Raw genomic sequence first — 56,717 nt, forward strand, 5'->3', positions numbered from 1 at the left:
GGCGATATCGGGTCGCATGGGTCGGACCTCCGTGGGGTTTTGGGCAGCCGCTGGCGTTCAGCGGTGGACGGCGACCACGGTGGCGGAGAATGGGCTTCGCAAGGGATGGGGAAGTTGAGGGAGGCTGAAATCCCACCCCCTCGTCCGGGGCCAGAACCGCTACGGTCGACGGCGATGACGCAGGATCTGCAAATAGCCGCCACCGATCAGGGCGGTGGCGCCTTCGACCAGGCCGATCACCGCATCGCGCAACGCCGAGGTCTTCCAAGGATCGGCGGCGATGCGCTTATGACCGTAGAATGCAACCGCAATGTCGCGGTAGCTCGCGCCGTTCGCACGGCCGTCAGCGGCCTGCATCATCAGACGAAACCGGCGGCGCTGCTGTGGGGTCATACGCGTGTCCGAAGCCGTTGGGCGCCCCTGCAAGGAACGCCAGAAACGGGTGAGTGCTTCGATCCGTCCCAACGTTTCTTCATCCAAGGAGATCAGCGCCGCCAGGTGGCCATGCGGATCGCTACCGGGAAGAAGGAGAAGTTGGGTCGCGACACCTGCACTGTGGACCATGTGACGCCCTTCCGGGCTGTCGTGGACCACCCCCACGCCGGTCAAAGGCGCCGATCGCAAGGACGACAGGAATTCCGGCGCCGGCACGAGAGAAACCACAGATGGATCGACGTCAGGCGACCACAGAACATCCTGCGCCAAGGCGGACAAATCCGGCCTGGCCGGGAAATCGTAATCCCCACAGCCGTTGTGTCTCAGGGAGGAAGGGGGCATTTTCGGCGCGTGCGGTCAGGAGCGCCTGGTAGTGCCGCTGATAGGGTTCGTGACGACGCAGACACTCCCAGGCGAGCCCTTCGATGGGTAATATATCGAAATAATCATAGCTGGCATTGTCTCGCCAATGCGATGTATCCGGCCTCATCCAAAGCTCCTGACGCAAGAAACGCGTAGACCCCGCCTCAAAACGATTCCGGGTTGTAGCGATTGGCGGAAGACCCCCGCCGGGCATCGGGTGATGCCGTTTCGGCATCACCCGGGAACCAGAGGAGCGGTGGTGCTAGCTGCCGGGTTGACGCAAGAGGTGGCGGTAGCCAGCACGCGCCATCCAGCGCGCCCGCGCCAGATGGCTGTCATGGATACGCCGGGCGCGTCGTGGCTCCTTCGTCAGATCAATGCCGAAGAGAATTTCAACCACCTCGCGCCAGTCCGCGCCGTCGTCGGCGGCGTCAAGCAGGCGCATATAGAGCTTGACGTGTTCGCGATCGTATTCGGTGAGTTCGTCACTGGTCGGCGCGGTTTCGTCAAACGGCTCGATCATCGCTTGCCTCGTCTTCACGGAGTGAAAGCCTGCATTTTATAGAAACAATAGCGCCGACGGAGGATGGTTGATCAGCATCAGGCGATGCGGTTTCAGCATCGCTCTCGGCTTGAGTGAACCGAACCGGACGTCCGCGCAAGAAGGCCCCGGCCTCCCGGCCGGGGCCTGCGCGCGGCCTCAGTCACCCCGCCGCGCGTTCGGGCGAGACCAGATGAGCGAGAAACCCTCACCTTCCTCGTCGTCGAAGAGGTTGGCGTAGATCGGGGCGTTGAAGCTCGGATCGTCGAGCTTGAGGCCCAGGTAGTCGCGGCCTTCGTTGGAGGTCTTCGACCAGGCGGCGCCGATCTCGGCGCGACCGACCACCACCCGGTGGCTGGGAGCGTTCTCGCCAGTGGCGCGGGTGTCTGGGACGATGCGCACGTTCTTGGCCTGGACGCTGAGAGTGACGATTTCGCCGGTGAACTCATTCGCGGTGGTCTTCTTGAAGGTGCCGATGGTAGCCATTGTAAAGTCTCCTTTTTCTGTTCCCGAGCCCGCACCATGCGGCCTCGATGGCGATCACTTGGCCGGAGGCGACCGACGACGCATCGCTTGCGACCGGAGCAACGCGAAGGACGGCGCAGGAACGACTTTCTTGTCTCGCGAGGAATGGCGGCGCTCGGGGCCCCCATGCGCTTGCCGCGTGGGGTGGGAGCCGGCAGGGGAAGAAAGTCGAGACGCGTCGTTGCGGCTTAGGCGGTCGAGGCTTCAGCCGTCCTTCGGCCAGATCAGCCCATTGAAGAGGCCGTTTGGAGCGCTCTTGGGACGGATTGGCGACGGAGATTTGGGCGCCCAACTCAGGCCCAGCAGATCGCTACGAGCTTCACTGGCATCGTCTACACATCCAGGCACCAAATCCCGCGCACCTCCAACGCCCGGAGCCATCGGCCGCGCTGCCATCCTGCCACCGACTGGTCGGACCTGCCTTGCAGCATCGACCGGCCAACGTTCAAGACCATTAGACGAAGCCGCGCCGGGATTGCCACTGCTCGATCATTCGCATGCGGCCCGATTACCCCAACCACCGATGATGAGGAGGCTGGGCCTTCGTCGGCCTGGTCCACCCGCCTCGCTCGCGCGGGTTTAAGCTTGAACCCTGTCCCTACCGGATTGGTCGGCGGCCGCCATGCCCGCGACCCGCAGATATGCCGTGACGCCGACGGCCACCGCGTCAATGACGGAAAAGACGATCTGCCAGGTCTCCGAAGGCATCATGTGCTTCGCGATGCCATGGGTGGCATGGTAGCCGCCAACGATCGCGGGAGCGACGAAGACGATCGCGATCGCCAGCTTCGCCCACATGGGCCTGATAACGCCGAGGAGGATTTGGCCGACGCCGAGCGTCAACCCGGCTGCGAGGATGCCGACAAGGATCGCGCCAGGCCAGCGGGCACCGGTGTTGAATGCCCATGTACTTGCGTTGACCCGGCGAACAACGGGAGGGCGACGATAGCAAGCGTGAAAAGCAACCAGCACAAGATGCCGATGGCCGCGACGCAAAGGAGAATGCCGAGGATGATCATGGTGGTGTCTCCGAGAGAATAGCTCTGGCGATTGCGCCTTCCACCACCACCTGGCGCAGTGCACAGCATAGCAAAGGAAAAGCGCGGGTGAAACCCGCCGGCGTTCTTGCATCGCCAGGGCGATGTCCGCCCCGTCATGGGGCGAACGGGTCAATTTCGCCGATGATGGCGGTGTCGTCGCCATCATACTCGTTCACCGGCACGACCGAGAGAGTGCCGTCACCGGCACGAAAGATGACGACGGCGACCATGAGGGTGGCGGCGAGGCTGAAGGCGAAGGCATGTGCGTCGGCGTAGGACATCGATCCGGCTCCTGTTTGAGGCGGAGGACCCTCCCCCGCTGACAGGCGCCCGATGTGTTCGGCCGATGGCCGCAATCACCGCGAAGGCGAAGCCGGAGCGGCGGCACGCTTCGCGTAGTCCGACCCCTTGCGGGTTGATGGCGTCAGGCCATCGGCTGGACCAAGGATCAGCGTCGCATCGCAGGGGTGGTACTTCGTTCCAGGAACTGACGGACGGAAAATGCCGAGCGAGATACCCTGTGCCGGTCCTGCGCCCGAACGCCGCACTCGGCTTGAAGTTGCTACCGACCGAGTTCCTAGGTCGACGGGAAGTCGTCCGCTTTGCGCCAGAGCGGTCATCCGTCGCCGGTTCTCGAATGACCGCAGTTGGGCCGGGAGCGTACTGCCCGGTGCCAGGGCGAAACTGCCTGGAGCAGCCATCGCAAACAACCTCAAAGTTGGCTGGGTGATGATCGTTGCTGTCGCAAGATCTGAACGGTGAAGACCTCCGCGATCTGCGGTGGAAGGTCGCCACCCGCATCATCCCTCACAACCCAGTGCAAGGAGTGGCTGGCTGGGTCAGATGCGATGGCGGAGCGCCTCGACGATCACCGCCATCGCAGGCGAGAGCTGCCGCCTGCTCGGGTAATAAAGGTGATAGCCCGCAAATGGCGGACTCCAATCGTCAAGCACCAGCCTGAGGCGTCCGCTGGTGATGTGATGACTTACGAGATTTTCCGGAACATAGGCGATCCCGCAACCGCGTATCGCAGCCTCGATCATGGGTATGGACGAATTGAAGGTGAGTTGGCCTTCCACCCGCCTGGGGCGCGGACGGAACCGGATGGCGGGTAAAGTACTCCGGCGAACCCACAGCCACCAGCCTCCAGTCCGGACCGATCCGCACTGCGATCATATCCCTGTCGATGCTTTCGCCGAGCCGCACGCCTGCGTCGAAGCGCTCCTCCACAATGTTCCTCATGCCATTGTCGCTGTAGAGCTCCACGCGCACGTCGGGATAGTCGCTGAGCACGGGCTGCAGCTTCGGCCAGACGGTCGTCTGAAGCGCATGGTCGGACAGCGTGATGCGGACCACTCCGGAGGGTTTGTCGCGAAAGGCCACCAGGCTTGAAAGGTCGGCTTCAATTTCCTCGAAGCGAGGAACAAGGGATTGGAAAAGTCGCTCACCGGCCTCCGTCGGGGCGACGCTCCGTGTCGTGCGAGTCAGCAGGCGGACGCCAAGACGAGCTTCCAGATCCTTGATTGTCGAGCTTAGGGTCGACTGCGAGGTGCCGAGCTTGGCCGCCGCCTTGGTAAAGCTGCGTTCCTGAGCGACCGCCACGAACCACAGAAGATCCTTCATGCCATCGCGATGCATAGGTCACCTCCAACGGCATTTATATCACAAACAGATAAGTCCATGCGAATTCCTCAGTCTAATAGAATGGGTTCCGCGTCGATATATTCCGGGCATGGCGACGGGGATCGCGGCTGATCCGCCCCGGTCGCCCTTGCAAGGATGCCAATTATGGAAACGACCTACGACACGAGATTCGTCGAAGCCCGCTCCGCATGGGGCGCGGTGCTTTCGATGGCGCTGTGCGTCTTCGTGCTTATCGCGTCGGAATTCATGCCGGTCAGCCTGCTCTCCCCGATCGCGGCCGATCTCGGCATCGCCGCAGGCCGGGCCGGACAGGCAATTTCGATTTCGGGTGCTTTTGCCGTCGTGACCAGCCTCCTAGTCGCCGGCCTGACCCGGCGAATTGACCGCCGGCTGGTCGTCACCGGCTTTACGGCTCTCCTCATTGTTTCCGGGCTCGCTGTCACCTTTGCGCCGAATTACGCGCTCCTCATGGTTGGCCGCGCGCTGCTCGGTGTCGCGATCGGCGGCTTCTGGTCGATGTCGACCGCGATCGTCATGCGCCTCGTGCGGCAAGACATGGTTCCAAAGGGCCTCGCCATGCTGAACGCCGGCAATGCGATCGCGGCCACGATCGCCGCGCCGCTAGGCAGCTTTCTTGGCGCCTATGTCGGCTGGCGCGGCGCTTTCTTTCTCGTCGTGCCGCTCGGTCTGCTGGCGCTGATCTGGCAGTGGATCAGCCTTCCAGAGCTGCCCCCGCGCCGGAGGAAACGCCCAGGCAATCCGCTGGCGCTGCTCGGCCGTCTTCCAGTCGCCATCGGCATGGCATCGATCATGATGCTGTTCATGGGCCAGTTCGCGCTTTTCACCTATCTGCGCCCTTTCCTGGAGAGCGTCACCCGGCTCGATATCGCCGCGCTTTCGGCGATCCTGCTGGCAATGGGCCTGGCGGGAGTGGCCGGCACCTGGTGCATCGGCCGGCTTTTGCGCACACGCTTGTTCAGCGTTCTCGTCGTCATCCCCCTGGTCATGGCCGCGCTGGCCGTTGCGCTGATCGCGTTCGGCGCGTTGCCGGCTTCTACAGCGCTGCTGCTCGTTGCCTGGGGTTTCTTCGGCACGGCCGCGCCCGTTGGCTGGGGCACGTGGCTCAGCCGCACGTTGCCGGACGACGCGGAGGCCGGCGGCGGGCTGCAGGTCGCAGTCATCCAGCTCGCCATCACCGGGGGCGCCGCCATCGGCGGCATGCTCTTCGATACGGTCGGCTGGCGGGGAGCTTTCACTTTCGGCGCGGTGCTGCTCTGCGGGTCGGCGCTCACCGCTTTTGCCGCATCGCATCTGGCCCGGAGATCCTTGCCATGATCATCGAAGGTGCAACGCTTAGCCTGCTGGCCCCCATGGCAGCGGTGTTGTCCGGGTTTGTTGTCATCGGCGCAGCATTGCCTGTGCTTCCGCTGCACGTCAGCCACAATCTGGGGTTCGGTAGCGTCATTGTCGGCATGGTGGCAGGAACGCAGTTCGCGGCGTCCCTGGTGTCACGCGTGTGGTCGGGTTCCTTTGCCGACGAGAACGGAGGAAAACGAGCCGTTCTGGTGGGGCTGGTTGCCGCAACGGCTGCCGGGTTGTTCTATCTTGTGTCCTCTGCCGTCGCGAATGCGCCCGTTCTCTCCGTCACGATCCTGGTCGTTGGGCGCGCGGTGCTCGGCGGTGCCGAGAGCTTCATCATCACAGGTGGCGTGGCTTGGGGCCTGGCACTCGTGGATGCCGGGCATTCCGGGAAAGTCATTGCATGGGTTGGCACTGCGATGTTCGCGGCATTGGCCTTCAGCGGACCTTTGGGAACCATGTTGTTCACCGCCTATGGTTTTGCGGCGATAGGACTGCTGACCACATTGTTGCCGTTGCTTGTATTGGGATCGCTGATGCGAGCGCCAAACCCTCGGATACAACTGCGGCAGAGAAAATCCGATTTGAGAGCAGTTTTTGGCGCAGTTTGGCTGCCAGGAGTCGGTGCGGCACTCGCCAGTATCGGCTACTGCTCAATCCTTGCCTACAGCTCGCTCCTCTATGCCGACAATCACTGGCGACCCGTCTGGCTTGGATTTACAGCGTTTGGAGCTTCGCTAATCGCAGCGCGTGTCGTCTGCGGTCATTTGCCTGACAGGTATGGCGGTGCAAAGATCGCCCTCCTGTTCGTGCTGGTGCAGTCAGCCGGGCTTCTGCTCATCGGGTTGGCACAAAGCAGTGTGCTTGCTTCCTTCGGAGCCGCGCTGGCGGGCCTGGGCTACTCGCTGGTCTACCCCGGGCTTGGCGCGGAGGCGGTTGGTGGCACATCACCGCAAAACCGCGGCTTGGCGATGGGCATCTACACTGCCTTTCTGGACGTCGCGATGGCTCTAGGAAGCCCAGCATTGGGTTGGGCTGCCGATCGAGCAGGTTTGAGCGTCGTGTTCTTCATCAGCGCCGGTGTCACCTTTTGTACAACCGCCGTTGCCTTGCATTTAGCTTACAACGCGCATCATGCCAACAGTCGCACGGCTAACCACGTCCGCTAAACCGGCCAAAGTGGTAGCCATTCAATCGCAAGGTTGACAATGACCGCGAGCGACGCGACGGCGACCTCCCGAGTGGTCGTCTGCAAGGCAAAGTTGGCCTCTAGGTCCGGCTTGGAGCGGATTGCCGTCCGACAGCTTTGGCGCCGGAGCGATTAGCTGCTTACGAGAGGAGCTTCCCTGAAGAAAAATTCATGGAACATCGTGAGCCTCACTCAGTTGGGCGATCTTGAAGCCCACAAACCACCCGCGCGGAGCGCGATCGAGGTAACCATGCTCAAGCTCACAACGATGACCCTGTTCACAACGCTCGTGACCACCACTTCAATGGCGCAGCAGAGCGCAGCACCATCTCAGGGTACGGCACAACTGCAGCAGGTCGCCCGCTTCGATCACCAAGTGACCGGAGTGAGCGTTTCGCAGGATGGGCGCATCTTCGTCAACTTTCCGCGGTGGACAGAGGATGCACCGATCTCGGTTGCCGAGGTGACCGGCGATGGTCAGATCAAACCTTACCCGGATGACGAGTGGAATTCCTGGCGCAATGCCAAGAAGAATCAGATGTCCGCAGGCGATCACTTCGTGTGCGTCCAGAGCGTCGTGACCGACGCTCGTGGCAATCTCTGGGTCGTCGATCCGGCCGCGCCAGCCACAGGACCAGTTGTGCAGGGTGGACCCAAACTCGTCAGGATCGACCTGAAGACCAACAAGGTTGCGCAGGTGATCCAGTTCGGCGAGACGGTCGCGCCGCAAGGCAGCTACCTGAACGATGTGCGGTTTTCGCCCGACGGGCGACATGCCTTCCTGACCGATGCCGGGGCGAAGGGTGCTCTCGTTGTTGTGGATCTGCAGACCGGGAAAGCTCGGCGCGTGCTTGATGGGCACCCTAGCACCCAAACGGAAAAGGAGGTGGTGGTAAAGACTGATGGCCATGAGTTACGCCGGCCTGACGGGCGCGGAGTGGAATTTGCCGCTGACAGCATCGCGCTCTCCCCCGATGGGCGCACGCTCTACTGGAAAGCCCTGACCGGCCGGACCCTCTATCGAATCGCAGCGGATGCCCTGGAGGACCCGCGTTTATCCGAGAAAGACCTCGAAGGGCGTGTGGAGCGTGTCACCGAAACCGAGCCGACGGATGGGCTTTGGATCGACCGGCGCGGGCAGTTTTATCTGAGCGCGATTGAACAGGATGCAGTGAAGGTTCTTGATGGGGATCGCATCACCACCCTGGTGAAGGACAAGCGGCTGCGCTGGCCCGACACGTTCTCGGAAAGCCCCGACGGGACCGTCTATGTCACAAGCTCCCGCATTCAGGACATGAGCTGGTTCAAGCCCGAGAACGGCCCGCGCCTGAAGACGCGGCTGTGGCGGATCAAGCCTCCAAAAAGCGACGAGGCCACAGGCTCGGTCGAGAATCCCCAATGAACCCGACCGGGCAGTTGGGGTGACGGGAGGCTACCGTGATGGAGCCACTGGAGCAGGGCCTTGGAATACTGCTGATCCTGATCGTCTTGCTCGATATCTTTCTCACCGTGCTCTACGCTCGCATTGGCACCAGCATTGTCGGATCCAGGGTGGCGCGGCTGGTCTGGGACACTTTCGTCCAGGCCGCTGAGATTTTCGGCTCTCGGCAAGGAGCCGTTCTGTCCCTCTGCGGTCCGGTCATCCTCGTGCTGCTCGTCGGGGTCTGGGCTCTCGGACTGACGCTTGGTGCGGCGCTGATCGTTCACCCGGAACTCGGCACGTCCATCCGCGCCACCAACGGCGCGACACCCACCGACTTTGTCACCGCCATGTATGCCGGTGGCACCAGCATGGCTATTGTCGGCGCGAGCGACTTCACCCCCCACACAAGCCTGACGCGGCTCCTTTTCCTATTCAATTCGCTGATCGGCACGTCGGTGATATCGCTGACGCTGACCTATCTAATGCAGGTCTATACAGCGTTGCTGCGGCGCAACTTGCTAGCCCTAAATAGTCATCTCCTGTCGGGGTGCACAGGCGACGCCGCCGAATTGCTCGCCCGCCTCGGCCCTCGAGGGCAGTTCAGTGCCGGCTACACAAACCTTTCGGAACTCGGTGTCGAGATGACTCAAACCAAGGAGGCACATCACTTCTACCCGGTGCTGTTCTATTTTCGCTTCAACGATCCATATCACTCGGTGTCACGTACCACGCTGCTGGCATTCGACACGGTGAGCCTGTTGAAGAGCGCGCTGAATGATCAGCAGTACGGCTGGCTGAAGGAGACGGGAGCCGTAGCGCAGCTTTGGGAAGCGTCAATGATGCTGGTCACCACCCTGGAAGAGACCTTCCTTCCTCACGGCGCACCGGATCGGGAGGCCCAACCAGACCAGCAGACCCGAGACCGCTGGCAGGCACGCTATCACGTTGCCCTGGCTCGGCTTCGCGAGGCGGGCATCGAGACCACGGCTGACGAAGGAGCAGGTGCCGAGGCCTACATCGCCTGCAGAATGCAATGGGATCATCACATCACGAACCTGGCGCCGTCGATGTCTTACAGCATGGACGAGATTGACACGGCAATGAGCGCTTTGGATCAAAGGTAAAGTCGAACGATCCCATTCCCATAGGTAACGGAGCAGCATTAGCGGGGCGACTACATCCGCCGTCGTCGCACCGCCGACGCGGCTGACACTGAGGTGCTGCATGCTCCAGAGAGTCTATGCCGCCAAGGATGCCGCCTGCGCGTCACCATTGGCGAGCGGCGACGGTGGACGAGCGCATTAGCGGGTTGGAATTTCGCTCGATCGGGGGGCGCGCAAAGCTGACGTCGAATCGCGCCGCCGGCACCGTCATGTCCGCATTCCGGCAAAGGCGAACTCTAGCTGAATAGCGGAAAAGGGGCGCAAAGCGGCCATTCGCGTCATTAGGGGCATACGTCGGCTTCGGTGAGAAGAAGACATTCGCAATAGCGCTTGCGACCTGGACTGCGACTTTGAGTTGGGAAAGGCGGCGCTCACGAGCCGCCGAGCCGATAGATCGGAATGCCGAGCTTGCGGGCCTTGTCGGCAAGGTTTTCCTGAATGCCGTTGCCCGAAAAGATGATGACGCCGATCGGCATGACTGCCAACATTTGGTCGTTGCGTTTGAAGGGAGCGGCCTTGGCATGTTTGCTCCAGTCAGGCTTGAAGGCGACCTGCTGCACTTTGCGATGATCGGCCCAGCGGGCGGCGATCTTTTCGGCGCCTTTCGGTGATCCGCCGTGCATCAGCACCATGTCGGGGTGCTTGCAGCGGATTTGGTCGAGCTTTGCCCAGATCAACTGGTGATCAGCGGTATCGCCGCCGGAGAAGGCGATCTTGGGGCCGGCGGGTAGCATGACCTCGGTTTCCGCGCGCCGCCTGGCCGCCAGGAAGTCGCGACTATCGATCATTGCGGCGGTGAGATGATGGTGGTTGACCATCGACCCGGTGCGCGGTCGCCAGGCCGAGCCGGTGTATTGATCGTAGTGGTCGGCGGCCTGGTCACGCATTAGCTCGAAGGCGTCGCGCCGCTCGATCGTGGTCCGGCCCTGGGCGGTGAGGTTCTCTAGTTCGACCGCCTTGATCTCGCTGCCGTCCTGTTCGCGCTGCAGGCGGCGCTGGGCCTGCTCGTTGTCGTCCAGTTGCCGCTCGATCCGTTGTACAGCTCGGTGGAAGACATTGGTGACGGACCAGAGCAGGTCATCGAGGTCGGGTTCGAGGCGCGTTTCGGCCAGGGTGGCGATGAGGGCGTCAAAGATGTCGGCCACGGCTCCGGCCACGTGGTCGCCGCCGGGGAGCGGTCGCGGATCGGGCTCGTCGGCAAATGGGCGCCAGCCATAGAGCTGTTGTTCGGTGAGGATGTGATCGGTCGGAGAAGCGGCGTGGTGCGGTTCGGTGTCGTCGTGCTCGCTCATGGGGATGCTCCCGTCGGTTTGACCGCGACCCTCGCGACCTTCATGGCGACGAGAGCCCACGGGCGGGACGGTCCGACACCCGCAGCGTAGCGGAGGGCCGGAGCGAAGCGGAGGATGGCGGCGGCCGGCTATTTTGCCTCGCGATGGAACGGCGTCTCGACCAATCGCTACCATTTGCGAGCAGTCGCGCGCCGCTGGAAAATAGTCGGCCGCCGCCATTGCCTGGCCGGCCCGATTGTGGGCCGATCGCCCTCTCGAAGGCCGGGTCGCGGTTCCCTACCGGCGGGCTCCTATACATGCTATGCGGCCACACCGTGGGCCGCGCGCTTCCCCTCCCGGCTCACGCCGCCCGTGTCAGATAACGGATGCGATCCCTGCGCATAAGCTGGTCCGCAATCGAGGCGCGGAAGGTGGCAAGTCCGAAATGGCGGAGGTCTTCATTGAAGTCCTCCGTCTCCGGCGACAGCACGATTGCCTCGATTCCGGCGTCCGTCGCGCGCTCGAGCAGACTGTCTCGGGCACCGTCACCGGCCGGATCGTTGTCGCGGATGACATAGAGCCGCCGCAGGTTCGGAGGGAACAGGATGGCGGCGAGATGAGCCGCCGAGAGAGTCGCCGCCATCGCCATGTCGGGCAAAGCGCATCTGAGCGACAGCGTCGTCTCGATGCCTTCGCCCGCTGCCATGACGCTGCCAGGTACGCCGAAGCGGACGGCATGACCGAGGAGGTTACCCATTGCCCGACGCGGTGTGTCGACGAGTGCCTTGCCGGAGCCATCCGGTGCCAGCCAGGTGCGGTGCGCGCCGGTCAGATGTCCATCGAGGTCGGTGACAGCGGCGATCATCGCCGGCAAAGTCGTGGTCGGTCCACGATCGTCTGGCCGGTAGTAGCAATGTGGATGGAACTGCAAGGATGCGGTTCCGTGCAAAGTCGCAATGCCACGTCTACGCAAATACGTTTCCACGAGGGTGCCGATAATGGGCTTCGACATGGCGACCAGTCGGCGAGCCGCTTCCGGAGATCCAATGGGGACCTGCTTGATCGGCTCGGCCGGTCGGGGTGGCATGGCATCTGGCATAGCGAGAAACACGCGCGCCTCGTCGGCGACGTCCCGGAAATTGACCAGTCCGAGGCATTCGCGGATGACATCGAGCAGGTCGCCATGCTCGCCGGTAGCGGCGTCGCTCCATTTGCCTGGCGGTCCCTTCGGGGATGGCTGCAGACGCACGAACATCGAGCGGCCCGGCGCATTGCGGACGTCGCCGACGGTCCAATAGTTGCCCTGGCGACGGCCATTGGAGAGGTAGTGGCGGCACACCGCCTCGGCATATTCGCCGAGGGGTGTGCGAGGTCGGAGGCAGCGTGACGCGCAATCATGCAGCCTCCCGGTCACTGACCCGCTCGATTGGGAAGCGGTCGAGCACGCGCTCCAGCACGGCGAGCCCGTTGGCGTCGATCGGCACGAACATCCTGAGCTTCCACGAAATGATCTCGTGGAAGAGACCGTAGGCGGTGAGGCGCTCGCGCATCGTGTCGGTGAAGCCGGACAATTCGATGCGCCATGTGCCCATGACGCGGCTGCGGCGAAGCTGGAGATCCTCGGCAAGATCAAGGATGGTCCGGCCGTCCAGCAGAGCCGCAAACGCCTGCTCCGGCGATAGCGCAACCACGTTCGTCGCAGAGGCGTTGGCGGCCCATGCCGGCGAGACGCGGCGGCCGATGAGGCGCTCGCCCTCGTCGGTCTGAAGTCGATAAACGCGGGTCGACTCGTTGGGCAGGCGCTTCCAGATCGGCAGCAGCAGGCCGGTGACCATGTGCAAGACCGAGTCCGAAAACTCCGGCACCCCGGCGATTTCGACCGTCCAGGCAGTTGTGAAAGCCTCGCGGTCGGCCTCGACCCAGCGTGTTTCGCCCATGGCCTTGAGCGGCATGTTCTGGCCTTCCATCGGCCGGATCAGGCGGACACGTCGCTCGACCTCGCCATCGTCGAGCATGACGCTGGGGGTCGGGATCTGCACGGCGGCTCGGCCCGATTGCTCGTTGATGAGCAGTACGGCACGCGGATCGCGGAGATGATCGAGCGCCGCACTGAGCGTGACGGGCCGATTGCGCTTGCGTTCGGTGATCGTGAGCAGGCGGCTTTCGGAGCCGGTGCGCGGATGGGTGTAGATCACCTGCCGATCGGTGACGACGAAGTTTTCGGCCTTCAGCGTCTCCAGCCCGGCATCGTAGGTGCCTGACGCGATCGCGCCCTCGATGCGCGCCGCCAGCAGTTGCTCGAAGGCACCGAACAGCACGCCCTGCAGCGCAATGGTCAGTGCGAGCAGACGATTGAGGAAGGTGGTGATCGGCGGCAACTCGTCCTTGATGCCATTGGCATCCATCAGCTTGAGACCCGTCGCCGCCTCGAAACGCTCGAGCGAACAGCCCTCGACCTTGCCGCGTATGATCAGCAGATAGAGTTGCCGTAGCGCATCGCGGGCATAGTGGCTTTCCAGATTGTCCTCTGGCCGGAACAGGCCCTGGCCGCCGGTCTGGCGCTGGCCGCGCGTGATTGCGCCGAGCGTGTCGAGCCTCCGCGCGATCGTCGAGAGGAAGCGCTTTTCCGCCTTCACATTGGTCGAAATCGGCCGGAAGAGCGGCGGCTGCGCCTGATTGGTGCGATGCGTGCGGCCTAGGCCCTGAATGGCTGTGTCGGCCTTCCAGCCGGCTTCGAGCAGATAATGCACACGCAGCCGCGTGTTCCGGGCCGACAGTTCGGCGTGGTAGCTCCTCCCCGTTCCGCCCGCGTCCGAGAACACCAGAACGCGCTTCTGGTCATCCATGAAGGCCTGCGTCTCGGCGAGGTTGGCCGAGCCCGCGCGATTCTCGACAACCAGGCGGTCGCCCTTGCGCACGATGCGGCGCGAGCGACCGGTGACCTCGCCCACGATGTCCGTGCCGAAATGCTGGACGATCTGGTCGAGTGCGCCGGGCACGGGCGGCAGGCTGGCGAGCATGGCGATCAGGTCATCGCGCCGGGCGACCGCCTCCCGGCTCTCGACCGGCTGGCCGTCGCGGTAGACCGGCCGGGACGACAGATTGCCGTCGCTGTCGGTGAACGGCTCGTAGAGCTGCACCGGGAAGGAATGGGCCAGGTAGTCAAGGACATATTCCCGCGGCGTGATGTCGACGCGAACGTCGTTCCATTCCTCGGTCGGCAGTTCGGCCAGCCGCCGTTCCATCAGCGCCTCGCCGGTCGAGACGATCTGGATGACAGCTGCATGGCCCTCCTCCAGATCGCGGGCGATCGAGCGGATCAGCGTCGGCGTCTTCATGCTGGTGAGGAGATGCCCGAAGAACCTCTGCTTGGCGCTTTCGAATGCGCTGCGAGCGGCCGACTTGGCCTGGGCATTGAGCGTGCCGGTACTGCCGGTGATGTTGGCCGCCTGCATGGCCGCGTCGAGATTGTTATGAATGATGCCGAAGGCGCCGGCATAGGCATCGTAGATGCGGATCTGTTCCGGCGTCAGCTCATGCTCGATCAGCTCGTATTCGACGCCGTTGAACGAGAGCGAGCGAGCCGTGTAGAGGCCGAGCGCCCTGAGGTCGCGGGCCAGCACCTCCATCGCCGCGACGCCGCCGGCCTCAATCGCCTCGACAAACTCGGCGCGGGTGGAGAACGGGAAATGCTCGCCACCCCAGAGGCCGAGCCGCTGGGCATAGGCTAGATTGTGGACGGTGGTGGCGCCAGTCGCCGACACATAGACAATGCGGGCATTCGGCAGGGCGTGCTGGAGTCGCAGGCCAGCACGGCCCTGCTGCGAGGGAGAGGTGTCGCCCCGCTCGCCCTTGGCGCTGACGGCATTCTGCATCGCATGCGCTTCGTCGAAGATGATGGCTCCATCAAAATCCGGACCCAACCATTCGACGATCTGCTTGACCCGCGAAACCTTCTCGCCACGGTCGTCGCTGCGCAGCGTGGCATAGGTGGTGAATAGGATGCCTTCCGGCAGCGTGATCGGCTTGCCCTGCGGAAAACGCGACAGCGGCGTGATCAGCAGGCGCTCCATGCCGAGCGCCGACCAATCGCGTTGCGCATCCTCGATCAGTTTGTCGGACTTCGAAATCCACACCGCCTTGCGACGGCCCTGCATCCAGTTGTCGAGGATCACGGCCGAGGATTCCCGCCCCTTGCCGACGCCGGTGCCGTCACCGATCATGAAGCCTTGGCGGAAGCGAACGGCGCCGGCGGCGTCATCGGCCGCGGCGCTGACGACGTCGAAGGTGTAGTCGAGGGTCCAGGCGCCGGCGAGATATTCGGCATGGGCCTCGCCGGCATAGATGACGGTCTCGATCTGCGCATCCGACAGCAGGTCGAGAACGTTCCGTGGCAGGCGCGGCCGATATCTCGGCTTGGGCGGAGCGACCGAGGCCATCGCCGCCGACTGCACAAGTTGGGTCGGGTGCGCCTGCGCGCCGGGAATACGGATCGCCTGAAGCCCGTAATCTTCATAGATCGCATCGCTGATGTGGCCGCCCTCGGCGGCCTGCCAGTCGATCACTTCATAGGCGAGTTCGACGGCCTCGGGATCGGCGATCGAGGGGCGCGGTGTCGCCCTCGTCGTGCGCGCAAGATAGCCGCGTACGGTGCGAGGTACGGCCGAAGACGGTGTGTCAGTGACGCCCCTGGGCATAATGACCGGCAACCGTGCCGGCACATGCTCGCTGACCCATTCGAGGAGCGTGGCGGCATCGCCATCACGATCGATGCTGATGAACACTCCGGCGCGAGCGATCTCGGCCGCATCGTAGTTCATCGGCCGGCTCTCGAAGGCATCGAGCGCAGACTCGATCTCGCCGAGGCGCTGATCGACCTCGTCGGGGAGTTCGTCGACTTCGCCATACTCGCCTTCCAGCCGATCGTATTCCTTGCGCAGCGCTTCACGTTGTGCCCGCTCCGCGTCGGTCAGATCGGTGGGGGTGCCGGCGAGCGCTCTCAGGCCGTGAGTGTGGCCATAGGGCAGATCGACATCGACCACGATCCACTTCCAGCCCTCTGCGGCGATATCGTCGGCGATCGACTTCAGCTTGTCGCAGACCAGGCGGTCGAGCAGCACAGGGTCCTGCAGCCAGCCGCCATTGTCGGCCTCGAACAGGTCACGCAGAACAATGCCGCCGGCTGCGAGATAGGCCTCGACGCCGACGAATAGCGTTCGGCGATCGCTTGCCCGAACCGTGGTTTCGGTCAGCATGCGCCGGATTTGATGCGGCTCCTTCGACCACGAATGTTCGAGCGCCTCCCAGACCTGTTCCTGACGGGCGTGATCGTCGGTCACGGTGAAGGCCATGAGTTGATCGAGGTTCATGCCGTCCTGCTCGTAGATATCGTGCAGCTTGGGCGAGACCTTCGCGAGCCGCAGGCGTTGCTGGACAAAGGTCGCGGACACGAAGAAGCGTGCCGCAATCTCCTCGTGGGTCGCGCCCTGATCGTGCAGGGTCTGGAAGGCACGGAACATGTCGAGAGGATGGAGGTCCTCGCGCTGGAAGTTCTCGGCCAGCGAATCTTCCTCGATCGGCACCTCGCTATGTGCGTCGGTGACGACGCAAGGCACAGGCTCGGTTTTGACCATGCGCTTCTGCTTGATCAGCAGCTCAAGGGCGCGATAGCGGCGGCCACCAGCCGGCACCTCAAACATGCCGGTCTCGTTGCCCTCACCATCCAACACTGGCCGGACGTTGAGACTCTGGAGCAGGCCGCGCCGTCCAATCGAGGCGGCCAGGTCCTCGATCGTTTCCCCGCGCTTGATGCGCCGGACGTTGGACTGGCTCAGCATCAGCTTGTTGAACGGGATGTCGCACGAAGCGTTGAGGGTGATCTTCTGCTTGACCGTAGCCATCTTGATTATCTCCGCGACGGGCGGCCGAGACTCTCTCGACCTCCAAACCCGTCACAAAGACCGGCGCAGCCCTCTCACTCTACGTACCGCGCCGCACACGGAAGATCCGAGGTACGTGAGGAGGATCACGCCGCCCTTCTGTCGATGTCGGTCTCATCGGCCTCGCCTGTGCCCGTCCTGGATGCGCCGTCAGGTTGCGGTAGGAAGGCAAGCAGCCAGTCGGCCGCCTTGCTGGCCCGCGACGCGGCACGCACGATCGCGCGGTTGTCTTCGCGCAGAACCTCAAGCCAGGAGGCCAGGTAGTCGGCGTGGCGCACGGTCGGCACGATGCCAAGCGAGGCGCAGCAGAAGGCTGCGTTCATCTCGGCGACCAGTTCCTCGAACGCATATTTCTTGGTGCCGAAGGCGCCGCCGAGGTCCCGGCCGACGCGGGAGGGATGGCCGGTCGCATGGCCAAGTTCGTGCAGGGCGGTGCGGTGCCAGTCGATGGTCTCGAAATAGGCCTGCGGGGGCGGCACCCGAACATAGTCATGCGCCGGAGCATAATAGGCGCGATCGCCACCGATGCGGAAATCGATCCCGGTCGCCTTGATCAGCGCGTCGGCGGCGGGCTCGATCAGTCCAGGCTCTGGTGCAGGCGGAGCCACGGCCAGATCGTCAGGCAGATTTTCGCATTGCGCCACGTTGAACACGATGAAGCGCTTCAGGAACGGTATGCGCTGCTATCCCAGACGGCATCTGCCCCCATGTTGCCACCTTGCAGCATGAACGGCTTTGGCTTGCGACCTTTGCCTGCCGCTATCGCTTCCATGGTTCGCCCGGACGCCACCGAGGTACCATTGTCATCAAGAATGGCAGCGCCATTTGCCTCGACGGCAAATTCGTCTCGATGCTTGATCATGAGCCAGTTGGTTCGCTTGCCCCGTTCCCGGTCATTGGCCATTCGCACCAGCACGAAGCTGCCATGCAGCCGCTTGCCTTCAAGCCTGAACTTGAAGTCTCCCTTTGCCAGCGCCTGTTCAGGAGTCTTCTTTCCTTCGGGCTCCCAATAACCGCGGTCCCAGAGCATGACCGATCCCCCGCCATACTGGCCCTTGGGGATCGTCCCTTCGAAGTCGCCATAGTCCAGCGGATGATCTTCCACTTCGACGGCGAGCCGCTTGTCATGCGGATCCATAGAGGGACCACGCGTCACGGCCCAGGATTTGAACACACCGCCGAGCTCAAGACGCAGATCATAGTGTAGCCGCGTGGCGTCATGTTTCTGGATCACGAAGCGGCGGCGATCCGACGGTTGGACTTTGGCCTGGCCACTTGGTTCCTGCGTCTCGCGAAAGTCGCGCTTAGCTTTGTATGTGGTGAGCTTGTCATTTGCCATTGCGATGCCCAAAAAAGGATTGTGGGATCAGGAATGTCTAAGACAAGCGCATGTTCCGAAAGCTCTCGGCGAAACCCTCAGAGTAGCAGAGTGTCCCCTCGCCTGACGTCATTGGTCCCGCTGACCGCGGATGCTCAAAATCTGCAGCGACGCACCATCCATTTGGCCGACGAACCAGTGGTCAAGGGCCTCACGGAACAGGTTTTGCGGGACCGAAGACGCCAGAGCAAACAGCGTCATCGAAGAATGAAACTTGAGATCATCGGGCGAACCGAAAATTTCGTGGACCGACAGGTTCTTTGTTGCAAGGACTGTGCGCGTCGCGTGACAAAGGCGCGGTCCAAGAACCGAATGCGCCAAATAGGCACTCGCCTCATGGAGGGATGCAATGCCGTATAACCGTGCCGACACTGATGATCCAAGGCGGGTCGGACGCAGTCACATTCCCGGAGAAGACCGAAGGCAAGGATCAATTCTTCACAGGCGGATATGAAAGGCGCGTCATTTCTGATGTCGGCCATTTTCCAACTCGCGAGGCCCCGGCCGAGGTTGCCCATCTTTTGATCGACTTTCTGCGCGGCTAAGTCGATCTGCAAGTAGCGCGACATCTCGATTAGGACAGCGGTCTATTCCTCGGGAAGACGATGACCTGAGCGAAGAACTAAGCCTTCGGCCGTCGTTCCACAGCAAGAGATGCACCGGTTTCCTGCTCCCGACTCATTGGCGGATCTCGTCAGCCAATTGGTCGAGAACTTCTGTGGTCCCGACGGGGAGCCAATCCGGGAACCGTTGCTATGGATACGCGAGGGTTGCTCCCAGATGGACCGGCCGCATGCAGAGCATCTCGTGCTCTTCGAAAATTTGATCAGGTGGTCCGCGCATAGGGCGAAAACTAGGATCATCCGCGGGGTCGCTGGCGCCGTCGACGATGACCGATGAGCGTTTTCCTTTTAGGTGTTGTCCACCGCGCCACAGTGGATCCGATCTGTCGAGTACCACGACGCCCAGGGCCGGCGGCATTCCGAAGCAGGTGGGAGTGGCGGTCAGAATCACGTTCGGCTCTTTTTCGGATGAGGACCAAATTCGCACCCGGCTAAGACTGTTCCTGCCCGGAATCGGAAATCCGTTCGCGCACCGAATCCCCGGCCCTGTCAACTGCAGACCTGACGATGTCGCCGAACTGGTCGGCCATCGTGCCTGCTTGCATGTCTTGTGAGCCAGCTTCCTGCTTGATTGTCTCATAAGCTTCGGCTGCAACTTCCTTCGCCTCATCAAGACCTTTTTTCAGCGTGGCCTCGGCCTTGTTACGAAGCTTATCTCCATAGCTGCCCAGTTGCTCATCCTCCATTGCGGTGTGGGGCAGCATGGCACCTATCGCGGCACCTATGGCGAGACCGACCGCCGCGACGGCCAACGGCTGGTCATTCAGCAGCTCCTGACCTGAGCGGCCGGCCTTTGCAGCCATGTCGCCAGTCGCCGATCGTGCACTGGCCATATTGCTCTCCAGTCTCTCGGCTGTGCTCGAAACCGTATCGCCGACGGTGCTTGCAGCGGATGAAAGCGATTCAACAGCACCCGAGAACGCACTGCCAAAGCCGCCCGCCCGCCCTTCATCATGTTGCCCACGCGCCGAGGGACCACGGGAATTCGAGATACCGCTGCCGAACATCAACCAAGCCAGGCCCGCGCCCACCATGGTGACCGGCAGGGGATTATCCCTGACCTGCTTTCTAAGATTGCTGAGCATGGCTGAGCTTTCTCCTCTGGAGAAGATTCCGGTGAATTCGTCCAGCAATTGTCCCGGGGTCATTTTGCCTCGAATGGATTCGGCGGTTTCCACCACCCTGGCACGCGCGGCCTCCGCGTCGCGTTCAAGTTCGGCTGCGGATTTCCCGTTCATCTTACTTGCTCCTTGATCACACTCGCGTCGCGCCTGAGTTGTTCCTGGGTTCGATCAGGAGTGAGTTCGGAAGGCGCCATGCTCGCCATCCCGTTTCGCAGCAGGATGGCGCCGAGAATTGCCACGACCCCGCCTACCAACAGGGAGGACCAGCCGGCGCCTAGCCCCGCCCGCGTCAAGGCGATGACGAGTGCCTGCAGCAGCACGAGTAGCGCCGCGAGTAGGCAGATCGCACCGCCCAGCACCTCGGCGGCGCCCGTTCCAGCCTTGGAAAGCTTCTCGGACAGCTCTGCGCGCAAGAGCCTGGTTTCGGTCTGCACCAGCGTGGTGGCGTGGTGGGCCAAATCAGTCACCAGGGTCGCGAGGCTGGGATTGTCTTGCGTGTTCATCGTTCTTGCTCCGCATGCTGCTCGGCGACATCGTCGCTGATACGGTCATCTCCCCAAGACCCGTCAGCCGACTGGTCAGCTGGTTGAGCAGTCTGCGAGTCGGTCTCTCCCGACGCATCCTGAGGTGCTACCCGGCTTTCTGGCGGAGAAGCCTTGATAAATCGGCCGAGGGCCAGTCCTGCCAACACCGACCCAGCAAGAAGGACACCCGGATTTTGGCGGCCGAAGGACTGCACATCCTCAAGGACCTGTCCGAACGGCTTGTGCTTCAACGAGGACGAAAGCCGCTCCAGACCACCGGCGGCGTCCAGAGAAAATTTCGAAGCGGTCCTTTCATCGTTGTTGGCCAGGTGATCGCTGGCCGCGCGCAGCGCACCACTCAATGCCGCAAGGCTCGATGCGATGTCGCGCTGCGCCGCCTCCGCCTTGTCGGAGATGACCTGCGTGGCTTCTGTTGCGTAGTCGCCGGCCTTGCTGGCCACTTCGTCGCGAGCATCGTGAAGCAATTCGCTTGCACGTTGTTTCTCTCGAAGAAGCGTGTCTGAAACTTCGCTCTTCACCTTATCAAATTCAGTGGGCTGCAAGCCTTGGCCATCATCATGCTGCATGGGTCACCTAGTGAAAACCGAGAAAGGAGAGGACCGCGAGCACGACAACGATGAGACCGATGAGATAAATGACACTGTTCATGAACTCGTTCCTCCGTACTCCCGAACTTCGATTGGCCAGAGATGTTCCATGAGCAAGGTGCATTTGCGATGGGCGCTCATTCGACGCGTGTCGTCAGCAACACCGCAGATCAAGAATGGCGGCCTGTCCCGCCGAGTGCTGCGGGCCAGGCAATGGACCGCAATTGCGCTGGATACCCCGTTCGACGCCTCAGGCAGCGCTACTGATGCCGCGATCGCTGCCTCAGCGACCTGGCGATGCCGGCGTATAGCTATGTCTTTCTGTCGAACAGGCGGGTGGGCCACATTGGCCTGCGTTTCCTCGATAGCTCCGACGGGATTTTGTCCGGCCTGCTCAATGCCTCTGCCGTTGTTCAGCCGAAGATCTGCGATCCCGGCTGCATCCAGCCCGGCGCGCGCCTGCAGCAAACGCGCTAGTTCCGAGCGCAGCCCGTCTCCCTTGCGCCGGAAAGCAGGGATCCCCGTCGTCGGGTACCGCGGACTTTCCTCGTCTGGTCTCCTCGAAATCGACCGATAGCAACTATGTTGCGCTGCCGTCGCGAACCCCACACCGGCCCGCCCTCCCGCGGATGCAGAGGCACATCGTTGACCGAGATCGATCGCCGACCGGTGTGCCTAATCATGGGCACCCCCAATCTTGGGTGTTTTGCTGGCGTTTCGCACGCCGACTCATCATGGTTTTTGAATATCTATACGCTTGTCCGGCGCCGGCCGGCCTGTCGGGAAAAGGATTGCTCTGGCGGCTGTATCCGTCTGCCGCGCCTCCGAACACAAGCACTGGACCATCATCTGCATGGCGCAGCCGAGGGGCGCCGCATCATCGGGCCGAGGTGCGGGTCGGGCAAGATTATCGTCACCGCGTTTTTTCCCTTCCTTCGCCGAGAGACTCGATCACGTCGTCCTCCGGCGCGGTGTGTACTGCTGTATCGAGCACCTGCATCTTCACCCGCAAGCATCCCGAGACGGCTCTGCAGTTGGCGGAGAAATGCGAGCCGGGAGACTCTCGGACCGAAGGGCCGAGGCGGCGGCGTCATTTAGGTCCCTAGAGGATGCCGAGCTCGCGGTGGCGGACGCATGTTCCCTCGTTCCGCACGAGCAAACACTTGACTGGGACCTCGTACCGGAACGTCTGGCATCAGCGGATCTTAAGGCGCACGACAATAGCCGTTCGGGCGAACGCGGATGCTGAATGGCTGCCTGGGATCATGCAACCTTTGAAAACAGAGCGACGTCACATTTGGCCAAACCGTAGCGCCACCGATGGTCGGTCGTAGCGACCCGGCTCTGGTAAAACAATGAAAGCTGGCTGCCTTCGATCATCACTGTCGAATGGCCGTTCTCTCCAGGTTGGCCTGGTTCCAGCACCGGGCCAATCGAGACGTAAGGCCCGCCAACCTCATCGGCGATGGCAAAAAACACCCGTTGCCGGTTTCCCCTCAAGCCATTCGGAAGAAAGCAAGTGGCATTGAGAAGCACTCGGCCGTCAGGCAACTCGATCAGTTGCGCGCCCTCGATGCCCCATTCGTAGTCGGGATCATCTCTGGTGTTGTGGTGAGGGACCTCATTGTGGTCAAGGATCTTGCCGATCCGCTTCCAGGGACCGAACCAGGAGTCGGACTGGCTGCGCGCCAGATAAACGTCGGGCTGCGGGACCCTGGTGAATTTTGGCATGGCCGAATAGACCAGGTAGCGCCCACCGCCGATGACTGCGGGATGCGGATCGTAAATGCCGTCCTCCTCCGTGTCCGGGATGGCGAGAATAGCCGGGCTGAGCACCACCCAATGGAACCCGTCGTTGGAAACCGCATGTTCGCAGCGGCCCCCGGACCTCATGAACTCAGTCTGGATGAACATGTGGAAGACGCCGCACTCGTGGATAACTCCGGGAGCCGCGACACCCGTGCCGTTGATGGGGAGTTCTATAGGTTCATGTTCGGCCCACGGCCCATAAAGATCCGGCGCTGTTGCATGCAGGATCCTCCACGTCTCGGTGGTGACGGTGCCGCTTGATCCGAAGACGTGCCACAGAGTGCCATCGAAGACAGGACACGGGTCCTTGAGATCATCCACGCTCAGTGGATGAAACAGCGGAAAGACGTTGCTGTCAAAGTCGATCTTCATATCAGCCCCGGAAACCGCCTGGCACTCGCTCTTGCGCGGCGAGGCAGGCGAATCAATTGATCTGCTGCACATTTTATAGCCGACGAGTTCAACTCAAATGCGGCAAGGCGGTTCTCCCCGGCAATTCCCTTTGCTCGACACGCTTTCACCTACGCTGGAGCTCCACAGCCGCTTTACCAGCCAACCTGATCTCCGCTTCGCTGGGCGAAGACTGGCTATCCATCCCACCTTGGAACAACTCACCTGATTGAGAGTTAGGAGCGCTACCGAAGTTTATTTCTCCTCGATCGCGATTAACAAACGTTAATCGCGACCTAAATAACTATAAATGAATATCAATTAGAGGAATACGTCAATGGAAGCAGCCTTTGGCCGGGTGACCGATAGTAAAAATGTCCCTATCGAAAGTCTTTTGATCTGCTTTTCCCATTTGCGATGGAATTTCGTTCATCAACGTCCGCAACATCTCCTCACTCTCGCTTCCGGGCATAACAGGGTAGTCTACTTTGAAGAACCTGTTTTCGAAGAACTGTCTCAGCCGCTGCTGCGGACCAGCGAGGCATCGCCAGACATTCTGGTTGTGACGCCAGTGCTGCCGCTTGGCATGTCATCTGCCAAAGCAGATGCCGTCCAGTGGAGATTTGTTCAGCAGACCATAGCTTCTATGCCGTACGGCCGGCTGATCGCTTGGTACTACACGCCGATGGCTCTTCGCTTCACGGAGTACCTCGACCCAGACATATGCGTCTATGACTGCATGGACGAACTCTCCGCGTTCAAGAATGCGCCTCCCGAACTGGGTCAGATGGAAAAGGCCCTCCTGCGCCGCGCCGATGTGGTTTTTACCGGTGGGCTAAGTCTCTTCGAGACCAAGCGTCATCTGCATCATGCGATCTTTCCCTTTCCGAGCAGCATCGATGTGAGGCACTTCCACACCGCAAGACGGCCAGGAAAGGACCCAACCGATCAGGCCGACATTCCATCCCCGAGGGTTGGGTATTTCGGCGTTATCGACGAGCGGCTGGACGTCGATCTCGTGGCACTGGCGGCAAAGACCATGCCGGACGTGCATTTCATCATGCTCGGCCCGGTCGTCAAGATCGACCCTGCAAGCCTGCCTAAGGCCGAAAACCTGCACTGGCTGGGCCCGAAAGCCTACTGCGATCTACCCGACTATTTGCGCCATTGGGACGCCGGATGGATGCCGTTTGCACTCAATGAGGCGACCCGTTTCATAAGCCCGACCAAGACGCCCGAATTCCTCGCGGCGGGTCTGCCTGTGGTCTCGACGGCGATCGTCGATGTCGTGCGCAGTTACGGCGCCGCCGGGCTGGTGGAAATCGCCGACTGCGACGATCTGGAAGACAAGCTGCGCTCGGTTCTTTCACGACCGCGGCAGATGCTCCTGCAGCAAGTCGACGCCTATCTCCACGACATGTCCTGGCAGAAAACGTGGACTGCCATGGCCGATCACATCGAGGGCGCCTATCAACGCAAGAAGGTCGTCCCGCTTCGCAGGAGAGCATAGCCATGTTCGACTGGCTGATCGTCGGCGCAGGGTTTGCCGGTAGCGTGCTTGCCGAAAGGATAGCGTCGCAGCGTCACGAAAGCGTTCTCCTGATCGACCGCCGCAGTCATGTCGGGGGCAACGCCTATGATTGCTACAATGAAGCCGGCATCCTTATTCATCGCTACGGGCCGCACATCTTCCACACCAACAGCCAGGCCATCGTCGATTACCTGTCTCAATTCACCGAGTGGCGGCCATACGAACACAGGGTGCTGGCTGCGGTGGACGGGAAGCTCGTTCCCATCCCGATTAATCTCGACACGATTAACCGCCTTTACGGGCTGGACCTGACCTCAACGCAGCTGGAGGATTTCTTCGCCTCGCGACGCGAGACGGTAGAGGACGTCCGCACGGCCGAGGACGTTGTCGTCAGCACCGTGGGGCGCGAGCTCTATGAAAAGTTCTTCCGCGGCTACACGAGGAAGCAATGGGGCGTCGATCCCAGCCAACTGAGCAAATCGGTGACGGCACGAGTGCCGACCAGGACCAACCGTGACGACCGCTATTTCAGCGATAGCTTCCAGAAGATGCCGGCCGGCGGGTACACGCGCATGTTCGAACGCATGCTCGATCAGCCGAACATCAAAATCATGCTGCGGACCGATTTCCGGGAAATTCGTGATCAGATACCGTTCAGACGCATCATTTATACCGGCCCGATCGACGAATATTTCGGCTGGCAGCTTGGGCATCTTCCCTACCGCTCGCTCCGTTTCGAGCACGTTACCCTGGACCGCGACGAGTTTCAGCCGGTTGCCGTCGTCAATTATCCCCAGACGGAAGATTACACGCGCATTACCGAGTACAAACATCTGACCGGCCAGCAGAGCTCGCGTACCAGCCTGACCTACGAATACCCCACGGACATCGGCGACCCCTACTATCCGGTCCTGCGGGCTGAAAACGAAGTGCTCTACAAGCGCTATGAAGCACTCGCGGCAAGCTGCCCCGACGTGTGGTTTGTCGGTCGGCTTGCAACTTACCGCTACTACAACATGGACCAGGTGGTCGGACAGGCTCTGGCCACATTCGCGCGCATCCAAAAAAGCGTCCCGGCCTGGGCGCGCACAGAGGGGCCGTTGTTGGCCGAGCCGGGAAGATAGGTTTCGAAGCGGGAGATCGGGCGGGAATCAGAAAGGAGAAATGCAATGGACACGCACTTCAACTCGGAAAGCCGAGAAATATTCATCGTTGGGTTGCGCAACGCGCACGCTATGGAAAATCAGGCGCTGTCGATCATGAAGCCTCAGGTCGAGCGCATAGAGAACTATCCGGAGGTGGCCGATCGCTTGCGCCGGCACATTCAGGAAACCGAAGGCCAGATCACAAGACTCGAGTCCGTCCTGGAGGGCCTCGATGAGGAGCACTCCACTGTGAAGGACACTGCCTTGTCCATGCTTGGCAGCGTTGCAGCTATGGGCCATTCGATGGCCGGCGACGAGATCATCAAGAACAGCCTGGCGAATTTTGCGTTCGAGAACTACGAGATTGCTGCTTACAATTCTCTGCTGGTACTCGCCGAGGCCGGGGGCTTCCAGGATGCTGAAGAGGCCCTTAAGCAGAATCTGAGCGAGGAGGAAGCGATGGCCGATTGGCTCAAGGAAAACCTGGGTGAGGTCACGATGCGGTATGCCAAGCTGCGAGAGGCCGGGGCGACCGCAAAAAGCTGATCCACAGGCGGGCAGCGTTTCCAACAGACGCTCGCCCGCCCCGAGGCGCCGTGTTCACGGCGTCGTGTTCGCCACAAAGGCTTGCTGACAGTTGCATCTGCTGCGGGTTTGCGCTGGTGTTGCCGCCCTCAGCCTGGATGACGGAAAACAAACCCACCTCCGCATGTCGCGAATTGTCCCAGCCTGGGTAAGCGGTTGTCGGGAACAAGCACATACCCTCGGTCGAGGCTCCAGATCGCGCAACGCACTTCGTCGCAGACATAGTGGAGCCAAGCCGGGGTGGAGCCAAGCCGGGCCGCCCGACGCCGCCGAGCCGGTCCCGGCAACGAACATCGGCTTACCTTACGAAAAGCAACTTCGAGCAACATTTCCGACAAGCGCGTCCCACTTCGGTCATTGGAAGCCTCCTTTGCATGTCGGCTTCGAATTCGGCTGCCGTGTTCGCACCGGAAACCGCGATGGCAAGATAGCGCAACCGATCGGGGCGCGCGCCATCTTCGCTCAGTCAGCGTCCTTGCGTGATCGGGTTATGCCAAATCGATTGGCCGAGCCTTTGTTTCGGTGGTGGACTGTCGGCGATCCGGGAGGCGAATGAGGAAGGAACAAGGAGGGCCGTACCAAGTTCGGGGCGATATACCACCGCCGCCGATGAACTCGAGCGGCTGCGCAGCAACAACAGAGGCACGGATCATGACCGTTCAGATTCGACTTTCCGAGATCGACCACGCCAGGCGCGAGGATCATGGCGACGGCGCCTGGAGCATCGCACCGGACCTAGGCTATTTGCGGCTGGCGATCGTCAACGTCGTGTTCTTCGGCGCACCGCGCAGCGGAGATCGGAATTGGGTGCTGATAGACACAGGGTTGCCGACGTCTCGGAGCAGCATTCTTGCAGTCGCGGAAAAGCGGTTTGGCACCAACGCGCGGCCTGCCGCGATTATCCTGACTCACGGCCATTTCGACCATGTGGGAACGGTTCTGGACCTCGCGAATAAGTGGGATGTGCCCGTCTTCGCGCACCGACTCGAGCATCCCTATTTGGACGGAACCGAATCCTATCCGCCACCCGATCCCTGGGTCGGGGGCGGACTGATGGCGCTGCTTTCGCCGCTCTTTCCACGCGGGCCAATCGATCTTGGCAACCGTTTAGAACTCTTGCCCGCCGACGGAACGGTCCCCGGAATGCCTGGATGGCAATGGCTGCACACACCCGGGCACGCGCCTGGGCACATTTCCCTCTGGCGCGAGGAAGACCGCTCGCTGATCGTAGGGGACGCTTTCATCACCACCGGTCAGGAGTCAGTCTATGAGGTCGCCGTTCAGGATCTCGAGATGCACGGTCCGCCGCGCTACTTCACGCCGGACTGGGATGCGGCGGAAAGATCTGTGAAGCATCTGGCCGCCCTGAACCCGCAGATGGTCATCACTGGACACGGTGCAGCTGCCGCCGGAGTGGGCATGCGTAAAGCTCTTGACAGCCTGGCTGAGCGCTTCACGGTATTCGCCGTCCCGCCGAGATTGAAATTCGTACGCGAGCCAGCGACGGCTGCAAATACCTGACGCTTGCGAGCCGCCTTCGTTCTGAATATGGGCACGTTGGGCAGACACCATCTCTCGAGCAGGTAGTTATCCGTAGAGAATCGCGCGCCCATCGTCGCCCACAACTGTGACAAGCGGAACAATTCGGGGAGGCGCCAGTTAGGGCGTCGCTCACCGCAGGGCGACTGCGGTCAGCCCCCGCAATCCTGCGTCAGGATCAGACGTCACATGGAACACGAGTACCCTGAAGGAGGCGTCCTCTGCCAGCGAGCCGGCCGGCAAGAAGTGTTCTTGCCCACACGCGTCGGCATTCGCCAGGACTGGCATAATCCGCACATGGCCCCAACCCGTGGAGGAACCAATGGCAAATCTCGGAAGATTGGCTATCGCGATGCTTGGCGTTCTGGCTTACCAAAATCGTGACAAGCTCAGCGAGTTGATTCCGGAAGCGGGATTCCTTAATCCAAACGACCCGCAACGCAGAATTCTGGCTCAGATAACAAATGGCGTGTCCACGGCTGACCTTGGTGAGATCCTCGACCAGTTGAGGGAGGTGGGGGCAGGATCGAAGGTCGATTCGTGGGTTGGCAGTGGGCCAAACCAGCCACTCGAGCCGAGGGACGTCGAAGCGGCAGTGGACGAAGGGACACTCACGTCCATTTCGATGCAGACGGGTCTTGCGCGCGAGGAGCTAATCAGAAGGATTACGAGGGATCTACCTGAGACAGTCGATGACATGACGCCGAACGGTGAATGGCCGCCTGAGCCGACACAGGGCTTGGATAAATCCATCCTGTTCGACCATGTATCTTAGAGACGGCCAGGAATGCAGCCGGCCAAGGTAGGGTCATCGGGCCAGCTTCAACCAGTCAGACAGCCTGCAACCGCAAATCCAGCGGCCTTTGGAAAGCTTCACCCTGTCGCGGCTTCCACCCGCTTGCATGGGATGGTCGACTTACCCGTACTCCATCGCTGCCCCGCCAATTAAAATTTGTGCACGAGCCAGCGACGGTCAGAAATAGCTGAGCCTGACTGCCACCACTGTTCCAAATTCGGCCAGGTCGAAATCCGGGCGGGTGGCACCAGATAACAGCGAACTGCTCTTTCCGGAATCCGCTCGATCGCCGACGACCAGCACAGGCGGAACAAACCTGGGAGGCGCCAGTTAGGGCTTTCGTTCGGCGGAGGGCGGCCCCGGCCATGCGCCTTGAAGTTGGTTCAGAGGAAAACTTCAGATGGAGAGTGCGAAGAGCTCGTGCCCCACAGACGCGTCCTTTCCGGGATTGCTGGCGAAGTTAGTACTGCTGCCATCCGGCTGCATGCTGATGCGGCTACTGGGTTGGATTCCCGCAATCGCAATCTTATCGAGTTGCGCGGGCGGCGTGCTCGACCCGCAGGGCCCCGTTGGCTCGGCCAACCGCATGATCCTCTTGAACTCACTGGCGGTGATGCTGGTGATCGTTGTTCCAACGCTTGTTGGACTCCTGGCAGTCGCCTGGAAATTTCGCGCCTCCAACAGCAACGCCCCCTACGACCCGGACTTCACCTATTCCGGGCGCATCGAGTTGATCGTCTGGTCGATTCCCACGCTTACCATCCTTTTTCTTGGCGGGCTGATTTACTACGGATCCTACCAGCTCGATCCGCGCAAACCCATCCTCTCCGCGCAGCCGCCGCTCGACATTCAGGTGGTGTCGCTGGACTGGAAATGGCTGTTCCTCTATCCCGAGCAGGGCGTGGGCGCTGTCAATCAATTGGTTATACCCGCCGGCGTTCCGGTGCATTTCAAGTTGACTTCGGCCAGCGTGATGAACACATTCTTCGTGCCCCAGCTTGGCAGCATGATCTACGTCATGAACGGCATGCAGACCGAGCTGCATCTGCAGGCCGACCGCGAGGGCAGCTTTTTCGGTCAGTCGGCGCACTTCAGCGGCGACGGCTTTTCGGATATGAACTTCAATGTGAGCGCGGTCTCAGCCGATGCCTTCGCCCGCTGGGCCTCGTCGCTGCGTGGCGGCGGCGGCGTGCTCAACGCCAATGCTTATCGCGAACTCGCCCGGCAAAGCACAGACGTGGCGCCAGCTTCCTTCGGTCATGTGCAGCCTGGGCTGTTCGACGCAGTCGTTCGGCAGACATTGCCGCCGGGTCCGGGGCCCGCTGAGAGCGCCGCGGGCGGCGAGTCACAGGCGAGCCCAAAGGCATTACCCGCGGCGGCGGCGCCGATGGCCCATCATCTGCAAGGGGAAGAATGACGATGCTGGGCAAGCTCGATTGGTCAGCCATTCCTTTCAATCAACCCATCCCACTCGGCGCGGCACTCGGCGTCTTCCTGGCAGCAGCCGCCATGCTTGGCTGGATGACGGTGAAGGGCTACTGGCCCTATTTGTGGCGCGAGTGGATAACCTCGGTAGACCACAAGCGCATCGGCGTCATGTACATTGTTCTGGCGATGCTCATGCTTTTGCGTGGCTTCATCGATGCCATCATGATGCGCACGCAACAGGTGCTGGCGATCCACGGGCCGGGCTACCTGCCGCCGGAGCATTACGACCAGATCTTTTCCGCGCACGGCACGATAATGATCTTCTTCGCGGCGATGCCGTTTATGATCGGCCTGATGAATTTCGTCGTGCCGCTGCAGCTTGGCATACGCGATGTCGCTTTTCCGACGCTTAATTCCGTCAGCTTCTGGCTGACGGCTTCCGGAGCCCTGCTGGTCAACATCTCACTTGTGATCGGTGAGTTCGCGCGCACCGGCTGGCTGCCTTATGCCCCTTTGTCGGAAACCACCTACTCGCCGGGCGTAGGTGTCGATTATTATCTTTGGGCGATCCAGATCTCCGGCGTCGGCACACTGCTCACCGGCGTTAACCTGGTGACGACCATCCTCAAGATGCGCGCGCCGGGAATGGGCTATCTGCGAATGCCGATGTTCTGCTGGACCTCGCTCGCGTCCAACCTGCTCATTGTCGCAGCCTTCCCGATCCTTACCGCCACGCTCGCAATGCTGACGCTGGACCGGTATCTCGGCTTCCACTTCTTCACTAACGAAGCCGGCGGAAATCAGATGATGTTCGTCAACCTGATCTGGGCGTGGGGCCATCCCGAGGTATATATCCTGGTGCTTCCTGCCTTCGGTATCTATTCCGAGGTCTTTTCGACGTTCTCGTCAAAGCCGCTGTTCGGATACCGTTCGATGGTCGCGGCCACGATGTTTATCTGCATCGTCTCGTTCATGGTCTGGCTGCACCATTTCTTCACCATGGGCGCAGGAGCGGACGTCAATGCCGCCTTCGGCATCGCCACGTCGGTCATCGCGGTCGGTACGGGCGTGAAGATCTACAATTGGCTCTTCACCATGTATGGCGGGCGCGTTCGCTTCGACACGCCGATGCTTTGGGCCCTGGCGTTCGTGACCACCTTCACGGTCGGCGGAATGACCGGGGTCCTGCTTGCCGTCCCACCTGCCGACTTCGTGCTGCACAACTCCCTTTTCCTCGTTGCGCATTTCCACAACGTCATCATTTCGGGCGTGCTGTTTGGCGCTTTCGCCGGCTTCACCTACTGGTTTCCCAAGGCGTTTGGCTTCCGGTTGCATGAAGGCTGGGGAAAAGCGGCATTTTGGGTCACCTTGGCCGGCTACATTCTGGTCTTCGTCCCACTCTACATCGTCGGTCTGCTGGGAATGACACGGCGCCTGCAACATATCGACATGGATCTTTGGGCGCCGTGGCTAAGGGTGGCCGCGTTTGGCGTTCTGGTGATGATCGCCGGCGCCGCACTGCAGATCACACAGCTTCTCGTTTCGATTCGGCGTCGCGACAAGCTTCGCGATGAGACAGGCGACCCCTGGGATGGACGTTCGCTTGAGTGGTCGACATCATCCCCTCCCCCCGTCTTCAACTATGCTCGGCTGCCTCACGTCGAAGGCGAAGAGCCCTACTGGCGCATCAAGCAACGGGCTAGTGAGGAGCATAGTCCCGACAGGGGTGAAGCATACGAGCCGATCGAGATGCCGCGCAACAGCCCGACTGGCTTCGTCACCGCCTTCTTCAGCACACTCATCGGCTTCGCGCTGATTTGGCACATATGGTGGCTGGCGGTTGTCGGCTTCATCGGCGCATACGCGACCTTCGTCATCTTCGCCTGGCGCGATCACGGGGACTATGAAATCCCCGCCAACGAGGTTGCGCGCATCGATCACGACCACATGGCAGCGCGGTCTACCTTGCTGCGGAGTCGGGAGCGCCCGGCATGACCAATCACGCGTTCTCCAGCGACATCAGCCCCGCCAGCCAGACACTCGACCCACACGAGCTTGGCGGGCATGCCGCAAGATCCGCAACCGGCCATGGAGAAGGCGGCCCGGCCTCGAAGTTCGTCACCGTCGCCTATGGATTCTGGATCTTTCTCCTGTCCGACATCATCATGTTCTCGGCGCTCTTCGCCGCCTACGCCGTGCTGGCCAAGGCGACCGCAGGCGGTCCGACCGGCAAGGACCTGTTCGAGCCCGCACGCGTTGCGGTTCAGACGGGCCTTCTGCTCACTTCGAGCTTCACCGGTGGCCTGGCGACGCTCGCGGCCTACCGCAGATCGATGGCTGCCACGCAGCTTTGGCTATTCGTCACGGGCCTGCTCGGGGCGGCCTTTCTGTTTCTGGAGATGCAGGAGTTCGCGGTGATGATCGGCCTTCAGGCTGGCCCATCGCGCAGCGCATTTCTTTCAGCCTTCTTCGCGCTCGTCGGTTGCCACGGCGCCCATGTCAGTCTGGGCCTGCTCTGGCTAGGCACCATGATGGCGCAGCTGTGGGTGAAAGGCTTTCGGGCAGACATTTTGCGGCGCCTCCACTGCTTCGGGCTCTTCTGGCACGCGCTCGACATAATTTGGGTTGCCATCTTCACTCTGGTCTATCTGCTGGGAGCATCGTCATGACCAAGATCGCGAGCAAGACGGGCGAGATAAAAGACCGCCGCGATTCAGCACCGGGCGAGGAACGCATAACCGAAAACGAACTGGCCGGCGGCCTTGCGGGCTACCTGCTTGGCTTCGGCCTCGCGATCCTGCTCACCATTGCGTCGTTCCTGGCGGCTCGAACCGACCTGATTTACCAGCCGGCGGTCGTCTCGGCCCTGGTGGTGCTCGCTGTTGCGCAGATGGGTGTGCATCTTGTCTTCTTTCTGCACCTGACCACCGGGCCGGACAACACCAACAACATCCTGGCCCTGGCCTTCGGCGTGTTGATTGTGGCGCTAGTGGTTCTGGGCTCGATCTGGATCATGGCTCACCTGGATGAGAACATGGTTGTCATGACGCCCCACCAAGCCGGAACCATGCCTTAAATCGCATGCAGCAAAGGCAGTCATGTGGATGATGTGCTTGTGCGACTGACTGCCCCCCATTTCGCCGGCCACCGGTGCCGCGATTGCTGAAGATGCGGGACTCTAGCGCAAACCCGCTATCATCCGTGTGATCGATTTGTCCGACACCCCGTCCGCGAGAAATGCCTATTCACTGAAACCTAACCGGGAGAACTTCAGTGCAGCGACCGCGTTCCTGGCGGCGCGCATTATAGTGTTCCAGGGCCGGGCACCCGGTGCGCGGCCTTGATGCCTTGCTGCCCTAAAAGACTGCTGCTGTTATTCCCGATACCTTAAATCAAGCTCGACGCCGGTAGAACGCTCTATGCGTGGGATCATGCCGCGCGGTGGCCCTCCACCGCCGTCAATATGTAGCGCATTCCGAATTGCCGAAGCGAAGATAACCACGCGAGGTTGATCGTTTCGGAATCCCCTTTGCGGCCCGCCGGGAACTTTTGGCGCAAATAATAGTTCGGTCACCAACATCAGCTAGGTAGTCAATTTGTCTCCCACCTCATCCTCGGATGTACTCATTCGCAAGCTTCAGACCATCTCGGATCTTCGAGAGGCCGATAGCGGCGTTCTGAGAGGTATACCGATCCAGGAGAGGGAATATTTGGCCAACCACGATCTGGTGCGCGAGGGCGACCGTCCTGTGTACTCGTTTGTTGTTCTGGATGGCCTGGTTGGCTCCACCAAACATACGGGCGAAGGCAAGCGACAAATCACCTCCTTCTTCGTGGCGGGCGACATTCCTGATCTGCATGGGCTGCATCTGGCGGTTATGGACTGTAACTTCACGACCCTTACGCCGGCTCGAATAGGCTTCATGCGGCACGACACTCTGCGCAGCATTTGCGATCAGCACCCCCGCATTGCCACCTCTTTTTGGAGGTCGACGTTGATAGATGCAGCGATATACAGGGAGTGGGTCACCAATGTGGGAAGACGTGAGGCCTATACCCGCATGGCTCACATTCTGTGCGAACTGATTTTTCGCTTGCGCTCCGTCGGGCGCATTCAGGATCACGTAGCGGATCTTCCCATCACTCAGGCAGCCCTGGGCGATGCATTGGGTCTGTCTACGGTCCACGTCAACCGGATGCTCCAGGAACTACGACGAAGCGGCCTCATCGCTACCTCAGGATCAAAAGTGCATGCCATGGACTGGGCCGGCCTCACTCACGCAGGAGATTTCGACGCCACCTACCTGCATCAACGTAACCTCGCGGATCAGTGGTGACGGAAGCCCTCCGATGGCACGATTTTACTTTGACAGCGGCGATCGCGATCTGACCTTCGAAGACGAAATAGGCGTCGAATGCGCCGGCCTGGCAGAGGTCCGCCGCGCGGGATTCGAAGGCCTTATCGACCTTACGAGGGAGTCACTGAAAAGCGTCGATGGCCAGCAATTGTTTGTCGAAGTGCGTGATGAAAATGGCGACAAGATTATGCGGTTGAGCCTCTTACTCCGAGTCAAGTTGTTGAAGTAGATTGAACTCTAAGCTCACCGTCAGGCCGAGCGGGTTAAGACTGCACACATCCGCTGCGGGCAAAGTCTGCAGTTGCTTCGACAGCTTGGTGCCATGATAAGGATGGCGATTGACGGCCTACAGCAGCCGTAGCGAATGTTCTTCAGCTGTACGCTCGTGTTGTACGCTGCGTCGGCTCGTCGGCGCGGTCTTTCGATCAAGCTTCCTCCTGATCTTCAGAAGCCTGCTGAATTTGCGTCATCACCTTTCGGGGATCGACATTCTCGGCCAGTTGCGGCAGCTCTTTGTCGGCCGGGGTGGAGACATTCAGACGCGCTGCCAAGGCTGCCACCATCTCGATCAGCCGGGTGGTTTCATGTTCGTTAAGAAGGCTGATCTGCAAATCCAGTTCCGCTCGACGCTCGCTGTGTTCGGCCATTCTGTTTTGATTGATCAGCACAAAAGTAGACAGGAAGATTGCCTCGACCGAAGCAACCATGGCGAGGATCACGAAAGTTGGGTCCCAAGCTGGGATGGTTGGTATCGCGCCAAGGTTCGCGAAGATCCAAACGACAAGAATTGCAAGATGCAGATAAATGAAAGTCATGCTTCCCGCGAAGCGCGAAATGACGCCGGCAATCCGCTCCTCAACGCCTTGGCGCTCCTCGTATTGTCGCCTGTGCTCGACCAGGGACTGTATGTTCTGGTGGAGCACCGACTGCATGTCGGCTGGACGATGGTCGCTCATTTTGAGAGCCCCGTTTGAACCACGACTCGTCCATGCGGCGTCACTTGTCGCCCGCCTGGAACGTTTGCGCAGCTGGACCTGGCTCGAACTCGTCGGCACGCGGCTCATGTCGCCGCCGATGGGTCGATTGGAAAGAGGCATGCCGTGCTGCAATCGTGTGCACCATGCCGACCACTGCTTGTGGGGCGCTCTGATGAACCATATGGCCGGCGCCCGGAACCACCTCAAGGAGAGACCTGCCAACTTCAGCGTGCAGCCGCCGTGCGTCCCCTTCCGCATCGAACAACCGGTCTCCAGATCCCGCCATAATGCCGGTTGGTACGGAGATGTCCTTATAGGTGGCCTTCCTCCACAGGGCCGCGGCCAGCATCGATGCCGACTCTGAACAAACCGCCCGCAGTTGGGAAGGGCGGCTGGCGAAATCCTTAGCGAATGCAGCGAAGTCGCTGGCGATCACGGCGGGTTGAAAGATCTTCTTCATTGCCCACGGCCAGGCAAGCCTCACAAGCAGCGGCAGCAAGGTATGGCGAAAGGCAGTGCCGATCACCGGCAATGCCGGTAGCGCGGCAAGTGCAAGATCCACCCGCGGTGGCGGATAGTAATAACCTGACACGAGCACAATGCCAGCGACCGATGAGGAATGCCTGCGCGCCAGCTCGAGGGCGATCCAGGCTCCCCAAGAGTGTCCAAGGACGAGATATTTCTTTATACCAAGTCTGCCGGCGGCGGCATGTATGAGGTCGGCTTGGTCGCAAGCGGACCAGTGCCGTCCGCGCGGTCGTGAGCTTCGTCCAAATCCGGGACGGTCAAATGCGAGGACCCGATAGGTCTTTGCCGCCTCATCGAAAACGCCGCTCGACTTGAAATCCTCCGCCATGGATCCATTGCCATGCAGGAGAAGCAGCGGCATGCCGCTGCCCGATTCGATAAAATGCAGGCGCAGGCCGTCGATCTTCATCACACGTCCGCATGCCCGGCTGACAATCGCACGTCTGGCGCGGATGGCGTTGTATCCCGCCAGTGCCGCCGATGCGGCGAGAAACAACACGGTTGCGAGTTTCAATCCGTCTCTGTCCAAGGCCATGCGTGTGCCTTTATAGCAGTTTGCGTGACCCCAACTTTTGGGGTCACAGCTTGTTCCGCCAGATAAAGGCAACTCTGTATGGTCGTTTCGAACTGCGTGGAAAGTACGCTCTCCATGGACATGGTAGCAGCGATGCAGTCTGTCCGGAGGCAACGGAGGCGCGGAGTGGGTGCAGAGACGGGGGAAGGCAAGCGGTGAAGTGCCAGCTTAACCAGCTTGAGGGAGCGACGAGATAACACGCCTCGTCCTAATTTTTGTCACCCAACTGGTCGGGTCCGCGCCATAGGCAATTCCATCAAGCACGGCCCTCCTTAAACGACGCTCTTCGCCTCCCTGACGGAGCCACGTCCATGTCAGCGAAGATTGCAGGCTTCGGCAAGCCTTCGATGAACTCGAAGCGAAATTTCGGCATCGATTCCTCCCGTGAGTGGCGCCAGCGGACGCCCATTGCGAGCTCAATGATAGCGTCTCGAAAAGGATGCAGCGACTTCGAGCCCGCCTGACCGTCAAGCGTCAGGCAGCGCTGCTGCCTTCCAATGTCCAATCGGCTTTCCAACGTGCGCGCACGGCAATCATCAGCATGGCCGCTTCCGTAATCCCGTTCTGGAAGAGCCTAACCAGCTCTCTCGCGATGGAATTGGCTGCGGCGCTGTCCGGTACAACTGGGTAGAGAGCTTCCGTCTGCATGAGAATGGGTCGGTCAAACATCAAGCGTCTCCGGGTGAGAGTGCGATTGGCACGGAACCAGCGGAGCTCGTTAAAATGCCCTGCTGATTTCGCCTTATGGCCCCGGCGCAGCAACCTGTCATTAACCTATGACGGACCGGCGTGGCCGGTCCGCCAAGAAACCTGCTGCGCCGCCGGAAACTCCTGGCCGCGGACTGCATTTGAGTCCGGGCACGCGGGGGCGATATGCGGGCCAATTTACACAAATGGCAGATTACTGACCCTACGGGTGGCCTAGGCAGCCGCCGGATTGCTGGGAAACCCTTTTGGCATCAGCCGAGCCGGATACGGCACGTTCGATGTAGAAAATGAAACTTTCGCCGTCTAAAGAGATTGGAATCCGTCAAGCATCAAAAAAACTACGGCTCGATATCGAAGACTTGAAGCGAGGCGTCACCGTAGTTTTCGGGGATGCCGAGCCTGGCGCGAACCAGCGGCCATGCAGATGCACCCATCAATGCCCCATCTTTCATCAACATGCATGTTACCGAGCATGGCGGTTTGGTGGCGCTGCTGTACCTGAGCCACTCCTCGCCCAGACCTTGGGCGACAGTAGCCCTCATTTCGGAAGTGGCGGACCGGGCGCGTACCGCGATAAAGAGACTTCGGAGCGAGGAGGCTCTTGGCTATTCCGCGTTGAAATGCAAGGGTCACGCGACGGGCTGTTGGCCATCGAAAGCGGGCAAGTGTCCGCGCTTCTGTTCACCGATGTGTTATGCCGGAGATGTCGGGTCGGAAGTTGGTGGACCGCGTCAAGGCAATGCACCCGTCGCTCATGTGCTCAATACCACCGGCTATTCGCGAAACGCGGTCCGTAACGGCACGCTCGATTTCGGAACGGGAGTTTTGACCAAGCCATCCGCAAGGTGGTGGATCGAAAGTAAATGGGCGACGGCCAGCGGTGCTCACCCACCGTCCCTCCCCCACTTCAGCCGCGGCGCTTGCCGAGCAAGGTGTGCAGGGAAACGGGCCGGAAGCCCCAGCTATCGACACCGACATCGTATTGACGCGTCAGCGGCTTTAATTTGCCGTGCGAATGGCCGTGCAGGTTTATCGATTTCTTGCCCATCCGGTTCCACGTACGAAACGGATAGTGGCATAACACGATGAGCTGATCCTCCTGCATCAGCTCCCTATAGGGCTGGACGCTGTTCCACCCGTGTGCAGCCGTTGTTTCGAAAGCATCATTGTTGCCGACGATGAGGTTCTTGCAGCCCTTCAGGCGTGCCAGCAGTGCTTCGACGCTCGACTTGCCGAGGCGCGCGAAATCGCCCAGGTGCCAGATTTCATCCTCGGGGCTGATAGTTTCATTCCACCGCGTGATCAGCGCTTCATCGTGCTCCGTCAGCGATCCGAACGGCCGGCGATCGATCCTGAGAATACGCGGATCGTTGAAATGCGTATCGCTCGTAAAGAAGACCATTGCCGTCGCACACTCCCGGCTTGAGACCGTAAGGGATCGTTCTCGGTGACGCCTCCGACTTTACCCTGGCTGCCTTGACATGCCAACGATGCCGCCGCCGGTGAGACCGCATTGCCGTGCCGCCCGGCGATTTCGCGTTGCCGCCCCTGATCTTTTTCAACGGTTCAAGGACGAAAGCTGCCGTCACGGCGCTTGATAGTGTGACGGCACCATTGAAGGTTTGGGCGCGCCTACATCGACTTAGGCTATGGGAAGGGTCGATGGCACCATTGGCCGGGATCGATCATCAAAAAAGAAAAGGGCCGAGGCTCGGCCGCCGAATGGAACAATCAAGTTGCGGGGAGGTTCGGGCGGTATAACCGGAGGAATGCCAATGTTCATGCACAACAAGCGTCTGCAATACACCGTTCGCGTCTCGGAGCCCAATCCTCGCCTCGCCTGCATGATCATGGAACAGTTCGGCGGCGCCGATGGTGAGCTTGCCGCGGCAATGCGCTATTTCACGCAGGGGCTCGGCGAGGATGATCTTGGCCGTCGCGACATGCTGCTCGACATTGCGACCGAAGAACTCAGCCACCTCGAAGTGGTGGGATCTATCGTCACCATGCTCAACAAGGGGCTCAAGGCACAACTTGCCGAGGGTCAAATGAAAGAAGCCGACCTTTACCTGATGATCGGCGCCAGCGGTACGACAGCCAAGGAGTCGATTTTGTTCGGCGGCGCTCCCGCGCTGTGCGATTCGGCCGGCGTTCCCTGGACAGCCGCCTATGTCGACTCGCGCGGCGAACCGACGGTGGATCTGCGATCGAATATCGCCGCCGAAGCGCGCGCCAAGATCGTCTACGAACGCCTCATCAACATCACCGACGACCCGGGCATCAAGGACGCGCTCGGCTTCCTGATGACGCGCGAGATCGCTCACCAGAAATCGTTCGAGAAAGCACTCTACGCGATCGAAAACAATTTCCCGTCAGGCAAGCTCCCGGGCATCGAGAAGTATGCCAGCATGTACGTCAACACCTCTCAAGGTGACGGCGATGTCACTGGCCCATGGAACTCCGGAGAAGAGTGGGATCGAATCGATGACCTTGAACAGGTGATGCCTGTCGACGGCGGAGACGGCTTGGCAACTGTGAAGCTGGGCGCCAAAGACATGAAGGTGGTGGCCAAGATGGCCGAGCGTACTCTTTCCGATCCGGCTTCCGATCCGACCACAGGCGCTGATCTCGGTGCGGGGCCGGGAGCCGGCCGTACCAAGAACGCGGATTTTGGCGGCGCGGCAAGCATCGAGGAGGCCCCTGCTATGGCGGAGGCTGCAGCCAAACGCACATCTAAGCGTTAGTTCACAGCCGAACGCCGTTCGGGAGCAGCGACGTTCTGGGACGAGTCTGGGAGCTGACGGCGAAGGCAGGGCATCCGACCAGCACTGGACCAGCCGGAGCGCTCGCATCGACATGTTTGTGAATGGGTGAAGCACACATGGCCACCTCCGCACCACGACCAGACTGGCAGCGTGCAGAGCAGCTGGAGAGGGTCCCGCCCCACGGTTGCGAGAACCGGTGCATTGTTGCAATCGGGGCCTCGGCCGGGGGCGTCGACGCGCTGAAGAGACTTGTGCGGGATATTTCTCCGGATATTCCAGCGGGCCTCCTCATCGTACAGCATGTCGGCCCCACGAGTTACCTCGGCGACATTCTTGGCCGCGCTGCCAACATGCCCGTAGCGAATGCCGCCAGCGGCATGAAGGTTGAAAACGGGCACATCTTCGTTACACCGCCCGGAGCTCACTTGCTTTTACACGACGATCACATGCTGCTGCGACGCGGGCCGCGGGAGAATCTGGCGCGCCCCGCCGTCGATCCCCTCTTCCGATCAGCGGCCTGCAGCTTTGGCGGCAGCGTGATCGGGGTCGTGCTAACAGGCAGCCTCTCCGACGGCACCGCCGGCCTCCGCGCCATCAAGATTTGCGGCGGCGTCAGCGTGGTCCAAGATCCCGACGACGCTGCAGTCCCCGACATGCCGCTGAGCGCCCTGCAGAATGTGGAAGTCGACCATTGCGTGCCCCTGTCCGAAATGGCTGGCCTGTTACACAGGCTCGCTTCCGAAATGGCAGGGCCGACACCAGAAATCCCGTCTGTCATCCGCCTCGAGGCTGCGATTGCTGCTCAGGAGCACGGCACAATGGAACAGACAAAAGGCCAGCTTGGCACCGCATCACCATTTGTCTGCCCCGAATGTCACGGACCACTTTGGGAGATCGAAGACGGGCCTATCACCCGTTACCGTTGTCACACCGGACATGCGTTCGGAGCAGACGTTTTGATGCAGGCTCAGGCGGACGATGCGGAGCAGGCTCTTTGGAGCCTTCTAAGAGCCCACCAGCAGCGAGCCGAGTTGGCGAAACGGATGGCAAAACGCGAGGCTGCTCGAGAAAGACACAGCTTGGCCAGCCAAATGGCAGCGCGAGCTGCAGAATATGAAGCCGACGCGAAACTTATTGAAGAGATCATCCATCGTCGAACGCCGTGACACGGCAACCGCGTTGTCAGGGAGAGGCGAGTGCGTCCGTGCAATCAGGTCGCGTCGCTTCACTGGGCCTGGGCATTGATGGCTAGCTCCCAATCCTTGATGCAACATCAGCCTTCAAATCCAACTGCGCGAATTTTCCCCAAAGCAGGAACATAGAAGCTTGATGCGAGTTAGGTCGCATCTGGACTCATCCTCGCATGCTCCGGTCTGCCAGGATGCTCTTTGGTGTTAGAACGAATGCTCAGGACAATGTATCGCTCTCAGCTTTTCGTGCCTCTCCTTGCTCTGCTGTTGCTGCTGGGTGGCCTCTTCCATGAGGACAGGGCCATGGCGCAGCAGCCCTGCCCTGCCGATCACGACAAGCTGCTTGCAGTCCTGAAGGCCAATGTGAAGGCAAGCGGCGGCCCAGCCAATGGCGGATTTGAAACCAACGAATGGGCAGCCATCGTTGGCCGCGACGGTACCGTCTGCGCGGTTGCGTTCAGTGGCCCTACCGCCGACTCGCAATGGCCGGGGAGCCGCCTCATTGCAGCGGAGAAAGCCAACACGGCCAACGGTCTCAGCCTGGCCGAGATGGCCCTGTCCACGGCCAATCTCTATGCGGGGGTGCAGCCGGGCGGGCCACTATTCGGCTTGCAGGAGACCAATCCGGTCAACCAGGCCGCAGCTTATGTGGGCGATCCCAAAACGTTTGGAAGCGCAAGCGATCCGCTGGTCGGCAAGCCGATAGGCGGCGTGGTGGTGTTTGGGGGCGGGCTCGCCCTCTACGACGGCAAGAGCATCGTCGGCGGCCTTGGCGTTTCAGGCGATTCCTCATGCGCCGATCACAATGTCGCCTGGCGGATCCGCGCGGCGCTCGGCTTCGACAAGGTCCCGGCAGGCGTCAATCCAAATCGCAAGGATGCCATTGTCTACGATCTGGACCCCGGCGGCAAAAGCGCTTCGGGCTGGGGGCATCCGCTTTGCGCCGGAACGGAGGCCGACATCGCGGCCGAACTCGGCGCCGGCGTGGGAGGCTCGATCAATAAATGAAAGCTGTGCCGCAATTGGCATTAACGCGCGTTGACGCAGAACGACATACCCGCAAATTTGCAGCTGGGAATTCCTTTCGCGCTATCCTTTTGGTGACGCTGTTCGCCTGCCTGCCCCTTCTGGGCGCTGCCTCGGAGCCACCTAATCCTGTAGCGATCGTACCGCCCGCGGCAGCCTCGCCACCCGATGACGGTCAATGGACAATGCCGGCCAAGAACTACGCGTCGACGCGCTTCAGCGAACTCTCCGAGATCAATGACGGCAACGTTAAGAACCTGCAGGTGGCGTTCACGTTCTCGACAGGCGTGAACAAGGGCCAGGAAGCAGCGCCGCTGGTCGTCGGCAACACGATGTATATCGTCACGCCCTTTCCCAACTTCGTCTACGCGCTCGATCTCTCCAAGCCCGGCGCCCCGATGAAGTGGAAGTACGAACCCAATCCCGAGCCGGCGGCACAGGGGGTGGCCTGCTGCGACGTGGTCACTCGGGGAGCAGCTTTCGCCGACGGGCGCATTTTTTTCAACACGCTGGACGGGCACACGATTGCCCTCGACGCGAACACGGGCAAGCCGATCTGGAACGCCCATATCGGCAACATCAATATCGGCGAGACCATCACCATGGCGCCGCTTGTGGTGAAAGGCAAAGTGCTGGTCGGCAATTCCGGCGGCGAAATGGGTGTTCGAGGCTGGGTCAAGGCGCTCGACGCCGGCGACGGTCATGTCGTCTGGACCGCGTACGGCACCGGCCCTGACAAGGACGTGCTGATCGGGCCGGACTTCAAGCCGTATTACGACATGGACAAAGGCAAGGATCTTGGCGTCACCACGTGGCCGCCGGAAGCTTGGAAGATCGGCGGCGGCAACATGTGGGGCTGGATTTCCTATGATCCCGATCTGAACCTGATCTTCCACGGCACCGGCAATCCCGGACCATGGAATCCGGATTTGCGGCCGGGGGACAACAAATGGACTTCTGGCATCTTCGCACGCGATCCCGACACCGGGGCGGCGAAATGGTTTTATCAGTGGAGCCCGCATGACCTCCACGACTATGACGGCATCAACGAGCAAATCCTGCTCGACATGACCTGGCAGGGCAAGCCGCGCAAGGTGCTGGCCCGGCCGGAGCGCAATGGCTATCTTTACATCCTCGACCGAACCACCGGCGAGGTCCTGTCGGCAAAACCCTTTGGTCCGGTCAATTCCAGCAAAGGTGTGGATCTTAAAACCGGCCGTCTGATCGAAAACCCCGACAAGAAGACGGGCACTGGCAAAGTCGTACGCGATATCTGCCCGACCGCATCGGGGCTCAAGGACTGGCAGCCTTCCGCATTCTCGCCGAAGACCGGCCTGCTCTACATCCCGCACAACAATCTATGCATGGATGAAGAAGGCGTCGAGGTGAACTACATTGCCGGCACACCCTACGTCGGGATGAACGTCCGCATGATCCCAGGGCCAGGCGGCAATCGCGGTGCCTTCACAGCCTGGGACATCGCCGCGGAGAAACCGGCCTGGAGTTTGAAAGAGAACTTTCCGGTTTGGAGCGGCGCTGTGGTGACCGCCGGCGACGTCGTCTTCTACGGCACGATGGAAGGCTGGTTCAAGGCGGTGAGCGCCAGGACCGGCGATCTGCTTTGGGAGTTCAAGACCTCGTCCGGGATCATCGGCCAGCCCATCACCTATCGCGGTCCTGATGGGCACCAATATGTCGCCATCCTCTCAGGCGTCGGCGGCTGGGCCGGCGCCATTGTATCGGGCGATCTTGACCCGCGTGACGCCACCGCCGCGCTCGGTTTCGTCAATGCCATGAAGGATCTGAAGAACGCGACAACCGCGGGAGGCACGCTTTATGTGTTCCGGCTGCCTTGATGGATTGGACCTGGCCGTGCGCCTGGCGCGCAAGGCGTTTCAATGGTTGGCGATCGGCGTGGCCGCGATTGCCTTCGTGTTCTTGACGGCGACAGCCGACGCACGAGAGTTGAGGGTCTGCGCCGACCCGAACAACATGCCGTTCTCCAACGCGGCCGGTCAGGGCTTCGAGAACAGGATCGCGGAAATCGTCGCCTCGGATCTTGGCGCCAAGCTGACCTATACCTGGTGGGCGCAGCGCCGCGGCTTCGTGCGCAACACACTGAAGGCAGGCCTCTGCGATCTCGTGCCCGGCACGCCGGCCAATCTCGAAATGCTGCGCACCACCACTCCCTATTACCGCTCGTCTTATGTCTTCGTCACCCGCAAGGACGGCCCCGACGTGTCATCCTTCAACGATCCGCGGCTGCGCGACATGCGGATCGGTGTCCAGCTTATCGGCGACGACGGCGCCAATTCGCCTCCGGTCCAGGCGCTTGGTCGCCGCGGCATCGTGGGGCACCTCGTTGGCTACCCCGTCTATGGCGATTACTCCGCCCCCAACCCGCCGGCGCGCATCGTCGAAGCGGTGGCGAGTGGCGAGATCGACCTTGCGGTGGTCTGGGGCCCGCTCGCCGGCTACTTCGCCGCCAAGCAGAAGGTGCCGCTCCGCATCACCCCGGTTGCACCTCGCATCGATGGCCCGCAATTGCCGATGATCTACGACATCTCGATGGGCGTGCGGCGCGAGGACGACGCGCTGCGCGGCGATGTCAACGGCGCGCTGTCCAGGCACAAGAGCGAGATAGACGCGTTGCTGGCACAGTATGGCGTGCTGCGCCTCGACTCCCCCGGGAGCCCGGTGCGATGAGAGCCGCGGTCGCCATGCTCCTGTTTCCAATACTGGTGCTCGCGGCCTGCCAGCGCGAGGAGCGCGACACGCGCCCGCAATCGGCGCTCGGGTCGGGCGAGCAGCCGACGCCTGTGACCACTCTGGAGCCCGGCGGACAGCGGGCCTCCGCCAGCGACAACAAGGCGGCGAGCTTCGAGGCCAACGCCTTCCATATGAGCGAGGGGAAACGGCTTTTCGGCTGGTTCAACTGCTCGGGATGCCACGCCAATGGCGGCGGCGGCATGGGGCCGGCGCTGATGGACGAGAAATGGATCTATGGCAGCTCGATGGAAAGCATCCATGCCACGATCCGCGACGGTCGGCCGAACGGCATGCCGAGATTCGGCGACAAGATCCCCGACGACCAGATCTGGGAGCTTGCCGCTTTCGTGCGCTCGCTGGGCGGCAACGCGCCGTCATCCGCCGCCCCACAGCGCAATGACGACATGATGGTGCATCCTTCGGAAAACCGCCTGCCGGACGCCGCAACGCTGGGGAAGTCGCCGTGACACGGGTCGCCTCGATGGCGCTCGCCACAGCCGGCGCTCTGTTGCTCCAGGGATGCGCGGGCTGGCAATCGGCTCTCGATCCGAAAGGTCCCGCGGCGAGCGAACTGGCATGGCTGATCTGGTTCTTCACCGGGCTTAGCGCCCTGGTGTGGGTGCTGGTGATGATTGCCCTCGTCGTGCCCTTGATGATGCGGTCGCGCGCGCAAGCGGAGCCGCTTGCCATCGATGCCGGCGCGGATGGCCGGAAGCTGCGCGTGGTGATGACCGCCGTCGGGCTGACCGCCCTGATTCTGGTCGGACTGACCTTGCTGAGCTTCTTCGCCAACAGAACGCTCGCCGCAATCGGCTCGGACGCCTCGCTGACCATTCGGGTCACGGGCCATCAATGGTGGTGGGAGGTGCGCTATGAGGATGCAACGCCAAGCCGCATCCTGACCACGGCGAACGAAATCCACATCCCTGCCGGGGAGCCGGTGCGGCTTCTTCTGACCTCGACCGACGTCATCCATTCGTTCTGGATTCCTAGCCTATCCGGCAAGCTGGACCTCATTCCCGGCCACATGAACGTGCTCGACCTGAAGGCCGACAAACCTGGCGTCTACCGGGGCCAATGCGCCGAGTTCTGCGGTGCCCAGCACGCAAACATGGGTACCTTCATCATCGCCGAGCCGCGTGCAAAATTCGACGCCTGGTGGAATGACCAGTTGCAGCCCGCCGCTGCCCCGACAGCCGACGAGGCCAAGGCCGGCGAAGAGCTGTTTCTCAAGCGCCCCTGCGTGATGTGTCACAGGATAGGCGGGACGCCCGCCGGAGGAACGGTCGCTCCTGACCTTACCCATCTAGCCAGCCGGCAGACGCTCGCTGCCGGGACATTGACGATGAGCCGCGGCAATCTCGCCGCCTGGATAGCCGACCCGCAAGGCATCAAGCCCGGATCCCACATGCCGGTGGTGGAGCTCAGCGGCGATGAACTCAACGCCGTGGTGGCCTATCTCGAGGGCCTGAAATGAGCAGTGCGGACCTTGCAAGCGAACGCGACTTACCGCCCGAACGCGAGGCGTCCGTGAAAGGCGACATCGCGCCCGAGCATGATGGACCGCGCGATACCGGCATGGACGATGCGGGCCTGCATCGCTGGCTGACACGGACATGGCGCACGCCCCCCGGTATCATCGGCGCGCTGTCGAGCGTCGATCACAAGGTCATCGCACGGCGCTACCTGATCACCGCATTCGTTTTCCTGTGCCTGGGCGGGCTCAACGCCGTCGCGATGCGCATCCAGCTCTCAGGGCCGCAGCGCGGCCTGATCGGGCCGGACCTCTACAACCAGCTGTTCACCATGCACGGCGTCACCATGATGTTCCTGTTCGCCGTGCCGATCGTCCAGGCGACAGGCATCTACCTCGTGCCGCTGATGGTCGGCACCCGCAACATCGCTTTCCCCCGCCTGAACGCGTTCAGCTACTGGATCTATGTTTCGGGGGGTATATTCGCCTGGGTGTCTTTTGCACTCAACATGGCGCCCGATGTCGGCTGGTTTGCCTATGTACCGCTGTCAGGCCCCGAGTTCGCCCCGGGCAAGCGGGCCGACGTTTGGGCGCAGATGATCACTTATACCGAAGTGTCCTCACTTGCCGTCGCGGTGGCAACCATCGTCACGGTGTTCAAGCAGCGCGCGCCTGGAATGTCGCTGGACAGGATTCCGCTCTACGTCTGGGCAATGCTGGTTACCTCCTTCGTCGTCGTCTTCGCCATGCCGGCAGTCATGATCACCTCGACCTTCCTGATCCTCGACCGGCTCGTCGGCACCCATATCTTCAATCCGGCCGAGGGCGGCGACGCGTTGCTTTTCCAGCATCTGTTCTGGTTCTTCGGCCATCCCGAGGTCTACATCATCTTCCTGCCGGCGACGGGCATGATCTCGGCGATTATCCCGGTCTTCGCCCGGCGTCCCGTCTTCGGACATCTCGGGCTGGTCCTGTCGCTGATCGCCGTCGGTTTCCTGTCGTTCGGCCTCTGGGTCCACCACATGTTCGCGACGGGACTGCCGAAACTCGGCGCCAGCTTCTTCACCGCGTCGAGCATGATGATCGCCATTCCCAATGGCGTGCAGATCTTCTGCTGGCTGGCGACCTTATGGGACGGCAGGCCCGTGATCCGCACGCCGCTGCTTTTCGTGTTCGGCTTCTTCTTCATCTTCGTCATCGGCGGCCTCACCGGCGTCATGCTGGCCTCGGTGCCGCTCGACCTCCAGGTGCACGACACCTATTTCGTCGTCGCCCATTTCCATTACGTGCTGATCGGCGGTTCGGTCTTCCCGCTGCTGGGCGCGGCCTATTTCTGGTTCCCCAAGATCAGCGGCCGCATGATGAGCGAGCGTCTTGGACGCTGGCACTTCTGGCTGGCTTTTATCGGCTTCAACGCGGCCTTTTTCCCGATGCATCTCGTCGGCCTGTGGGGCATGCCACGAAGGGTCTACACCTATCCGGCCGAGCTTGGCTGGGGCAACATCAACCTGTTCATCAGCGCCGGCGCGGTGGTCTTCTTCCTCAGCTTCGTCCTGTTCACTTTCAATCTTGCGCACGGCGCGTTGAAGGGCGCACTGGCTGGAGACAATCCATGGGATGCCGGCACGCTCGAATGGGCTACGTCTTCGCCGCCGCCGAGCTATAATTTCGCGCGAATTCCAATCGTCACGCATGGCGAGCCGCTGTGGGCCGAGCGTGAGGCGCTGCCTGTGGCGACCGGGCTGCGGGTCGATGTCCGTGAGCTGTTGATCTCAACCGTGGCTGAAGCCCATCCCGACATTCGCGAGAAATCAGCGACACCCTCTATCTGGCCGCTGCTGGCGGCGATCGCCGTCGGCGGCACGTTTGTCTATTCGATCTTTACGCCATGGGCGGTTGCCTGGGGCGCCGCGCCGATCGCCATCACCTTGATCGGCTGGTTCTGGCCCAAAGGCGATCCGGAGGACGAGGAATGAAGCAGCGCCCCAGCTTGGATCTTTCCGCCCTCCCCACCTTTGGCCATGGCCCGCGCAGTCCGACCTGGTGGGGAACCCTCGGCTTCATGGCGCTGGAAGGAATGGGCTTTGCGATTGCCGCCGGCGCCTATCTCTATCTCGCGACGTTGTGGCCTAACTGGCGTCTAAGCGCCCCGCAACCGAACCATTGGCCCGGAACGATCGTGACGCTGCTTCTCATCGTCAGTCTGGTGCCGAACCATATCCTCCACGGCTACGCCAAGCGATGCGCGATCGGGCCGGTGAGAATCGGCATGGTGGTGATGTCGCTGCTCGGCGTAGCCCCGCTTGTCGTACGCTGGTTCGAGTTTCCGGCGCTGAACATATATTGGGACACGAACGCCTACGGCTCGATGCTCTGGGTGCTGCTCGGGCTGCACACCACGCACCTGATCACCGATGTCGGCGACACGATCGTTTTGACGGTGCTGATGTTCACACGCCACGGCTATAGCGGGCGGCGCTTCGGTGATGTCGGCGACAATGTCTTTTACTGGGATTTCGTGGTGCTGACCTGGATCCCGATCTATCTGCTCATCTACTGGATGCCGAGGCTAGGCTGATGCGCGCGTTGCGAATGGGAACGTCCTGGGGTGGTCTTCTGTCAGGGCCGCTGGCTTGGGCGATCTCGACGCAGCTGAACTACGCACTCGTGCCGTGGCAGTGCAACCGTCAGGTCCAGGTGGTGCTTCCCTTGGCACTTGTGCTCGCCGTGCTTTCGCTGGCCGGCGGTGCCTTGTCATGGCGGGCGAAGCAGCAGGGTGGCGCCGCCTTCAAGCCGGAGCGCACGCGCAGCACCGAGCAATTCGTCGCCGATCTCGGCATGATCGCGGCATTGCTGTTTGCCCTCGTCATCGTCATGCAAGGCAGCGCGGCTCTCATCCTCGACGAGTGCCTGCGATGAGCTTCGACGCCTTCTTCTCGACCTCGATCTGCTACGGCGCCGGCGCGCCCGAGGCGGGCTGGACGCTCGCGTTTCCAATCACGCTTCCACTGATGGCGATTGCGCTCCTTTATGCCGTCGGCGCGACCCGATTGTGGCGCCGCAGCAGCCGGGGCCGCCCCGAGCGGATGCGGCAGGCGTGGTTGTTTGCCGCCGGTTGGGGCGTGCTGACGGCAGCACTGGTCAGCCCCATTCATGCGCTTGGCGAGCGGGTTTTTGCGGCCCATATGATCGAGCATGAATTGCTGATGGCGGTGGCCGCGCCCCTCCTTGTCGCCGCTCGCCCAGGCGCAGTTCTGATATGGGCCTTGCCGGCCTCACTTCGCCGCGGAACGGGCAAGCTCACTCGCGGCAGGACGCTGCAATCGGTGTGGGCCCTGGCAACCCGTCCGCTAAACGCAACGATCATTCACGGCATCGCCATCTGGGTTTGGCATATTCCCGCGTTGTTCCAGGCTGCGCTGCAGCAGGGCATTCTTCATTATGCCCAGCATGCGAGCTTCCTCGGCACAGCTTTGCTGTTCTGGTGGGTGCTCCTGCCGCGCCCCGGTCGACAGCAGAGCTATGGCAGCTTCGTCATGCATCTTTTCTTCACCTCGCTTCACACCGGCCTGCTCGGTGTCCTCCTGCTGGTATCCCCCAAACTCTGGTATCCTGAGAATGGCGCCGGCGCGGCGTTGTGGGGCATGACCCCGATCGAGGACCAGCAGCTCGCCGGTCTGATCATGTGGGTTCCAGCCGGCCTGATCTATGGCGGCGCCGCCCTGCTGCTCGCCGGCCTCTGGATAAGCAACAGCGCGGCCAGGGAGGCAACACATGCGCTCCGTCCTGGCTAGGCCGATCGGCATCGCCTTTGCTGCGATCCTGCTGCTGACGGTGGCTGTCGGCGCGGCGACCTTGTGGTCGGACCGGCGCGATCGCGTCCAGCACGAGTCGGATGCGGCAACCGGCGGCGTAGGCGCGCGCGCCATTCCAATCATGACGGCGAACGGCTGCTCCGGCTGCCATACCATTCCAGGCGTGCCAGGCGCAGAAGGCCAGGTTGGACCTCGCCTTGACGGCGGCCTTGCCGACCGCGTCTTTATCGGCGGCCTGCTGCCGAACAATCCGGAGAATATGATCCGCTGGATACGGTCGGCAAGGGAAATCAACCCGCACACGGCCATGCCGTCGACCAGGATCACCGAGCAACAGGCGCGCGATATCGCCGCTTATCTCTATGCCCTGAAGTGATTTAGCCCTCGCCGCCGCGCCGGGACCACAAGCCGCGGCCGGGGTCGTAGCCGATCACGGCCGCGAGGAAGAACGCGACGAGGCAGACAAGAACGACGAGAGCGGCCACGGGATCGAACCGCACATAAAGCGCGAAGCGTATCAGCTCGACCGCCGAGCTGAACGGATTCCAGGCGGCGATTGTTGCCAGCACCGGTCCCGCCTCGGCAAGCCGCCAGAGCGGATAGAGCGCCGTCGAGGCAAAGAACACCGGGAAGATGACGAAATTCATGACGCCCGCAAAATTCTCCATCTGGGTCGAAACGGAGGAGACAAGCAGGCCGAACGCGCCAAGCATGAGGCCCGTCAGCACGAGCGCCGGGAATACCGCGACGTAGCCGAAAACCGGGGGACGCACATCCCAGAAACGCGCGACGAACAGGAACAGATAGACCAGCGGCAGGCCGACAATCACGCTGGCCAACAGGCGCGCCGCAAGCACGTACCAGCGCGGCAATGGTGCCGTCAGCAACAGGCGCATGCTGCCCATCTCGCGATCGTAGACCATGGCCAGCGAGCTTGCCATGGCATGGAAGAGCAGCATCATGGCCGCCAGCCCGGGCACCACATACACTTCATAGAGCACATAGGTCTGATAGGGCGGCGTCATCGACAGACCGAGGACGGAGCGGAAGCCGGCGGCAAAGATCGCCAGCCAGACCAGCGGCCGTACCATCGCCGAGAGCAGCCGGCCGCGTTGCCGCAAGGTGCGCAGCATCTCCCTGCGCAGGATACCGTTGAGCGCCCGCACGGCGTGAGACGTGTTCATTCGGCCCCCGTCAGCGAGGCGAAGGCCTCCGCCGTGCTCGCTGCACCGAGATCGGCAGCGAGGCGATCGGCGCGGCCGGCCCAGCGTACCGTGCCTTGATGCAGAACCACCACATCGTCGTCCGCCGTGAGTTCCTCCAGAAAATGCGTTGCCCATAGAACAGCAATGCCGCGCTCGCGGCAAAGCTCCCTTACGTGGCGCTCGAGCGCGCGGCGGCCGGGCACGTCGAGCCCGGCGGTCGGCTCGTCCAGCAGCAAAAGGCTCGGGCCATGCATCAGAGCGCGTGCGATCTCGACACGGCGACGCTGCCCCCCGGACAGCGCGCGGACAGGATCGTCGACCCTGTCCAGCACGTCCAGGCGTTCGAGTTCATGGATGGAGCGCTCCGTGCTCGATGCTTTGTCAAGGCCATGCAGGGCCGCGTGGTAATGCAGGTTCTCGCCGGCGGTCAGGTCAAGATCGAGCGTCGGCAGCTGGAAGACGACGCCCATCTGCGCCAGCGCGGCGGATGGGTTGACATCCATCGCCTGGCCGAAGACATGCACCGATCCGGCGCGGGCGTGATAAAGACCGGTGATCAGCGAGAAAAGCGTCGTCTTGCCGGCGCCGTTACGGCCCAGCAAGATGCACATCCTGCCCTGGGCCACCGCGAACGAGACGCCGTCGAGAACCCGTCGGCTTCCGAAACTGTGGCCCAGATTCTCGACCGACAAAGCGTTCATGGCCCGATCACGACGCCCCACGGACCGCGCCCCACCGGCAGCGATTTCACCACCTCCTGGTTTTCCAGATCGATGAAGGAGATGTCGCCGGAATTGCCGTTGGCGCTGACCAGCCGCTTCTGGTCGGCGGAGAGCGCAACGTGCCAGGGGCGTTGGCCGACAAGATAGAGCCGGCGGACGGTCAGCGTTTTTACATCGACTTCCGCAATCCTGTTGGCGGGGCCGAGCGCGACATAGGCGGTCGCGCCGTCGCGAGACATCGCCATGCCGACCGCCTGCACGCCCTCTCGTCGTATACCCGGAACCTCGAATTCGATCTTGCCGGTCTGCGCGCGCGATGCCGTGTCGAAGACGGTGACGGTGCCCCGGATCTCCGACGAGACCCACAATTGCTTGCCGTCTGGCGAGAAGGAAGCCGCGCGCGGCCGGGTGTCGACCAGCAGATTGTCGACGAGCTTGAGCGTGCTTGCGTCGATCAGATGGACCATGCTGGTTGTCTCCGACGTGCAGGCGACATAGCGGCCATCGGCGCTGGCAGCCATCCCTTCCGGTTCGACGCCGACATCCACCGTGCCGATGACCTTGACCGCGGCGATGTCCACCACCGACACCAGATTGTCGTTCTCGTTGGCGACGAACAGCCGCTTGCCATCCGGATGGACGACGAAGAATTCCGGATCGGCTCCCGAGGGCAACTCCCCGACCACCCGCCCTTCCGCGATGTCGACCACACCGATGCGGTTGTCGTCACCTTCCGCAACGAACAGCATCTTGTTGTCGGTCGAGAGCGCCAGCCCGCGCGGACGTCGGCCGGTGTCGATCGTTGCCAGCAGCGTCATCGTTGCGCCATCGACGACAGCGACGGTGTTGTCCTGCTCATTGGACACGTAAATGGTCTCCGCGGCGGCGGGAACAGCAAGAGCCAACGTCGCCAGCAACAGCGCCATTAGAACTTGCATGTGCTCTCCTCCAGGTCGATGCCCAGCGTGTCGAGCGGCGTGCGTTGATGGAGGAAGCCAGGTTGCGGCGAGCTGGAAATCAGCAGGCGCGGCCCGGCAATCAAAATGGGCTGGCGCATCTGTCCGTCCCAGGCACGGAAACTGAGCCCCTGCCCCTTGAAGCCGGCGAGAAGAAATGCATCGCTGCGCATATATTTGCCGATAGCCACGGCATCGAGACTGTGCAGACGCGTCGCCGCTTCGCCGATACTGCGCACAGCGAGCCAGGCGGCGTAGTCGCTGGGCAGCATCCACCGCCCGGCCTGCCTGTGGAACCGATCCTGCAGTTGCGTGGCGCCCCACTCCTCGCTGACCGCGCTCCAGCCTGTGGCGACCAGCCCTTGGGTGCCGGCGACGATCCCCGGCAGAGCAGTGCGCCCCTCCAGATAGGCGCCGAATTCATCCGCCTCATCGGCGACCACGAGAACATCATAGTCGCTGACCTGCGTGACCGCCGGTATTTCGGTCTGCAGTGTGACATGCCCGGTATCGGCGCGTCCATTGGCTGGCCTGAAGGTCCACGGCTGGTCGGTCGTGATCTCGGCTCCGAAGCGAGCCGCCGCCCGTCGAAAGGCCGCCGCCATGGCCTGATCCTGCGGATGTGGCCCCACGAGCAGGAACCAACGCTGCCAGCGTTTCCAGACGAGATATTGCGCCAGCCCGTCGGCGAGCATGGCGCGGCTCGGGATCGTGTGCATAACATTCCTGCGGCAATCCTGCTGGCGCAGCACGTCGTCCGGTGCTCGGCTGTTGAGCAACGTCATCCGCTCGGCTCCGGACGCGGCACTGGCCTGCAGAAGCGGAGCGGCATCGAGATCGGCAATGACAAAGGCGATGCCGGCATCGGCGAATTGTCTTACAGCGTCGGCCGGAGCTTCAGCGGGTGCCAGGATCCTTTCCTCCAACCGAAATTTCTGCCCAAGAAACCGGCCGGTGCTGTCGTCGTCGGCAATACCGAGCCTAGCGCCTTGCAGGCCGTCATCGGCGACGGCTTCGTCAAGGGGTCCCAGAGGCAGAGCGGGTTTGCGCTGCTGGCCGATATAGCCGATCACCATCGTCTGTTCGTCGGCGGCGCCAGGGCCGGCGATCAACAAAAGATAAAGAAGAGCCAGCATCAGTCTCATTGTGCCGGACTTCCCAGCTTAAAGCGCGCCGATCCCGCGTCATCACGACGTGAGATTGCGACGTCACGCACGATGCGCGCCGGCGGTCCTTCAAGAACGATGACCCGGTCCCCCAGGGACGAGGCGAATGCAAGATCATGGGTGACCAGCAGCGTGGTGGGGCGCCGCTTGGCGAAACTGTCCCGCAACAGGTTGCGCATTGCTTGCGCCGTCGCTTCGTCCAGTGATGCGAACGGCTCGTCGAGGAGCAGGAGCGCGGGCTCGACTGCAAGCGCCCGGGCGAGCGCGACCCGCCGCGCCATGCCGCCTGAGAGACGTTGCGGATAATCCTGCTCATGACCTTTCAAGCCGACAGCAGCGAGCCACCGGGCGGCATCGGGCGCGTGACCCGGGATGGCGAGTTCGACATTGCGCAAGGCGGTGAGCCACGGCAGCAGCCTAGGCGTCTGGAATAGCATGCCTATCGGACGCGCGCGGCCGCTCACGCTGCCGCGAAATTCGCTGTCGGCCCCAGAAACGATCGACAGCAGCGTCGACTTGCCGACACCCGACGCGCCGGTCAGGACGCAGACCTGCCCGTCGGCTATGTCGAGCGACAGCGCGCGAAAGATCGTCCGGCGTTGGTCGTCGTCACCCGGAAAAGTCTTCTCCTCTATTCTGATCCTCAGCATCAGCGTCGCCATTCGAGCAGACGGCGTTCCAACGGCACGAGCAGCCCATACTCTATGGCAAGCATCACGACGCCGAAACTGATTGCATAGGCAAGGATATGGGCGACATCGAAGTTCTGGAAATAGACCTGCAGCTGGAATCCGACGCCGTTGGAGCGGCCGAGCAGTTCGGCGAGCAGCACGATCTTCCACGTCAGTGCCAGCCCGTTGCGCAGGGTGACGAGAAAGAAAGGCGCCAATTGCGGCAGCACGACGTACCGCAGCATCGCAGCACGGCTGAAACGGTAGAGCTCCGCCATCTCAGCAAGGTCCTTGTCCAGCCGGCCGGCACCTTCACGGATTGTCACCACAACGTTGGGGATCTTGTTGAGCGTGACCGCCAGGACAAGCGCCGTGTCGGCAAGGCCCAGCCAGATATAGATCAGGATGACGGTGATCAGCGCCGGCATGTTGAGGAGCAACACGATCCAGGGCCTCATCCAGATGTCGGCCCTGCGCGAGCGGCCTGCCGCGTAGCCAAGGGCCGCGCCGATCAGGATTGCCGCCCCGAGGCTTGCGGCAACACGCGCAAGCGAGATGCCGAGATGGTAGAGCAGCTCGCCCCGAACCGCTTCGTTCAGAAGAACGGAAACAACCTGCACCGGACCGGGAAACAGCCGATCGGCGGCTACCGATGCCGCGACCTGCCAGGCAAGCACCATGGCCAGCAATGCCGCAGCGGACTGCCACCGCTGAATGTTGGTGCTAATGGCTGAGACCTCGGTCATGATCGCCAGCTCAAGCCGGTATGGTCCAGAAGACACCGGGATCCAGGCTCGTTGCCTTGCCGACCAGATCCTCGCCGCCCAATTCGGCCAGGATTGCAAACAACCGGGCCGCGCCATCACGTTCGTCTTTGCCGAAGCGACGAGGGATTCCGGCCCGATAAGCGTCGCGTAGCGCCACCTGCAGGCGAGGATCGTCAGTGCCCAATTGCGGCGCGAGCATGCGCCATTCGGCATCCGAGGACGCGAGCAGCGACTTCGCCGCCGCAGTTGCGTTCGTGAATCGCGCGAGGGCAGTCGGGTTGGCGCGGGCCCAGCTTTCATGGAAGACGTAGCCGAGCATCGGCAGTTCGGCGGATACGCCAAGCCCCTGCAGCATTTGCGCGACGCTGAGCAGAGGACTTGCCCCCCCCGACTCGAGACGGGCGGCGAAATTCCAGAATGTCAGCAGGCCATCCAGTCGCCGCGCCAGGAATTCCTGCTCCAACAAAGGCGGCGCGCCGAACACCGGATGCACCTCTTCAGCGAGATCACTCTTCAGCTGACGGAGGCCGAGCGCGCGCAACAGAATCCAGCTTTTGTCCAGCGGACCACCCGCGACCCCCAGCCTTTTACCCTTGAGGTCCGCAAGAGTGCGAATGGACGAGCCTTGTGGCAGTTCCAGCGCGCCGACGGCACGAGAATAGGGATGGAAGACC

Annotated in this window: 53 protein-coding genes and 4 pseudogenes (1 of these 57 running past the window's edge); 28 read left to right on the plus strand and 29 right to left on the minus strand. The window is 61.8% G+C overall.

The window, feature by feature from the left end:
- Nucleotides 1-159: 159 nt before the first annotated feature.
- From FJ967_RS26925 to FJ967_RS26955, 8 genes and pseudogenes are all read right to left on the minus strand, one after another.
- Nucleotides 160-705 carry a DUF2285 domain-containing protein gene (locus FJ967_RS26925; RefSeq protein ID WP_348643113.1) on the minus strand — a complete coding sequence of 182 codons (546 nt, stop codon included), beginning with the start codon at nt 703-705 and terminating at the stop codon, nt 160-162.
- Nucleotides 677-1,033, minus strand: a complete 357-nt coding sequence (locus FJ967_RS33810) for a DUF6499 domain-containing protein (protein WP_348643114.1) — start codon at nt 1,031-1,033, stop codon at nt 677-679. Before FJ967_RS33810 ends, FJ967_RS26925 begins: the two co-directional genes overlap by 29 nt.
- 27 nt (nt 1,034-1,060) lie before the next feature.
- A complete protein-coding gene (locus tag FJ967_RS26935; protein ID WP_140735354.1) occupies nt 1,061-1,321 on the minus strand; it encodes a DUF2285 domain-containing protein in 261 nt (86 codons plus the stop codon).
- 177 nt (nt 1,322-1,498) lie between these two features.
- Nucleotides 1,499-1,825: a DUF736 domain-containing protein gene (locus FJ967_RS26940; protein WP_140735355.1), complete on the minus strand. Its 327-nt coding sequence runs from the start codon at nt 1,823-1,825 to the stop codon at nt 1,499-1,501.
- 618 nt (nt 1,826-2,443) lie between these two features.
- A pseudogene (locus FJ967_RS26950) lies at nt 2,444-2,883 on the minus strand (hypothetical protein).
- A gap of 134 nt (nt 2,884-3,017) precedes the next feature.
- Nucleotides 3,018-3,185: a hypothetical protein gene (locus tag FJ967_RS33525; RefSeq protein WP_181176156.1), complete on the minus strand. Its 168-nt coding sequence runs from the start codon at nt 3,183-3,185 to the stop codon at nt 3,018-3,020.
- Nucleotides 3,186-3,743: 558 nt separating this feature from the next.
- Entirely contained in the window at nt 3,744-3,947 is a 204-nt protein-coding gene (locus FJ967_RS33815; RefSeq protein ID WP_246675396.1) for a LysR substrate-binding domain-containing protein, read from the minus strand.
- Nucleotides 3,850-4,542, minus strand: coding sequence for a LysR family transcriptional regulator (locus FJ967_RS26955; RefSeq protein WP_246675397.1), 693 nt, complete (start codon nt 4,540-4,542; stop codon nt 3,850-3,852). The genes FJ967_RS33815 and FJ967_RS26955 overlap by 98 nt, the downstream gene beginning before the upstream one ends.
- Nucleotides 4,543-4,692: 150 nt before the next feature.
- Between FJ967_RS26955 and FJ967_RS26960 the strand changes: the two genes are divergently transcribed.
- From FJ967_RS26960 to FJ967_RS26975, 4 genes are all read left to right on the plus strand, one after another.
- Entirely contained in the window at nt 4,693-5,883 is a 1,191-nt protein-coding gene (locus FJ967_RS26960; protein WP_140735357.1) for an MFS transporter, read from the plus strand.
- On the plus strand, nt 5,880-7,076 hold the full coding sequence (locus FJ967_RS26965) for an arabinose transporter (RefSeq protein WP_140735358.1): 1,197 nt from the start codon (nt 5,880-5,882) through the stop codon (nt 7,074-7,076). The genes FJ967_RS26960 and FJ967_RS26965 overlap by 4 nt, the downstream gene beginning before the upstream one ends.
- Before the next feature lie 270 nt (nt 7,077-7,346).
- A complete protein-coding gene (locus tag FJ967_RS26970; protein ID WP_140735359.1) occupies nt 7,347-8,498 on the plus strand; it encodes an L-dopachrome tautomerase-related protein in 1,152 nt (383 codons plus the stop codon).
- Between the two features lie 38 nt (nt 8,499-8,536).
- Complete coding sequence (locus tag FJ967_RS26975; RefSeq protein ID WP_348643116.1) at nt 8,537-9,643, plus strand: two pore domain potassium channel family protein; 1,107 nt, start codon at nt 8,537-8,539, stop codon at nt 9,641-9,643.
- 410 nt (nt 9,644-10,053) lie between these two features.
- Here FJ967_RS26975 and FJ967_RS26980 read toward each other — a convergent pair whose 3' ends face one another.
- From FJ967_RS26980 to FJ967_RS27025, 9 genes and pseudogenes are all read right to left on the minus strand, one after another.
- Entirely contained in the window at nt 10,054-10,974 is a 921-nt protein-coding gene (locus FJ967_RS26980) for a DUF2493 domain-containing protein (protein ID WP_140735477.1), read from the minus strand.
- 340 nt (nt 10,975-11,314) lie between these two features.
- Nucleotides 11,315-12,351: pseudogene (locus FJ967_RS26985) on the minus strand (toprim domain-containing protein).
- Nucleotides 12,348-16,853, minus strand: a complete 4,506-nt coding sequence (locus tag FJ967_RS26990; protein ID WP_140735361.1) for a strawberry notch-like NTP hydrolase domain-containing protein — start codon at nt 16,851-16,853, stop codon at nt 12,348-12,350. The pseudogene FJ967_RS26985 and the gene FJ967_RS26990 overlap by 4 nt, the downstream one beginning before the upstream one ends.
- A 125-nt stretch (nt 16,854-16,978) precedes the next feature.
- Nucleotides 16,979-17,569, minus strand: a pseudogene (locus FJ967_RS26995) (zincin-like metallopeptidase domain-containing protein); the annotation flags it as partial.
- A gap of 2 nt (nt 17,570-17,571) precedes the next feature.
- Nucleotides 17,572-18,231 (minus strand): annotated as a pseudogene (locus FJ967_RS27000) (DNA polymerase ligase N-terminal domain-containing protein); the annotation flags it as partial.
- Nucleotides 18,232-18,339: 108 nt separating this feature from the next.
- Entirely contained in the window at nt 18,340-18,669 is a 330-nt protein-coding gene (locus FJ967_RS27005; protein WP_140735362.1) for a DUF1810 family protein, read from the minus strand.
- Nucleotides 18,670-19,324: 655 nt separating this feature from the next.
- Complete coding sequence (locus FJ967_RS27015; protein WP_140735363.1) at nt 19,325-20,131, minus strand: DUF3618 domain-containing protein; 807 nt, start codon at nt 20,129-20,131, stop codon at nt 19,325-19,327.
- Nucleotides 20,128-20,520: a phage holin family protein gene (locus FJ967_RS27020; protein ID WP_140735364.1), complete on the minus strand. Its 393-nt coding sequence runs from the start codon at nt 20,518-20,520 to the stop codon at nt 20,128-20,130. The genes FJ967_RS27015 and FJ967_RS27020 overlap by 4 nt, the downstream gene beginning before the upstream one ends.
- The gene (locus FJ967_RS27025) at nt 20,517-21,128 is read right to left on the minus strand and encodes a hypothetical protein (RefSeq protein WP_140735365.1); all 612 of its coding nucleotides are present in this window, start codon (nt 21,126-21,128) and stop codon (nt 20,517-20,519) included. Before FJ967_RS27025 ends, FJ967_RS27020 begins: the two co-directional genes overlap by 4 nt.
- Nucleotides 21,129-21,446: 318 nt before the next feature.
- Between FJ967_RS27025 and FJ967_RS27030 the strand changes: the two genes are divergently transcribed.
- Complete coding sequence (locus FJ967_RS27030) at nt 21,447-21,626, plus strand: hypothetical protein (RefSeq protein WP_140735366.1); 180 nt, start codon at nt 21,447-21,449, stop codon at nt 21,624-21,626.
- 786 nt (nt 21,627-22,412) lie between these two features.
- On the opposite strand, the gene FJ967_RS27035 is transcribed toward FJ967_RS27030, so the two are convergent.
- Nucleotides 22,413-23,330 carry a hypothetical protein gene (locus FJ967_RS27035; protein ID WP_181176157.1) on the minus strand — a complete coding sequence of 306 codons (918 nt, stop codon included), beginning with the start codon at nt 23,328-23,330 and terminating at the stop codon, nt 22,413-22,415.
- Nucleotides 23,331-23,685: 355 nt separating this feature from the next.
- Here FJ967_RS27035 and FJ967_RS27040 point away from each other — a divergent pair, with 355 nt between their 5' ends.
- From FJ967_RS27040 to FJ967_RS27095, 11 genes are all read left to right on the plus strand, one after another.
- Nucleotides 23,686-24,858 (plus strand): glycosyltransferase, encoded by a 1,173-nt coding sequence (locus FJ967_RS27040; protein ID WP_140735367.1) that lies wholly within the window; start codon nt 23,686-23,688, stop codon nt 24,856-24,858.
- A gap of 2 nt (nt 24,859-24,860) precedes the next feature.
- Entirely contained in the window at nt 24,861-26,003 is a 1,143-nt protein-coding gene (gene glf, locus FJ967_RS27045; protein ID WP_140735368.1) for a UDP-galactopyranose mutase, read from the plus strand.
- 45 nt (nt 26,004-26,048) lie between these two features.
- Nucleotides 26,049-26,570: a ferritin-like domain-containing protein gene (locus FJ967_RS27050; protein ID WP_140735369.1), complete on the plus strand. Its 522-nt coding sequence runs from the start codon at nt 26,049-26,051 to the stop codon at nt 26,568-26,570.
- 690 nt (nt 26,571-27,260) lie between these two features.
- A complete protein-coding gene (locus FJ967_RS27060; RefSeq protein WP_140735370.1) occupies nt 27,261-28,130 on the plus strand; it encodes an MBL fold metallo-hydrolase in 870 nt (289 codons plus the stop codon).
- Between the two features lie 340 nt (nt 28,131-28,470).
- On the plus strand, nt 28,471-28,923 hold the full coding sequence (locus FJ967_RS27065; protein WP_140735371.1) for a YidB family protein: 453 nt from the start codon (nt 28,471-28,473) through the stop codon (nt 28,921-28,923).
- Between the two features lie 421 nt (nt 28,924-29,344).
- Nucleotides 29,345-30,361 (plus strand): ubiquinol oxidase subunit II, encoded by a 1,017-nt coding sequence (cyoA, locus tag FJ967_RS27070; protein ID WP_140735372.1) that lies wholly within the window; start codon nt 29,345-29,347, stop codon nt 30,359-30,361.
- A gap of 2 nt (nt 30,362-30,363) precedes the next feature.
- Nucleotides 30,364-32,367: a cytochrome o ubiquinol oxidase subunit I gene (cyoB, locus tag FJ967_RS27075; protein ID WP_181176158.1), complete on the plus strand. Its 2,004-nt coding sequence runs from the start codon at nt 30,364-30,366 to the stop codon at nt 32,365-32,367.
- A complete protein-coding gene (locus FJ967_RS27080; RefSeq protein ID WP_140735374.1) occupies nt 32,364-33,041 on the plus strand; it encodes a cytochrome (ubi)quinol oxidase subunit III in 678 nt (225 codons plus the stop codon). Before cyoB ends, FJ967_RS27080 begins: the two co-directional genes overlap by 4 nt.
- On the plus strand, nt 33,038-33,448 hold the full coding sequence (gene cyoD, locus FJ967_RS27085; protein ID WP_140735375.1) for a cytochrome o ubiquinol oxidase subunit IV: 411 nt from the start codon (nt 33,038-33,040) through the stop codon (nt 33,446-33,448). Before FJ967_RS27080 ends, cyoD begins: the two co-directional genes overlap by 4 nt.
- Nucleotides 33,449-34,082: 634 nt before the next feature.
- Nucleotides 34,083-34,709, plus strand: coding sequence for a Crp/Fnr family transcriptional regulator (locus FJ967_RS27090; protein WP_246675398.1), 627 nt, complete (start codon nt 34,083-34,085; stop codon nt 34,707-34,709).
- 13 nt (nt 34,710-34,722) lie between these two features.
- The gene (locus tag FJ967_RS27095) at nt 34,723-34,959 is read left to right on the plus strand and encodes a hypothetical protein (RefSeq protein WP_140735377.1); all 237 of its coding nucleotides are present in this window, start codon (nt 34,723-34,725) and stop codon (nt 34,957-34,959) included.
- A 196-nt stretch (nt 34,960-35,155) separates the two neighbouring features.
- On the opposite strand, the gene FJ967_RS27100 is transcribed toward FJ967_RS27095, so the two are convergent.
- From FJ967_RS27100 to FJ967_RS27115, 4 genes are all read right to left on the minus strand, one after another.
- The gene (locus tag FJ967_RS27100) at nt 35,156-35,686 is read right to left on the minus strand and encodes a DUF1003 domain-containing protein (RefSeq protein ID WP_140735378.1); all 531 of its coding nucleotides are present in this window, start codon (nt 35,684-35,686) and stop codon (nt 35,156-35,158) included.
- 40 nt (nt 35,687-35,726) lie between these two features.
- Nucleotides 35,727-36,749: an alpha/beta hydrolase gene (locus FJ967_RS27105; protein WP_246675399.1), complete on the minus strand. Its 1,023-nt coding sequence runs from the start codon at nt 36,747-36,749 to the stop codon at nt 35,727-35,729.
- A 534-nt stretch (nt 36,750-37,283) separates the two neighbouring features.
- Complete coding sequence (locus tag FJ967_RS27110) at nt 37,284-37,478, minus strand: hypothetical protein (RefSeq protein WP_140735380.1); 195 nt, start codon at nt 37,476-37,478, stop codon at nt 37,284-37,286.
- A gap of 946 nt (nt 37,479-38,424) precedes the next feature.
- Nucleotides 38,425-38,919 carry a metallophosphoesterase family protein gene (locus FJ967_RS27115; RefSeq protein ID WP_140735381.1) on the minus strand — a complete coding sequence of 165 codons (495 nt, stop codon included), beginning with the start codon at nt 38,917-38,919 and terminating at the stop codon, nt 38,425-38,427.
- Between the two features lie 373 nt (nt 38,920-39,292).
- Between FJ967_RS27115 and FJ967_RS27120 the strand changes: the two genes are divergently transcribed.
- From FJ967_RS27120 to FJ967_RS27175, 12 genes are all read left to right on the plus strand, one after another.
- A complete protein-coding gene (locus tag FJ967_RS27120) occupies nt 39,293-40,261 on the plus strand; it encodes a manganese catalase family protein (RefSeq protein WP_140735382.1) in 969 nt (322 codons plus the stop codon).
- Between the two features lie 137 nt (nt 40,262-40,398).
- Nucleotides 40,399-41,448 carry a chemotaxis protein CheB gene (locus FJ967_RS27125; protein WP_140735383.1) on the plus strand — a complete coding sequence of 350 codons (1,050 nt, stop codon included), beginning with the start codon at nt 40,399-40,401 and terminating at the stop codon, nt 41,446-41,448.
- Between the two features lie 327 nt (nt 41,449-41,775).
- A complete protein-coding gene (locus FJ967_RS27130) occupies nt 41,776-42,480 on the plus strand; it encodes a heme-binding protein (RefSeq protein ID WP_140735384.1) in 705 nt (234 codons plus the stop codon).
- Nucleotides 42,477-44,354 (plus strand): methanol/ethanol family PQQ-dependent dehydrogenase, encoded by a 1,878-nt coding sequence (locus FJ967_RS27135; RefSeq protein ID WP_140735385.1) that lies wholly within the window; start codon nt 42,477-42,479, stop codon nt 44,352-44,354. Before FJ967_RS27130 ends, FJ967_RS27135 begins: the two co-directional genes overlap by 4 nt.
- Nucleotides 44,335-45,204 (plus strand): substrate-binding domain-containing protein, encoded by an 870-nt coding sequence (locus FJ967_RS27140; RefSeq protein ID WP_140735386.1) that lies wholly within the window; start codon nt 44,335-44,337, stop codon nt 45,202-45,204. Before FJ967_RS27135 ends, FJ967_RS27140 begins: the two co-directional genes overlap by 20 nt.
- Nucleotides 45,201-45,734 (plus strand): c-type cytochrome, encoded by a 534-nt coding sequence (locus tag FJ967_RS27145; protein WP_140735387.1) that lies wholly within the window; start codon nt 45,201-45,203, stop codon nt 45,732-45,734. Before FJ967_RS27140 ends, FJ967_RS27145 begins: the two co-directional genes overlap by 4 nt.
- 14 nt (nt 45,735-45,748) lie before the next feature.
- Nucleotides 45,749-46,744, plus strand: coding sequence for a cytochrome c oxidase subunit II (coxB, locus tag FJ967_RS27150; protein WP_140735478.1), 996 nt, complete (start codon nt 45,749-45,751; stop codon nt 46,742-46,744).
- A complete protein-coding gene (ctaD, locus tag FJ967_RS27155; protein ID WP_140735388.1) occupies nt 46,741-48,717 on the plus strand; it encodes a cytochrome c oxidase subunit I in 1,977 nt (658 codons plus the stop codon). The genes coxB and ctaD overlap by 4 nt, the downstream gene beginning before the upstream one ends.
- On the plus strand, nt 48,714-49,319 hold the full coding sequence (locus FJ967_RS27160; protein ID WP_140735389.1) for a cytochrome c oxidase subunit 3: 606 nt from the start codon (nt 48,714-48,716) through the stop codon (nt 49,317-49,319). Before ctaD ends, FJ967_RS27160 begins: the two co-directional genes overlap by 4 nt.
- Nucleotides 49,319-49,660, plus strand: coding sequence for a hypothetical protein (locus FJ967_RS27165; protein ID WP_140735390.1), 342 nt, complete (start codon nt 49,319-49,321; stop codon nt 49,658-49,660). The genes FJ967_RS27160 and FJ967_RS27165 overlap by 1 nt, the downstream gene beginning before the upstream one ends.
- Nucleotides 49,657-50,535 carry a cytochrome c oxidase assembly protein gene (locus FJ967_RS27170; protein ID WP_140735391.1) on the plus strand — a complete coding sequence of 293 codons (879 nt, stop codon included), beginning with the start codon at nt 49,657-49,659 and terminating at the stop codon, nt 50,533-50,535. The genes FJ967_RS27165 and FJ967_RS27170 overlap by 4 nt, the downstream gene beginning before the upstream one ends.
- Entirely contained in the window at nt 50,516-50,932 is a 417-nt protein-coding gene (locus FJ967_RS27175; RefSeq protein ID WP_140735392.1) for a c-type cytochrome, read from the plus strand. The genes FJ967_RS27170 and FJ967_RS27175 overlap by 20 nt, the downstream gene beginning before the upstream one ends.
- Nucleotide 50,933: 1 nt before the next feature.
- Here FJ967_RS27175 and FJ967_RS27180 read toward each other — a convergent pair whose 3' ends face one another.
- The 7 genes in view from FJ967_RS27180 to FJ967_RS27210 are tightly spaced (at most 10 nt apart) and all read right to left on the minus strand, a layout consistent with a single transcriptional unit that may run on beyond the window.
- On the minus strand, nt 50,934-51,740 hold the full coding sequence (locus tag FJ967_RS27180; protein ID WP_140735393.1) for an ABC transporter permease: 807 nt from the start codon (nt 51,738-51,740) through the stop codon (nt 50,934-50,936).
- Nucleotides 51,737-52,462: an ABC transporter ATP-binding protein gene (locus FJ967_RS27185; RefSeq protein WP_140735394.1), complete on the minus strand. Its 726-nt coding sequence runs from the start codon at nt 52,460-52,462 to the stop codon at nt 51,737-51,739. The genes FJ967_RS27180 and FJ967_RS27185 overlap by 4 nt, the downstream gene beginning before the upstream one ends.
- Nucleotides 52,459-53,421 (minus strand): PQQ-dependent catabolism-associated beta-propeller protein, encoded by a 963-nt coding sequence (locus FJ967_RS27190; RefSeq protein ID WP_140735395.1) that lies wholly within the window; start codon nt 53,419-53,421, stop codon nt 52,459-52,461. The genes FJ967_RS27185 and FJ967_RS27190 overlap by 4 nt, the downstream gene beginning before the upstream one ends.
- Nucleotides 53,409-54,584 carry an ABC transporter substrate-binding protein gene (locus FJ967_RS27195; RefSeq protein ID WP_140735396.1) on the minus strand — a complete coding sequence of 392 codons (1,176 nt, stop codon included), beginning with the start codon at nt 54,582-54,584 and terminating at the stop codon, nt 53,409-53,411. Before FJ967_RS27195 ends, FJ967_RS27190 begins: the two co-directional genes overlap by 13 nt.
- Complete coding sequence (locus tag FJ967_RS27200; RefSeq protein WP_140735397.1) at nt 54,581-55,267, minus strand: ATP-binding cassette domain-containing protein; 687 nt, start codon at nt 55,265-55,267, stop codon at nt 54,581-54,583. Before FJ967_RS27200 ends, FJ967_RS27195 begins: the two co-directional genes overlap by 4 nt.
- Entirely contained in the window at nt 55,255-56,022 is a 768-nt protein-coding gene (locus tag FJ967_RS27205; protein ID WP_140735398.1) for an ABC transporter permease, read from the minus strand. Before FJ967_RS27205 ends, FJ967_RS27200 begins: the two co-directional genes overlap by 13 nt.
- Nucleotides 56,023-56,032: 10 nt before the next feature.
- A protein-coding gene (locus tag FJ967_RS27210) for an ABC transporter substrate-binding protein (protein WP_246675401.1) crosses the window boundary here: on the minus strand, nt 56,033-56,717 show its 3' portion. It continues 254 nt past the right edge of the window; the window shows 685 of its 939 coding nt (coding positions 255-939); its start codon lies beyond the right edge, outside the window — the gene reads right to left on this strand; the stop codon is at nt 56,033-56,035.

Origin of the sequence: Mesorhizobium sp. B2-3-4, assembly GCF_006442315.1 — a bacterium.
In the GTDB taxonomy this organism is placed as follows: domain Bacteria; phylum Pseudomonadota; class Alphaproteobacteria; order Rhizobiales; family Rhizobiaceae; genus Mesorhizobium.

What these genes read in the sequence shown, in the direction of transcription:
- FJ967_RS33810 (WP_348643114.1), bottom strand. Translation starts at nt 1,033, where the DNA reads ATGCCGAAACGGCATCACCCGATGCCCGGCGGGGGTCTTCCGCCAATC.
- FJ967_RS26935 (WP_140735354.1), bottom strand. Translation starts at nt 1,321, where the DNA reads ATGATCGAGCCGTTTGACGAAACCGCGCCGACCAGTGACGAACTCACC.
- FJ967_RS26940 (WP_140735355.1), bottom strand. Translation starts at nt 1,825, where the DNA reads ATGGCTACCATCGGCACCTTCAAGAAGACCACCGCGAATGAGTTCACC.
- FJ967_RS33525 (WP_181176156.1), bottom strand. Translation starts at nt 3,185, where the DNA reads ATGTCCTACGCCGACGCACATGCCTTCGCCTTCAGCCTCGCCGCCACC.
- FJ967_RS33815 (WP_246675396.1), bottom strand. Translation starts at nt 3,947, where the DNA reads ATGATCGAGGCTGCGATACGCGGTTGCGGGATCGCCTATGTTCCGGAA.
- FJ967_RS26955 (WP_246675397.1), bottom strand. Translation starts at nt 4,542, where the DNA reads ATGCATCGCGATGGCATGAAGGATCTTCTGTGGTTCGTGGCGGTCGCT.
- FJ967_RS26960 (WP_140735357.1), top strand. Translation starts at nt 4,693, where the DNA reads ATGGAAACGACCTACGACACGAGATTCGTCGAAGCCCGCTCCGCATGG.
- FJ967_RS26965 (WP_140735358.1), top strand. Translation starts at nt 5,880, where the DNA reads ATGATCATCGAAGGTGCAACGCTTAGCCTGCTGGCCCCCATGGCAGCG.
- FJ967_RS26970 (WP_140735359.1), top strand. Translation starts at nt 7,347, where the DNA reads ATGCTCAAGCTCACAACGATGACCCTGTTCACAACGCTCGTGACCACC.
- FJ967_RS26975 (WP_348643116.1), top strand. Translation starts at nt 8,537, where the DNA reads ATGGAGCCACTGGAGCAGGGCCTTGGAATACTGCTGATCCTGATCGTC.
- FJ967_RS26980 (WP_140735477.1), bottom strand. Translation starts at nt 10,974, where the DNA reads ATGAGCGAGCACGACGACACCGAACCGCACCACGCCGCTTCTCCGACC.
- FJ967_RS26990 (WP_140735361.1), bottom strand. Translation starts at nt 16,853, where the DNA reads ATGGCTACGGTCAAGCAGAAGATCACCCTCAACGCTTCGTGCGACATC.
- FJ967_RS27015 (WP_140735363.1), bottom strand. Translation starts at nt 20,131, where the DNA reads ATGAACGGGAAATCCGCAGCCGAACTTGAACGCGACGCGGAGGCCGCG.
- FJ967_RS27020 (WP_140735364.1), bottom strand. Translation starts at nt 20,520, where the DNA reads ATGAACACGCAAGACAATCCCAGCCTCGCGACCCTGGTGACTGATTTG.
- FJ967_RS27025 (WP_140735365.1), bottom strand. Translation starts at nt 21,128, where the DNA reads ATGCAGCATGATGATGGCCAAGGCTTGCAGCCCACTGAATTTGATAAG.
- FJ967_RS27030 (WP_140735366.1), top strand. Translation starts at nt 21,447, where the DNA reads ATGCCGGCGTATAGCTATGTCTTTCTGTCGAACAGGCGGGTGGGCCAC.
- FJ967_RS27035 (WP_181176157.1), bottom strand. Translation starts at nt 23,330, where the DNA reads ATGAAGATCGACTTTGACAGCAACGTCTTTCCGCTGTTTCATCCACTG.
- FJ967_RS27040 (WP_140735367.1), top strand. Translation starts at nt 23,686, where the DNA reads ATGGAAGCAGCCTTTGGCCGGGTGACCGATAGTAAAAATGTCCCTATC.
- glf (WP_140735368.1), top strand. Translation starts at nt 24,861, where the DNA reads ATGTTCGACTGGCTGATCGTCGGCGCAGGGTTTGCCGGTAGCGTGCTT.
- FJ967_RS27050 (WP_140735369.1), top strand. Translation starts at nt 26,049, where the DNA reads ATGGACACGCACTTCAACTCGGAAAGCCGAGAAATATTCATCGTTGGG.
- FJ967_RS27060 (WP_140735370.1), top strand. Translation starts at nt 27,261, where the DNA reads ATGACCGTTCAGATTCGACTTTCCGAGATCGACCACGCCAGGCGCGAG.
- FJ967_RS27065 (WP_140735371.1), top strand. Translation starts at nt 28,471, where the DNA reads ATGGCAAATCTCGGAAGATTGGCTATCGCGATGCTTGGCGTTCTGGCT.
- cyoA (WP_140735372.1), top strand. Translation starts at nt 29,345, where the DNA reads ATGGAGAGTGCGAAGAGCTCGTGCCCCACAGACGCGTCCTTTCCGGGA.
- cyoB (WP_181176158.1), top strand. Translation starts at nt 30,364, where the DNA reads ATGCTGGGCAAGCTCGATTGGTCAGCCATTCCTTTCAATCAACCCATC.
- FJ967_RS27080 (WP_140735374.1), top strand. Translation starts at nt 32,364, where the DNA reads ATGACCAATCACGCGTTCTCCAGCGACATCAGCCCCGCCAGCCAGACA.
- cyoD (WP_140735375.1), top strand. Translation starts at nt 33,038, where the DNA reads ATGACCAAGATCGCGAGCAAGACGGGCGAGATAAAAGACCGCCGCGAT.
- FJ967_RS27095 (WP_140735377.1), top strand. Translation starts at nt 34,723, where the DNA reads ATGGCACGATTTTACTTTGACAGCGGCGATCGCGATCTGACCTTCGAA.
- FJ967_RS27100 (WP_140735378.1), bottom strand. Translation starts at nt 35,686, where the DNA reads ATGAGCGACCATCGTCCAGCCGACATGCAGTCGGTGCTCCACCAGAAC.
- FJ967_RS27110 (WP_140735380.1), bottom strand. Translation starts at nt 37,478, where the DNA reads ATGTTTGACCGACCCATTCTCATGCAGACGGAAGCTCTCTACCCAGTT.
- FJ967_RS27115 (WP_140735381.1), bottom strand. Translation starts at nt 38,919, where the DNA reads ATGGTCTTCTTTACGAGCGATACGCATTTCAACGATCCGCGTATTCTC.
- FJ967_RS27120 (WP_140735382.1), top strand. Translation starts at nt 39,293, where the DNA reads ATGTTCATGCACAACAAGCGTCTGCAATACACCGTTCGCGTCTCGGAG.
- FJ967_RS27125 (WP_140735383.1), top strand. Translation starts at nt 40,399, where the DNA reads ATGGCCACCTCCGCACCACGACCAGACTGGCAGCGTGCAGAGCAGCTG.
- FJ967_RS27130 (WP_140735384.1), top strand. Translation starts at nt 41,776, where the DNA reads ATGGCGCAGCAGCCCTGCCCTGCCGATCACGACAAGCTGCTTGCAGTC.
- FJ967_RS27135 (WP_140735385.1), top strand. Translation starts at nt 42,477, where the DNA reads ATGAAAGCTGTGCCGCAATTGGCATTAACGCGCGTTGACGCAGAACGA.
- FJ967_RS27140 (WP_140735386.1), top strand. Translation starts at nt 44,335, where the DNA reads ATGTGTTCCGGCTGCCTTGATGGATTGGACCTGGCCGTGCGCCTGGCG.
- FJ967_RS27145 (WP_140735387.1), top strand. Translation starts at nt 45,201, where the DNA reads ATGAGAGCCGCGGTCGCCATGCTCCTGTTTCCAATACTGGTGCTCGCG.
- coxB (WP_140735478.1), top strand. Translation starts at nt 45,749, where the DNA reads ATGGCGCTCGCCACAGCCGGCGCTCTGTTGCTCCAGGGATGCGCGGGC.
- ctaD (WP_140735388.1), top strand. Translation starts at nt 46,741, where the DNA reads ATGAGCAGTGCGGACCTTGCAAGCGAACGCGACTTACCGCCCGAACGC.
- FJ967_RS27160 (WP_140735389.1), top strand. Translation starts at nt 48,714, where the DNA reads ATGAAGCAGCGCCCCAGCTTGGATCTTTCCGCCCTCCCCACCTTTGGC.
- FJ967_RS27165 (WP_140735390.1), top strand. Translation starts at nt 49,319, where the DNA reads ATGCGCGCGTTGCGAATGGGAACGTCCTGGGGTGGTCTTCTGTCAGGG.
- FJ967_RS27170 (WP_140735391.1), top strand. Translation starts at nt 49,657, where the DNA reads ATGAGCTTCGACGCCTTCTTCTCGACCTCGATCTGCTACGGCGCCGGC.
- FJ967_RS27175 (WP_140735392.1), top strand. Translation starts at nt 50,516, where the DNA reads ATGCGCTCCGTCCTGGCTAGGCCGATCGGCATCGCCTTTGCTGCGATC.
- FJ967_RS27180 (WP_140735393.1), bottom strand. Translation starts at nt 51,740, where the DNA reads ATGAACACGTCTCACGCCGTGCGGGCGCTCAACGGTATCCTGCGCAGG.
- FJ967_RS27185 (WP_140735394.1), bottom strand. Translation starts at nt 52,462, where the DNA reads ATGAACGCTTTGTCGGTCGAGAATCTGGGCCACAGTTTCGGAAGCCGA.
- FJ967_RS27190 (WP_140735395.1), bottom strand. Translation starts at nt 53,421, where the DNA reads ATGCAAGTTCTAATGGCGCTGTTGCTGGCGACGTTGGCTCTTGCTGTT.
- FJ967_RS27195 (WP_140735396.1), bottom strand. Translation starts at nt 54,584, where the DNA reads ATGAGACTGATGCTGGCTCTTCTTTATCTTTTGTTGATCGCCGGCCCT.
- FJ967_RS27200 (WP_140735397.1), bottom strand. Translation starts at nt 55,267, where the DNA reads ATGGCGACGCTGATGCTGAGGATCAGAATAGAGGAGAAGACTTTTCCG.
- FJ967_RS27205 (WP_140735398.1), bottom strand. Translation starts at nt 56,022, where the DNA reads ATGACCGAGGTCTCAGCCATTAGCACCAACATTCAGCGGTGGCAGTCC.